General features: G+C 54.5%; 55 protein-coding genes (2 of these 55 only partly in view). 23 read left to right on the forward strand and 32 right to left on the reverse strand.

Annotation, left to right across the window (positions count from 1 at the left end; all coding sequences use genetic code 11):
- Window positions 1–526, forward strand: partial view of a mechanosensitive ion channel family protein gene (locus A4308_RS14495; protein WP_014883602.1) — the 3' portion only. Its footprint begins 584 nt before the window's first position; the window shows 526 of its 1110 coding nt (coding positions 585–1110); the start codon falls outside the window, past its left edge; the stop codon is at window positions 524–526.
- 40 nt (window positions 527–566) lie between these two features.
- Here A4308_RS14495 and uspE read toward each other — a convergent pair whose 3' ends face one another.
- The 7 genes from uspE to A4308_RS14530 form a co-directional block, all read right to left on the reverse strand.
- Window positions 567–1517, reverse strand: a complete 951-nt coding sequence (gene uspE / locus A4308_RS14500; protein ID WP_014883603.1) for a universal stress protein UspE — start codon at window positions 1515–1517, stop codon at window positions 567–569.
- 109 nt (window positions 1518–1626) lie between these two features.
- On the reverse strand, window positions 1627–1809 hold the full coding sequence (locus A4308_RS14505) for a hypothetical protein (protein ID WP_014883604.1): 183 nt from the start codon (window positions 1807–1809) through the stop codon (window positions 1627–1629).
- Between the two features lie 146 nt (window positions 1810–1955).
- Complete coding sequence (gene fnr / locus A4308_RS14510; RefSeq protein ID WP_006174991.1) at window positions 1956–2708, reverse strand: fumarate/nitrate reduction transcriptional regulator Fnr; 753 nt, start codon at window positions 2706–2708, stop codon at window positions 1956–1958.
- 183 nt (window positions 2709–2891) lie between these two features.
- Window positions 2892–3407, reverse strand: coding sequence for a methylated-DNA--[protein]-cysteine S-methyltransferase (gene ogt / locus A4308_RS14515; protein ID WP_014883605.1), 516 nt, complete (start codon window positions 3405–3407; stop codon window positions 2892–2894).
- A gap of 10 nt (window positions 3408–3417) precedes the next feature.
- Window positions 3418–4944: a p-aminobenzoyl-glutamate transporter gene (abgT, locus tag A4308_RS14520; RefSeq protein ID WP_063308645.1), complete on the reverse strand. Its 1527-nt coding sequence runs from the start codon at window positions 4942–4944 to the stop codon at window positions 3418–3420.
- A gap of 41 nt (window positions 4945–4985) precedes the next feature.
- A complete protein-coding gene (locus A4308_RS14525; protein ID WP_023330271.1) occupies window positions 4986–6431 on the reverse strand; it encodes a M20 family metallopeptidase in 1446 nt (481 codons plus the stop codon).
- Complete coding sequence (locus A4308_RS14530) at window positions 6431–7741, reverse strand: M20 family metallo-hydrolase (RefSeq protein WP_023330272.1); 1311 nt, start codon at window positions 7739–7741, stop codon at window positions 6431–6433. Before A4308_RS14530 ends, A4308_RS14525 begins: the two co-directional genes overlap by 1 nt.
- A gap of 175 nt (window positions 7742–7916) precedes the next feature.
- Between A4308_RS14530 and A4308_RS14535 the strand changes: the two genes are divergently transcribed.
- Together A4308_RS14535 and smrA are read left to right on the forward strand one after the other, a co-directional pair.
- Window positions 7917–8840 (forward strand): LysR family transcriptional regulator, encoded by a 924-nt coding sequence (locus A4308_RS14535; RefSeq protein WP_014883609.1) that lies wholly within the window; start codon window positions 7917–7919, stop codon window positions 8838–8840.
- 340 nt (window positions 8841–9180) lie between these two features.
- Window positions 9181–9744: a DNA endonuclease SmrA gene (gene smrA, locus A4308_RS14540; RefSeq protein WP_023330274.1), complete on the forward strand. Its 564-nt coding sequence runs from the start codon at window positions 9181–9183 to the stop codon at window positions 9742–9744.
- A 38-nt stretch (window positions 9745–9782) separates the two neighbouring features.
- Here the strand turns inward: smrA and tcp are convergent, their stop codons facing one another.
- Complete coding sequence (gene tcp, locus A4308_RS14545; RefSeq protein ID WP_023337207.1) at window positions 9783–11444, reverse strand: methyl-accepting chemotaxis citrate transducer; 1662 nt, start codon at window positions 11442–11444, stop codon at window positions 9783–9785.
- 144 nt (window positions 11445–11588) lie between these two features.
- Between tcp and A4308_RS14550 the strand changes: the two genes are divergently transcribed.
- From A4308_RS14550 to A4308_RS14565, 4 genes are all read left to right on the forward strand, one after another.
- On the forward strand, window positions 11589–12467 hold the full coding sequence (locus A4308_RS14550) for an aldo/keto reductase family oxidoreductase (RefSeq protein ID WP_045282033.1): 879 nt from the start codon (window positions 11589–11591) through the stop codon (window positions 12465–12467).
- Window positions 12468–12576: 109 nt separating this feature from the next.
- Complete coding sequence (gene umuD / locus A4308_RS14555; protein WP_014883613.1) at window positions 12577–13011, forward strand: translesion error-prone DNA polymerase V autoproteolytic subunit; 435 nt, start codon at window positions 12577–12579, stop codon at window positions 13009–13011.
- A complete protein-coding gene (umuC, locus tag A4308_RS14560; RefSeq protein ID WP_014883614.1) occupies window positions 12995–14257 on the forward strand; it encodes a translesion error-prone DNA polymerase V subunit UmuC in 1263 nt (420 codons plus the stop codon). Before umuD ends, umuC begins: the two co-directional genes overlap by 17 nt.
- 68 nt (window positions 14258–14325) lie before the next feature.
- Entirely contained in the window at window positions 14326–14772 is a 447-nt protein-coding gene (locus tag A4308_RS14565; RefSeq protein ID WP_049011157.1) for a hypothetical protein, read from the forward strand.
- Window positions 14773–14789: 17 nt separating this feature from the next.
- On the opposite strand, the gene A4308_RS14570 is transcribed toward A4308_RS14565, so the two are convergent.
- Window positions 14790–16226 (reverse strand): aminotransferase-like domain-containing protein, encoded by a 1437-nt coding sequence (locus A4308_RS14570; protein ID WP_014883616.1) that lies wholly within the window; start codon window positions 16224–16226, stop codon window positions 14790–14792.
- A gap of 95 nt (window positions 16227–16321) precedes the next feature.
- On the opposite strand from A4308_RS14570, the gene A4308_RS14575 reads away from it, so the two are divergent.
- Complete coding sequence (locus A4308_RS14575) at window positions 16322–17089, forward strand: arylamine N-acetyltransferase family protein (protein WP_045282035.1); 768 nt, start codon at window positions 16322–16324, stop codon at window positions 17087–17089.
- A gap of 50 nt (window positions 17090–17139) precedes the next feature.
- On the opposite strand, the gene yajD is transcribed toward A4308_RS14575, so the two are convergent.
- On the reverse strand, window positions 17140–17487 hold the full coding sequence (yajD, locus tag A4308_RS14580; RefSeq protein WP_006808895.1) for an HNH nuclease YajD: 348 nt from the start codon (window positions 17485–17487) through the stop codon (window positions 17140–17142).
- 77 nt (window positions 17488–17564) lie between these two features.
- Window positions 17565–18458, reverse strand: coding sequence for a PhzF family phenazine biosynthesis protein (locus tag A4308_RS14585; RefSeq protein WP_014883618.1), 894 nt, complete (start codon window positions 18456–18458; stop codon window positions 17565–17567).
- A gap of 195 nt (window positions 18459–18653) precedes the next feature.
- On the opposite strand from A4308_RS14585, the gene A4308_RS14590 reads away from it, so the two are divergent.
- Window positions 18654–19679 carry an LLM class flavin-dependent oxidoreductase gene (locus A4308_RS14590; protein WP_045282036.1) on the forward strand — a complete coding sequence of 342 codons (1026 nt, stop codon included), beginning with the start codon at window positions 18654–18656 and terminating at the stop codon, window positions 19677–19679.
- Window positions 19680–19788: 109 nt separating this feature from the next.
- Here the strand turns inward: A4308_RS14590 and A4308_RS14595 are convergent, their stop codons facing one another.
- Window positions 19789–20823 (reverse strand): AI-2E family transporter, encoded by a 1035-nt coding sequence (locus A4308_RS14595; RefSeq protein WP_014883620.1) that lies wholly within the window; start codon window positions 20821–20823, stop codon window positions 19789–19791.
- A gap of 133 nt (window positions 20824–20956) precedes the next feature.
- Between A4308_RS14595 and A4308_RS22990 the strand changes: the two genes are divergently transcribed.
- The 3 genes from A4308_RS22990 to mdtI all read left to right on the forward strand — a co-directional run bounded on the left by A4308_RS22990 (window position 20957) and on the right by mdtI (window position 21924).
- Entirely contained in the window at window positions 20957–21127 is a 171-nt protein-coding gene (locus A4308_RS22990) for a protein YdgV (protein ID WP_086527785.1), read from the forward strand.
- Window positions 21128–21245: 118 nt separating this feature from the next.
- Window positions 21246–21608, forward strand: a complete 363-nt coding sequence (gene mdtJ / locus A4308_RS14600; protein WP_014883621.1) for a multidrug/spermidine efflux SMR transporter subunit MdtJ — start codon at window positions 21246–21248, stop codon at window positions 21606–21608.
- Window positions 21595–21924, forward strand: coding sequence for a multidrug/spermidine efflux SMR transporter subunit MdtI (gene mdtI, locus A4308_RS14605; protein WP_014883622.1), 330 nt, complete (start codon window positions 21595–21597; stop codon window positions 21922–21924). The genes mdtJ and mdtI overlap by 14 nt, the downstream gene beginning before the upstream one ends.
- Window positions 21925–21962: 38 nt before the next feature.
- On the opposite strand, the gene A4308_RS14610 is transcribed toward mdtI, so the two are convergent.
- Window positions 21963–22784, reverse strand: a complete 822-nt coding sequence (locus tag A4308_RS14610) for a trypsin-like serine peptidase (protein ID WP_045282037.1) — start codon at window positions 22782–22784, stop codon at window positions 21963–21965.
- A gap of 277 nt (window positions 22785–23061) precedes the next feature.
- Window positions 23062–23436, reverse strand: a complete 375-nt coding sequence (asr, locus tag A4308_RS14615) for an acid resistance repetitive basic protein Asr (protein WP_014883624.1) — start codon at window positions 23434–23436, stop codon at window positions 23062–23064.
- A gap of 720 nt (window positions 23437–24156) precedes the next feature.
- On the opposite strand from asr, the gene A4308_RS14620 reads away from it, so the two are divergent.
- The gene (locus tag A4308_RS14620; RefSeq protein WP_045282038.1) at window positions 24157–25839 is read left to right on the forward strand and encodes an AAA family ATPase; all 1683 of its coding nucleotides are present in this window, start codon (window positions 24157–24159) and stop codon (window positions 25837–25839) included.
- Window positions 25839–26726, forward strand: a complete 888-nt coding sequence (locus A4308_RS22540; protein WP_156491233.1) for an HNH endonuclease — start codon at window positions 25839–25841, stop codon at window positions 26724–26726. Before A4308_RS14620 ends, A4308_RS22540 begins: the two co-directional genes overlap by 1 nt.
- A 150-nt stretch (window positions 26727–26876) precedes the next feature.
- Here the strand turns inward: A4308_RS22540 and A4308_RS14630 are convergent, their stop codons facing one another.
- The 6 genes from A4308_RS14630 to puuD form a co-directional block, all read right to left on the reverse strand.
- Window positions 26877–28364, reverse strand: coding sequence for a carboxypeptidase M32 (locus A4308_RS14630; protein ID WP_045282039.1), 1488 nt, complete (start codon window positions 28362–28364; stop codon window positions 26877–26879).
- Window positions 28365–28487: 123 nt separating this feature from the next.
- On the reverse strand, window positions 28488–29759 hold the full coding sequence (gene puuE, locus A4308_RS14635) for a 4-aminobutyrate transaminase (protein ID WP_045282040.1): 1272 nt from the start codon (window positions 29757–29759) through the stop codon (window positions 28488–28490).
- A 25-nt stretch (window positions 29760–29784) separates the two neighbouring features.
- Window positions 29785–31065, reverse strand: a complete 1281-nt coding sequence (locus A4308_RS14640) for an NAD(P)/FAD-dependent oxidoreductase (RefSeq protein ID WP_014883627.1) — start codon at window positions 31063–31065, stop codon at window positions 29785–29787.
- Window positions 31062–32555, reverse strand: a complete 1494-nt coding sequence (gene puuC / locus A4308_RS14645) for an aldehyde dehydrogenase PuuC (protein ID WP_045282042.1) — start codon at window positions 32553–32555, stop codon at window positions 31062–31064. Before puuC ends, A4308_RS14640 begins: the two co-directional genes overlap by 4 nt.
- A 155-nt stretch (window positions 32556–32710) precedes the next feature.
- Window positions 32711–33268 carry an HTH-type transcriptional regulator PuuR gene (gene puuR, locus A4308_RS14650; RefSeq protein WP_013096835.1) on the reverse strand — a complete coding sequence of 186 codons (558 nt, stop codon included), beginning with the start codon at window positions 33266–33268 and terminating at the stop codon, window positions 32711–32713.
- A gap of 25 nt (window positions 33269–33293) precedes the next feature.
- Window positions 33294–34046, reverse strand: a complete 753-nt coding sequence (gene puuD, locus A4308_RS14655; RefSeq protein ID WP_196238017.1) for a gamma-glutamyl-gamma-aminobutyrate hydrolase — start codon at window positions 34044–34046, stop codon at window positions 33294–33296.
- A 226-nt stretch (window positions 34047–34272) separates the two neighbouring features.
- Between puuD and A4308_RS14660 the strand changes: the two genes are divergently transcribed.
- Together A4308_RS14660 and A4308_RS14670 are read left to right on the forward strand one after the other, a co-directional pair.
- Window positions 34273–35691: a glutamine synthetase family protein gene (locus A4308_RS14660; RefSeq protein WP_045282043.1), complete on the forward strand. Its 1419-nt coding sequence runs from the start codon at window positions 34273–34275 to the stop codon at window positions 35689–35691.
- A gap of 355 nt (window positions 35692–36046) precedes the next feature.
- The gene (locus tag A4308_RS14670) at window positions 36047–37438 is read left to right on the forward strand and encodes an APC family permease (RefSeq protein ID WP_014883631.1); all 1392 of its coding nucleotides are present in this window, start codon (window positions 36047–36049) and stop codon (window positions 37436–37438) included.
- Window positions 37439–37513: 75 nt separating this feature from the next.
- Here A4308_RS14670 and A4308_RS14675 read toward each other — a convergent pair whose 3' ends face one another.
- Window positions 37514–38767, reverse strand: coding sequence for an MFS transporter (locus tag A4308_RS14675; RefSeq protein WP_063308646.1), 1254 nt, complete (start codon window positions 38765–38767; stop codon window positions 37514–37516).
- 121 nt (window positions 38768–38888) lie between these two features.
- Between A4308_RS14675 and A4308_RS14680 the strand changes: the two genes are divergently transcribed.
- The 3 genes from A4308_RS14680 (at window position 38889) to bioD (ending at window position 41961) form a co-directional block, all read left to right on the forward strand.
- Complete coding sequence (locus tag A4308_RS14680) at window positions 38889–39794, forward strand: LysR family transcriptional regulator (RefSeq protein ID WP_014883633.1); 906 nt, start codon at window positions 38889–38891, stop codon at window positions 39792–39794.
- 120 nt (window positions 39795–39914) lie between these two features.
- Window positions 39915–41135 (forward strand): sugar metabolism global transcriptional regulator Mlc, encoded by a 1221-nt coding sequence (gene mlc / locus A4308_RS14685; protein ID WP_023330287.1) that lies wholly within the window; start codon window positions 39915–39917, stop codon window positions 41133–41135.
- Window positions 41136–41265: 130 nt separating this feature from the next.
- A complete protein-coding gene (bioD, locus tag A4308_RS14690) occupies window positions 41266–41961 on the forward strand; it encodes a dethiobiotin synthase (RefSeq protein WP_014883635.1) in 696 nt (231 codons plus the stop codon).
- Here the strand turns inward: bioD and clcB are convergent.
- From clcB to A4308_RS14730, 8 genes are all read right to left on the reverse strand, one after another.
- A complete protein-coding gene (clcB, locus tag A4308_RS14695; RefSeq protein WP_059287935.1) occupies window positions 41896–43206 on the reverse strand; it encodes a voltage-gated ClC-type chloride channel ClcB in 1311 nt (436 codons plus the stop codon). The two genes, bioD and clcB, sit on opposite strands and share 66 nt — an antisense overlap.
- 102 nt (window positions 43207–43308) lie before the next feature.
- Window positions 43309–44457: an osmoprotectant ABC transporter ATP-binding protein OsmV gene (gene osmV, locus A4308_RS14700; RefSeq protein WP_014883637.1), complete on the reverse strand. Its 1149-nt coding sequence runs from the start codon at window positions 44455–44457 to the stop codon at window positions 43309–43311.
- Window positions 44457–45104: an osmoprotectant ABC transporter permease OsmW gene (gene osmW, locus A4308_RS14705; protein WP_014883638.1), complete on the reverse strand. Its 648-nt coding sequence runs from the start codon at window positions 45102–45104 to the stop codon at window positions 44457–44459. Before osmW ends, osmV begins: the two co-directional genes overlap by 1 nt.
- Before the next feature lie 8 nt (window positions 45105–45112).
- Complete coding sequence (gene osmX, locus A4308_RS14710) at window positions 45113–46012, reverse strand: osmoprotectant ABC transporter substrate-binding protein OsmX (protein WP_045282045.1); 900 nt, start codon at window positions 46010–46012, stop codon at window positions 45113–45115.
- A gap of 18 nt (window positions 46013–46030) precedes the next feature.
- Window positions 46031–46741 carry an osmoprotectant ABC transporter permease OsmY gene (gene osmY / locus A4308_RS14715; protein WP_045282046.1) on the reverse strand — a complete coding sequence of 237 codons (711 nt, stop codon included), beginning with the start codon at window positions 46739–46741 and terminating at the stop codon, window positions 46031–46033.
- Between the two features lie 273 nt (window positions 46742–47014).
- Entirely contained in the window at window positions 47015–47758 is a 744-nt protein-coding gene (locus A4308_RS14720; RefSeq protein WP_014883641.1) for a YoaK family protein, read from the reverse strand.
- Window positions 47759–47933: 175 nt separating this feature from the next.
- A complete protein-coding gene (locus A4308_RS14725) occupies window positions 47934–49127 on the reverse strand; it encodes an MFS transporter (protein ID WP_045282047.1) in 1194 nt (397 codons plus the stop codon).
- 50 nt (window positions 49128–49177) lie between these two features.
- On the reverse strand, window positions 49178–50305 hold the full coding sequence (locus A4308_RS14730; RefSeq protein WP_032645247.1) for an alpha/beta hydrolase: 1128 nt from the start codon (window positions 50303–50305) through the stop codon (window positions 49178–49180).
- A 114-nt stretch (window positions 50306–50419) separates the two neighbouring features.
- On the opposite strand from A4308_RS14730, the gene A4308_RS14735 reads away from it, so the two are divergent.
- Entirely contained in the window at window positions 50420–51304 is an 885-nt protein-coding gene (locus tag A4308_RS14735) for a LysR family transcriptional regulator (protein ID WP_032636721.1), read from the forward strand.
- A gap of 112 nt (window positions 51305–51416) precedes the next feature.
- Window positions 51417–52091 carry a type A chloramphenicol O-acetyltransferase gene (catA, locus tag A4308_RS14740; RefSeq protein ID WP_045134998.1) on the forward strand — a complete coding sequence of 225 codons (675 nt, stop codon included), beginning with the start codon at window positions 51417–51419 and terminating at the stop codon, window positions 52089–52091.
- Between the two features lie 11 nt (window positions 52092–52102).
- On the opposite strand, the gene A4308_RS14745 is transcribed toward catA, so the two are convergent.
- Together A4308_RS14745 and A4308_RS14750 are read right to left on the reverse strand one after the other, a co-directional pair.
- Window positions 52103–52417: a YebG family protein gene (locus A4308_RS14745; RefSeq protein ID WP_045282048.1), complete on the reverse strand. Its 315-nt coding sequence runs from the start codon at window positions 52415–52417 to the stop codon at window positions 52103–52105.
- A 69-nt stretch (window positions 52418–52486) separates the two neighbouring features.
- Window positions 52487–52840 carry a helix-turn-helix domain-containing protein gene (locus A4308_RS14750; protein WP_014883647.1) on the reverse strand — a complete coding sequence of 118 codons (354 nt, stop codon included), beginning with the start codon at window positions 52838–52840 and terminating at the stop codon, window positions 52487–52489.
- A 336-nt stretch (window positions 52841–53176) separates the two neighbouring features.
- Between A4308_RS14750 and A4308_RS14755 the strand changes: the two genes are divergently transcribed.
- Window positions 53177–54352, forward strand: a complete 1176-nt coding sequence (locus A4308_RS14755) for an efflux RND transporter periplasmic adaptor subunit (RefSeq protein ID WP_045282049.1) — start codon at window positions 53177–53179, stop codon at window positions 54350–54352.
- A gap of 24 nt (window positions 54353–54376) precedes the next feature.
- On the forward strand, window positions 54377–57529 hold the full coding sequence (gene oqxB, locus A4308_RS14760) for a multidrug efflux RND transporter permease subunit OqxB (RefSeq protein ID WP_047028239.1): 3153 nt from the start codon (window positions 54377–54379) through the stop codon (window positions 57527–57529).
- 66 nt (window positions 57530–57595) lie between these two features.
- On the opposite strand, the gene A4308_RS14765 is transcribed toward oqxB, so the two are convergent.
- Window positions 57596–57671, reverse strand: the final stretch of a protein-coding gene (locus A4308_RS14765) for an RrF2 family transcriptional regulator (protein WP_023330297.1). Its footprint extends 404 nt past the window's final position; 76 of the gene's 480 nt are visible here — the last part of the coding sequence; its start codon lies off the right edge, out of view; the stop codon is at window positions 57596–57598.

Raw genomic sequence — 57671 nt, forward strand, 5'->3', positions numbered from 1 at the left:
CATTGGTTTTGATAAGCCGTTTGAAATTGGTGATTTTGTGGTGTTCAACGACGTGGCGGGGACGGTAGAGCACATTGGCCTTAAAACGACCCGCATACGCAGCCTGAGCGGGGAGCAGATCGTCTGCGGCAACGCCATTTTGCTCCAGCAAACACTCCACAACTACAAACGTATGCAGACACGTCGTATCGTCTTTACCTTTGGCGTGGCCAGCGACACGCCGCCCGATAAGCTGCGCTACGTGGGGGATATGGTCAGGCAAATCATCACCGATGTGGGTGAGACAAAATTCGATCGTGCCCATTTTCTCGGATTTGACCGCGACCGTCTGACGTTTGAAGTCGTTCATATCGTCAATACCGCGGATTACAACAAATACATGGATATCCAGCAGGAGATCAATATCCGTATTCTTGAAGGGCTGAATGCTCAGGAGATTAAGCTGGCACTGCCGAGCATGGTATTGCACGCGCCGTGGATGCAGGATGAGCCGGGTGAACAGCCGAAGCCGGTGATGGAGAGCTGAAAAAAAAAGCCCGCCGGAGCGGCGGGCTGACAGGGTTATATTAATCGTCTTCCGGATCGTCCAGCTCAATCGGCGTCTGGAACTCATCTGGCTTAATGACCAGCAGGTCACAGCGCAGATGGTCGATCACCTGTTCGGCGGTATTGCCGAGGAACGCGGCAGAAATACCGGTCCGGCCAATGGTCCCCAGGACCACAATCCCGGCCTGCAAATGTTCTGCTAAATCCGGGATCACCTCTTCAGGCAGCCCTTTCTCTACGTGCGTCATGTTCTCGTCAATGCTGAACTTCTGGCGCAGCGCTTTCATGGCCAGCAAATGCTGGCCGCGAATGGCGTCGTTATAGACGCTGGGGTCAAATTCAGGCAACTCAATGGCGATATTGATTGGGGTGACTGGATAGGCGCCCACCAGATGCACTTCAGTGTGATTGACCTGGTCAGCGAGCTGGATGGTTTCCTTCACCAGCTTCTCGTTGAGTGAATTATGATAATCCTCTTCGCTGGCGAGGTTTACCGCCACTACGGCTTTCCCGCCCTCCGGCCACGGCTGGTCTTTCACCATCCAGACCGGGCAAGGGCATTTACGCAGCAAGTGCCAGTCGGTTGGGGTGAAGATCACGGATTCCAGCTTGTCGTGCTGGTGCGCCATCTTCAGCAGCAGGTCGTGTCCACCGGCAACGACTTCCTGGATAATGGCTTCAAAAGGTCGGTTATGCCAGACCACTTTGATATCAATAGGAACCCCCGCTTCAAGGTAATACTTCGCCTGTTCACGGATCCACGCGGTACGCTGACTGATGACGCCCTGACGCATAGCGGTGCGCTCGTCAGGCGACAGAAGGGTGGTCATCTCATACGAGAAGTCATAGATCGGCAAAAACGCTTTGATTTTGCCGCCAATCCGTTGATGTAGATACACAGCACGTCGTAATGCCGGCTGATCGTCCTGATTAGGATCGATAGCTACCAGCATGTTTTGATACTTGGCCATACAGGTCTCCTTACTACTGTCACCACAGTCTGTAAGTAAAAGAGTAACCTATATATCCTGAATGAAACAGAGGAGAGCTTTTGTCAGATCAATAATTCATGAAAATTTATCAGAGGAAAAGCACCGTGGTTGTCACCGCGATAAAAGCAATAAACAGCAGCACCATCACCGCTATTGCAAACGTCGTGGAGTCCTGCACGTAGGTTTTTTCCTCCCCCTTCATTGGGCCGACAAGCATGATCCAGATGAAGATAAAGGTCACTGAGGCAATCACGACTGAAACGAAAAACAAACTTTCTCTCAATTCATAACCTCAACGACAACCTTTCAGGCGCTGTGTGGGGATGTGCTACGGTGAAGACGGCTTAAAGCGGAAGTGATTATACCAGACTAATAAATCATGTGAATTTATCAGTCTGGTGATCAACATGCGGAGAGTTATGCCACGTTGCGGGCATGACCGGCAAGCACGGCCAGTGCTTCACCGTTTTCGATAGTGATGTATTTACCCTTAACGGCCAGCATCCCGCTTTTCTGGAAACGACCCAGCAGACGGCTGATGGTTTCCACGGTCAGGCCCAGGTAGTTACCGATATCACCACGGGTCATGGTCAGACGGAATTCGCGCGGCGAGAAACCCCGTTCGGCGAAGCGGCGGGAGAGGTTGTAGATAAACGCGGCCAGGCGCTCTTCTGCATTCTTTTTAGAAAGCAGCAGAATCATGTCCTGATCGCCTTTGATCTCACCGCTCATCAGACGCATCATCTGCTGACGCAGGTTAGGCATCTTACCGGACAGGTCGTCCAGCGTTTCAAACGGGATTTCGCAAACCATAGAGGTTTCAAGCGCCTGAGCAAAGCTCGGGTGATGGCCTGTGCCGATGGCATCAAAGCCCACCAGGTCACCCGCCAGATGGAAGCCGGTGATCTGCTCATCACCCTGTTCGGTGATGGTATAGCTCTTGATGGTGCCAGAGCGGATAGCATAGAGCGATTTCAGTTCGTCTCCGGCTTTAAACAGCGTCTGCCCTTTCTGAATAGGCTTTTTGCGCTCGATGATATTATCAAGCTGATCGAGTTCATGCTCATTCAGGGTAAACGGGATACAGAGCTGGCTGATGCTGCAATCCTGGCAATGGATAGCACAACCGCCAGACTGAATGCGTCGTATAATTCGCTTTTCCGGGATCATAGGTTTGCTCAAGCCTTAATTGATATTGGTCAATTTTAACATCTTTTTGGTAAGTACGTAAGCCTGACAAACCATCAATAAGGACAAGAGACGACAATGTGTCGCCATCTTCTTGAAATTCCACAGCTTGATTATGGATTTTTAGCCTAACCGGTAGAAAATTAAGCACAAAAAGCCTGGGATCTACAGCAGAAGATATCCTTCGTGACGCAGCAACCACTCCTTGCGCTGCACGCCACCGGCATAGCCGGTCAGGGTACCGTTGCGTCCGATGACGCGATGGCAGGGAACGACAATGCTAACAGGATTAGAGCCATTGGCGGCCCCCACCGCCCGCGCGGCGCCTGCGCGGCCCAGCTGCTCCGCGAGCTGACCGTAATGCATGACCTGCCCGCAGGGAATGGCCCGCAGCGCCTGCCACACTTCACGCTGGAAAGGGGTGCCAGCCGTGGCGGTGGGGAGTGTATCGATGATGCTGAGATCGCCCTCGAAGTACGCCGCAAGCTTATCGCTCAGCCCACCCGGATTGGTGGCGCGGATACGTTCAAAACCTTGCGCCCGATAATGAATGTTCAGCAGCTCTTCCATGCGGTCGCTGTGCTCTTCCCATTCAACGGCGCGCAGACAAGACTGCTCGTCCGCGATCACCCACAGCGGCCCAAGCGGCGTCGCAATTTTATCTTCGAGTAATCTCAGCATCCTCATTCCTTTAGTTCAGCCTCGGGTAGATCCCCGGCCCAATCGGCAGGTCGACAAGATACCATGCCACCAGCATCACCAGCCATACCCCTAAAAAGATAAGCGGGTAGGGCAAAACCAGCGAATAGTAGGTACCCAGTTTTGCCTCGGGTTTATAGCGCTGCAGAAAGCCTAAAAACAGCGGGACAAACGGCGAAACCGGTGCAAGCGGGATCACTGACGAATCGGCGATGCGGAACAGGATCTGCGCAAACGCCGGATGGAAGCCCAGCATCATAAACATCGGCACGAAGATCGGGGCCAGAATCGACCAGATGGCGGAGCCGCTGGCGATGAACATGCACAGCAGGGACGACAATAGCGCCAGGCCGACAAACGCCGGTACGCCGCTTAATCCGGCAGCTTCCAGCGCGTCGGTCAGGCCCACGGCCATAAACTTGCCCATGTTGCTCCAGTTAAACATCGCCACAAACTGCGCCAGCGGGAACACCATGACGATAAAACCCGCCATCTCTTTCATCGGTTCGATCATCAGCTGCGGCAGATCGCCCTGACGGCGAATTTTGCCGGTGGCGATACCATAAGCGAGCGAAACGACAAAGAAGAAGAGAATGATCAGCGGCACAATACCCTGTATAAACGGCGAGGGCAGGACGGTATGTTTAACTGGATCGCGCAGAATACCGTTTTCCGGCACCACCATCAGCGCGACCATGGCGATGAATACCAGCGAGACAATACCGGCCACGCGCAGGCCGAATTTCTGCTCTTTGCTCAGCGTCTCCAGCGTTTCATCGCTACGGCCTTCCCATTTGCCCAGACGCGGCTCGATGATCTTGTCGGTAATCAGCCCGCCGACAATCGTCAGAACAATCACTGAGCTGGCCATAAAGTACCAGTTGTCGATTACGCTGACGTGCATTGCTGCGTCAATGGTTTTCGCCGCCTCCGTGCTGATGCCCGAGAGCAATACGTCAGTGGTGACAATCAGCAGGTTGGCGGTAAATCCGCAGCCGACACCCGCAATTGCCGACAGCAGGCCCGCCACCGGGTGCCGCCCGACGGCGAGGAAGATCAACGCCCCCATTGGCGGCATGATCACCAGCGCGGCGTCGGAGGAGATATGGCTGAAGAAGGCGATAAACAGCACCATATAGCTGGCGTAACGTGCGCTGACGTGGGATGCCATTTTTACCATCAATGCAGGCAGCAAACCCACGCGCTCTGCCAGCCCGGCCCCTAATACCAGTGCCAGAATGGCGCCCAGCGGGGCGAAGCCGCTGAAGTTTTTGATGACGTTAGGTAAAAACCAGTGCAGCCCGTCAACGCTGAGCAGGTTTTTCACCGCCACCAGGCTGCCATCGGCCGGACTTCGCACGCTCACGTCAAAGGCGGAGAGCACGGCGGTGGCAACCATCAAAATGACAATCAGATAGATAAACAGCAGGAAAGGGTGTGGCACTTTATTGCCGATCCTTTCAACCCAGCCATAGAGCTTACCGGATGGGGAATGCGAAGGTATGGATGACATACTCATGGGCGTTCCTCGGGAGTGTTGTGTTGTTGTGTTGTGTTTTTTTATTTTAAAGGTGACGGTGTCACGCCCTGTGGGATCGGACACACGTACGGTTTTTCTTGTATTTGTTGTTCGAACTCTTCACGACATTTTTTTAGCAGGGCTGCATCCTGCAGCAGATTCAGTGCCGTGGCGCCCATGACTTTCCCGGCCAGCAGCATGCCTTTGTGAGCAATGGAGGTTCGCCCCTGTGCCACCAGTTGCCAGGTATGCAGCGGCGTTCCCACGGTAAAGCAGGGGCTGAAGCACTGGGCGACCGGCATTTTCCAGCTGACGTCACCCACATCCGTTGAACCCGCCAGCACGTTATCGGTAATGGCATAGGGCGCAATCTCATCCACCAGGAGTGTCTCCTGATGACGGCGGGCAAAGGCTTTACCGGCGTCTCCGCCCGTGGCGGCTATATTTTTGAGGCTGTTCTGCAGGTCGTTGGACGTGAGCGTAGCGCGGATCTCACGGGCAAAGTCGCGCTCTTCAGCAGTCCACGCCGGCGTGCCGTAGTGTTGTAACGCCCGATACATTGCCGCCTCAAGCGTGCGGTTCGGCAGGTAGCTGGAGCAAGCTTTATCAAAGCGACACTCCACGGTGGTTTCGGTCATCATTGCCGCGCCCTGGGCGATTTTCTCAATGCGTTCGTAGATCTGCTGCGCATCGGCCATCTCCGGGGCGCGGATCAGGTACAGCACTTCGGCCTGGGCCTGCACCACGTTGGGCGAAATCCCGCCGGTATCGGTGATGGCGTAATGGACACGCGCTTTCTCAATGATGTGTTCATTAAGGAAGTTGGTGCCGGTCGTCATCAGCGTCACGGCATCCAGCGCGCTGCGCCCCAGATGAGGGGAGTTGGCCGCATGCGCCGCCACGCCGTGAAAACGCCAGGCGGCCTGAATATTGGCCAGGGTGCTGACGTTAAACATGCCGGCAAAGGCTTCCGGGTGCCAGGTGACGGCGGCATCGACGTCATCAAACAGTCCTTCCCGCACCATAAAGGTTTTGCCGGAGCCGCCTTCTTCCCCGGGGCAGCCGTAAAAACGCACCGTTCCGCTACCGCCATGCTGTTCAAGCCAGCTTTTTACCGCCACCGCACCGGCCAGCGCCGCGGTGCCCAGGAGGTTATGCCCGCAGCCGTGACCATTCGCTCCCGGCGTGGCGGATTGCGCGGTTGCACAATGCGCCTGCTGGCTTAGCCCGGCCAGCGCATCGTATTCACCGAGCAGGGCGATAACCGGTTTCCCACTGCCGTAGCTCGCAATAAAAGCGTTTGGAATACCGCCCGCCTCGCGAGTCAACGTAAAGCCTTCGGCCTCCAGCGCGCCGGCGAGTCGTTCGGCGGACCAAAATTCTTCAAAGCGGGTTTCAGGGTGATCCCAGATGGCATCGGCTATATCGGTTAGCGTCTGACATCGCGTATCGATGGCATCGGCAATAAAAGCGTAGTTCTCCTGCATTACACACCTCGCGTCCACGGAAAATTGAGCGCAGTCCGCGCCAGCGTTTCGATGGCGATAGCCATAACCTGTTCATCGAAGTCGAATTTTTCGTTGTGATGGCCGGCGCTCAAATCCGTGCCGAATACCATATACGACGCCATGCCGCCGTTTTGCTGCACGCGGGCCATCATCAGCGTGGCGTCTTCGGAGCCGGCGGGGGCTTTGACCTTATCGATAGCGCGATCAATGCCGGAAACCTGGCTCGCCTGTTCGCGCAGATAATCAACCCAGGCCGGTGTGGGCGCGCTGGAGGTGGCGGCCCCCATCAGACGCATCTCCGCCTTCACGCCGTAGAGTGCGGCCGCCCCGGTAATGACGGCCTGCGCGCGTTCAAAGACATACTGATTTATGGCTTCGCTTTCCCCGCGGGTTTCCACTTTGATGAGCGCATTCGCGGGCACCACGTTGCGGCCGCTTCCGGCCTGCATGACCCCGACGTTGACGCGGGAAGCCCCTTCACTGTGCGGTGCGATGCTGTGTAAGGCGAGAGCGGCCTGCGCGGCGGCGAGCAGGGCGTTTCGCCCATCCTCCGGTTTTCCGCCTGCGTGTGCGGCAACGCCCGTAAAATTCACGTCGAACTTGGTGGTCGCCATAAAGTTATCGCTGCCGCAGATCGCCGTTCCGGCAGGCACGCCGGTACCGATATGGATGGCAGTAAAATAGTCCACGCCATCCAGCGCCCCGGCGGCAACCATAGCGCGTGCGCCGCGCGTCCCTTCTTCGGCAGGCTGAAAGATGAGCCTGATGGTGCCGTTGAGCTGCGCTTCATTCTGCTTAAGCACCTGCGCCAGTCCCAGACCAATGGTGGTATGGCCGTCATGCGCGCAGGCGTGCATCATTCCCGGGTTGCAGGAGGCAAAACCGTCGCGGAACGGGCGATGGCTGTTGTCCTGCGCTTCGCTTAAATCAAGGGCATCCATGTCTACGCGAAACGCCAGGGTTGGCCCCGGGCGGCCAGTCTTAAGGGTCGCCACAATGCCGGTAAATCCGCCTTCAAACGGTGCCAGCCATTTTTCGGGGGCGCCTTGCGCACGCGCTCGGGCAAATTCTCGCGCCAGCGTTGCGTCATCGGGCAATCCCATTCGGCTTTCGGCATCCACCACATCACGGCCCATCGCCAGTTCGTACCCCAGCGAATCAAGAATTTCAGCGACTTTCGCTGCAGTTCTAAACTCTACCCAGCCGGATTCCGCAAAATGGTGAAAATCGCGACGCCACGCGCTCAGCTGCGGCGTTAATGTCTGGATGTACTGCGCCAGTGTGTCCATATCTCTTCCCGTCATCATTAAAAAATGTGAACTGCTTCACGCTGTGATAGTTTTTAATTATCACTAACCGATTTTTCACAGTTTTAACCGTTCAGGAATTACCCTCGCATATCCCTTTCCATTAAAGTAGATGACAGTTTCTTTACTCTGATAAACAACGGTTATCGGTCGGGCTATGACATTTCAGATTAAATTTCATCAAATCCGGGCGTTTGTTGAAGTCGCGCGTCAGGGCAGTATTCGCGGTGCCAGCAGGACGCTGAATCTTTCGCAGCCAGCGCTGACCAAATCGATCAAAGAGCTGGAAGAGGGTATGGCGGCACAGCTTTTTGTGCGCCGGAGTAAAGGTGTTGCCTTGACCGAGTGTGGCGAGGGCTTCTACCAGCGCGCCAGACTGATTCTGGAAGAGTTGCGTGCGGCGCAGGATGATATTCGCCAGCGGCAGGGGGAACTGGCCGGGCAGATCAATATCGGGATGGGCGCCAGCGTTTCACGCAGCCTGATGCCCGCCGTTATTACGCGCTTTCATGCACAACACCCCCAGGTCAAGGTGCGGATTATGGAAGGGCAGCTGGTGTCGATGATCAATGAATTACGCCAGGGTGAGCTGGATTTCACCATTAACACCTATTATCAGGGGCCTTACGACCATGAATTTACGTTCGAAAAGTTGTTTGAAAAACCGTTTGCGGTATTTTGCCGGGAAGGGCATCCGGCGACAGGGGCAACATCCATTAATGAACTTTTGCATTATAACTGGACAATGCCGACGCCGCGGGGAAGCTATTATAAGCAATTAGAAGATCTATTTCGCCACCGCTCGCAAATACCGCGAATTGGGGTGGTGTGTGAAACATTTTCGTCCTGTATAAGCTTGGTTGCGCAAAGTGATTTTTTAAGTATCCTGCCGCAGGAGTTGGGCTCTGACCCGCTTCTGGCGCACCGTCTCGTCATTCTGCCGGTTGTCGAATCGCTTCCAAAAGCCGCGTATTATTTAATTCAGCGACGTGATTCACGTCAGACACCTCTTGCCGAATCCTTAATTACGCAATTCAGAAGGGAAGCGAGAAAAATAGACGCAGCGGAAAATTCAAAATAAAAAAACAGAGTCTGCCCGACATCAGACAGACCCTACAGTACACACAGCAGTACGTCCTTTTGCCAGTCCTGAGTATTATTTCCATGGGGCAGGTTTATTTAGTTATAACACCTTTTCCGAAAAAAGACAGGTTGACGAGTGATTGATTTCACGAATTTTTAACGTAAATCACTTATTTTACCTTCACTGAAGTTTTAGTTAAGTCTGGTTTAAGTGCGTATCACCCTTATTATATATTCGCCGGGTAAATATATATGCCGTGAGTGGGCCGCTGACGGTTATTGAGACACATGTCTGGCACAGGTATAGTACCTCCCTCAGAAGTAGCCGGAGGATCCCCATGAACCCTGACGACAAATCACTTTTTCTTGACGCCATGGAGGATGTCCAGCCCATGAAGCGCTGCTCGGATATCCACTGGCAGCCGATGAGAAACGCACGGGCGCGGCAGGAGATGGATACTGAACAGCTGGACAACTTTCTGACGCTGGGGTTTCTGGAACTCCTGCCCCTTGAAGAACCGCTGACGTTCCAGCGCGAAGGGGTACAGCAGGGCGTTATAGAGAAGCTGCGTTCGGGGAAATACGACCGACAGGCCAGCTTAAACCTGTTGCGTCAGCCCGCCGAACGCTGCCGACAGATGCTGTATTCTTTTATCAGTCAGGCCCGTCGTGACGGATTACGTAACCTGATCATCATTCACGGGAAAGGGCGCGAACAGAATTCGCATCCCAATGTGGTGCGCAGCTATCTGGCACGCTGGTTAACTGAGTTCGAGGAAGTGCAGGCTTTCTGCGTGGCGCTGCCGCATCACGGCGGCAGCGGGGCATGTTACGTTTCACTGCGGAAATCCGATGAAGCGAAACAGGAGAACTGGGAACGGCACGCCAAGCGCAGCCGTTAAGGCGGTTTTCGCGGGCGAGGCGATCGCCCGCCTGTGACTCAGAAGGTTTCCCAGTGACTGTCAGGCGTGGCGTTAGCCGTTGCCGGACGCAGTAGCTGCGGCGTTTTCACATTTGCCGGACGTGAGGCGACTGCGTGTTCTTTTCCGTTCAGACGAAACGCGGCCACAGCCTGACGCAGCTGTTCGGACTGATCTTCCAGTGCCGCCGCCGCCGTCGCGGACTGCTGCACCAGCGCGGCGTTTTGCTGCGTCACGCTGTCCATTTGCGAAACGGCCAGGCTCACCTGTTCAATACCGCGGCTCTGCTCATCGGAGGCCGACGAAATCTCACCCATGATATCGGTTACGCGGGTCACGGCGGCGACAATCTCCTTCATGGTCGCGCCCGCTTCGCTAACCTGCTCAGAACCGGTATTCACCCGGCTGACGGAGTTCTCGATAAGCCCTTTGATCTCTTTCGCCGCCTGTGCACTGCGGCTCGCCAGCGTACGGACTTCGCCTGCGACGACCGCAAAACCACGCCCCTGTTCCCCGGCGCGTGCGGCTTCTACCGCGGCGTTAAGCGCCAGAATATTGGTCTGGAACGCGATGCTGTCAATCACGCCAGTAATGTGGGCAATCTGCTGGGAACTGTCGGCAATTTCGGTCATGGTGCGAACCACGTTATCCACGACGTGGCCACCACGTGCTGCGGTTTCAGAGGCATTCTTCGCCAGTAACGTAGCCTGACGGGCGTTATCGGAGTTCTGTTTAACCGTCGCGGTCAGCTCTTCCATGCTGGCGGCCGTCTCTTCGAGCGAGGCGGCCTGCTCTTCGGTGCGAGCGGAAAGATCGTTGCTGCCTGCGGCAATTTCACCTGCGCCGGTGTAGATGGAGTCGGTACTGCCGCGCACGGCGCTGACGGTAGTCACCAGAGATTGTTGCATCTCATGCAGGCCTGCGGCCAGTTGACCCATTTCATTGCGGCCAGAGAGCGCGATATTCTGCGTCAGGTCGCCCCCCGCAATGGCGCGAATATGGTTCATAATGGTGTTGAGTGGTTTTAACAGCAGGTGTTGTAACCCCTGCCAGATGACCACCAGCACGGCGATAACGGCCAGGAAAATGACTGCCAGCGTCCACTGCATTTGCGTAAAGCTGCTTTGGTTCTCTTCGGTTGCCGCTTTCAGCAGCGTGTTGTTTTCGGCGCGCCAGCGGTTGTAGACCGCTTCCATATCATCCTGTGCCTGCTGAGCATCCAGATCGCCATAGGCCTGGTAGTTGTCGGCGCGAAGATACTGAATCGACAAACGCATGACCTCATGCATCTGATTCCAGGATTTTTGCATCTCGTCAGTTAACGCCGCATTCTGGCCGTTAACCTGCGGCAGTTTCTGCCACGCTTTGTTATAGGTTTCTGCTTTAGCCAGCGAGTTACTTGCGGTATCAAGCAGTTTGTTGATCGCGGCAAGGGAAGCCGGATCGCGCTGGTTTTTCAGGTAGCGGATCGCCACGCGGGTCACGGTGACGCGCGTTTTTACCAGCGTGTTTACGCTGTCGCTCAGATTTTCCTGCTGGGCATTGAGCACGCCGGAGTTCTGGAAGTTATGGCGATCGTTGCTGACGGCGGAGTAGAACAACCCTCCCGTGACAACTTGCAGCAGACAGAATATGGTGAGGGCAAAGATAATACCGGTAATCACGTGCAGATTTTTCAGCATAGCGGTCGTCCGTTAGAGAAGAGGCAGAGGTACACCAATACTATCGTCGTATAGAATTTAAACTTTAATTTAACTCGCGCTTAACGAAGGGCTCCGGTCAGGAACCTGTTGTAAATCCGGATCATTTTTATGAGGAAGGTCAACATGAGCAGCATTGATAAAAGCGGGACGTACGCGCTCGGTACGCGGACGGTTAAACGACTGGGGTACGGCGCGATGCAGCTTGCCGGACCGGGCGTATTTGGCCCTCCGAAAGATAAAAATGCCGCGCTGGAGGTGTTACGCGAAGCCGTGGCGGCGGGGGTGAATCATATTGATACCAGCGATTTTTATGGTCCCCATGTGACCAATCAGCTGATCCGCGAGGCGCTTCATCCGTACCGGGACGATCTCACTATCGTCACCAAGATCGGGGCCCGCCGCAACGATAAAGGTGCCTGGCTGCCGGCCTTTTCCGCGCAGGAGCTGACTCAGGCGGTGCATGATAACCTGCGTAATCTGCAGGTGGATGTACTGGATGTGGTGAATCTGCGGATCATGTTTAGCGCTCACGGCCCGGCAGAAGGATCGATTGCTGAACCGCTTTCCACCCTCGCAGAGTTACAGCAGCAAGGGCTGGTACGCCACATTGGTCTGAGCAATGTCACGGTCACTCAGATTGCGGAAGCGCAGAAGATGGTGCCTGTTGTCTGCGTGCAGAACATGTACAACATAGTGAACCGCGGCGACGATGCGCTGGTGGATTTACTGGCGCAGCAGGGGATTGCCTATGTGCCGTTTTTCCCATTGGGCGGCTTTACGCCACTGCAATCCAGCGATCTGCAGGCCGTCGCGGATTCCCTTGGCGCAACCGCGATGCAGGTTGCGCTGGCATGGCTGCTGCAACGTTCCCCGAATATTCTGCTGATCCCCGGCACCTCTTCCGTGGCGCATCTGCGGCAAAATCTCGCAGCAGGAGAACTGCAACTGCCGCCTGACGCTCTGGAAACGCTGAATACGCTGGTAGGCCGATCGTTGAACTAAATCCGTTCAAACTTCAATACGTTCGGCTTCACCGCCGGAAAGCATCTTGATCCTGGCCCATAATCCGTAATACTGTATTTATATACAGCATTACGGCAGGAAAGCATTTATGGGCACTCTCTTTTCTTATCACTCTAATCAAGTCATTGAATTACCTCTCTTTCTGGAGCGCGTCGCCTGCGGCTTCCCCAGCCCGGCGCAGGATTATGTGGAGGATCGTCTCGATCTTAACCGGCTGGCGGTCAGGCACCCTAGTGCGACCTACTTTATAAAAGTGAGTGGTGACTCGATGATTGGGGCTGGGATCGGCGACGGCGATCTGCTGGTGGTCGATCGTTCGTTAAATGCCGAACATGGGGATATCGTCGTGGCGTCGGTTGCCGGTGAGTTTACGGTGAAAGAGCTACAGACCCGTCCGGTTTTGAGGTTGCTGCCGCATAATGCCCGCTATCAGCCGATTACCTTCCAGTCAGAAGAGGAGCTACAAATCTTCGGCGTTGTCACTCACACCCTCAAAACGTATAAACATGTTCGCACTGGTTGATGTGAATAGCTTTTATGCCTCCTGCGAGAGGGTGTTTCGCCCCGATCTGGAGGGCAAACCCATCGTGGTGGTCTCGAACAACGACGGCTGCATTATTTCGCTGTCGCGGGAGGCCAAACAGTTCGGCATAAAAATGGGTGAGCCCTACTTTAAATTCAAGGAGAAGGGTTATCCGGCGCGGGTGTATGTTTTTAGCTCGAACTATGCGCTGTATGCCGATCTCAGCAGCCGGGTGATGCAAACGCTGACCGATCTTGCTCCGGCAATTGAGATCTACTCGATTGATGAAGCCTTCGTGAACGTGTCGGGCGTCAGCCGCTGCATGTCGCTGGAGGCTTTTGGCCATCAGATGCGCAACCAGGTCGCTAAAAATACGGGGTTGACCGTTGGGGTCGGTATTGCCCCGACCAAAACGCTGGCGAAGCTGGCCAACTATGCGGCGAAGCGGTGGTCTGCCACCGGCGGCGTGGTCGATCTATCGGATCGCGAACGGCAGCGTAAGCTGCTGGCGAAGGTGCCGGTAGAGGAAGTGTGGGGTGTCGGGCGACGCATCACGAAAAAACTCAACGCCATGGGGATTACCACGGCGCTGGAGCTGGCGGAAGCGTCCTCCTGGGTCATTCGCAAACATTTTAACGTGGTAATGGAACGCACGGCGCGCGAGCTTCGCGGTGAGCCTTGTCTTGATCTGGAAGAGTTTACCCCGACGAAGCAGCAAATTATCTGTAGTCGTTCGTTTGGACACCGTATTACGCAATACGAAGAGATGCACCAGGCCATTTGTGCCTACGCGGAGCGTGCCGCCGAAAAACTGCGCGGCGAGCATCAGTATTGCCGCTTTATCAGCGTGTTTGTGCGCACCAGCCCGCATGCCGACAACGAAATTTATTACGGCAACCAGGCCTCAGTCACCCTGATGACACCCACTAATGACACGCGCGATATCATCCGTGCTGCCACGGAGGCGCTGGGGCGTATATGGCTTGACGGGTATCGCTATATGAAAGCGGGGGTGATGCTGGCGGATTTTTTCAGCAGCGGCGTCGCCCAGCTGAATTTGTTTGATGATAACCGCCTGTGTGCCAATAGCGCAGCGCTGATGGAGATAATCGACAGCGTAAACCATTCCGGCAAAGGGAAGATATGGTTTGCCGGGCAGGGGATTGAGAAATCCTGGGCGATGAAGCGTGAGATGCTGTCACCGGCGTATACGACGCGGTACGCAGATTTGCCGGTGGCAAGGTAGGATATTGTCATAAACGATCGCCGCGTTATACTCACGGCGTTAATAAGAATGTATGACGGGGCAGGGATATGTACGAGAGCCTAAAAATGATATCAGTCGCGCTGCCCCTCATTGCGCTTTTCATCCTGTTAAGATTTGTTGTCAGACGTATTCGTCAGGCAAAGCGCCTTATTTCAGATCATAACGGGATGAAAAAGATATCTGCTAACCCCTTAATTTTTGGCGGGAATGCAGGTAAAACATGGTTTTATGATGACCAGTTTTTATATGAAGTTAAAAACAACGCCACCCGTAAGATTGCGCTGGCTACTATCATTAAAATCGGGCCGGGGAATATCGAGATAAATAGCCGACGGGTCTGGATTGTTATTTACCGTGACGGTGCTAATGAAAAGCAGGTGCAGTTTTATAACAATCTCACCCTCTGGAATCATAACTTCACGGCTTTTCTGGCCGCGATAAAAAGAGCCAATCCTGACGCTGTCGTTAAAGAGCGCGCAATCCTCAATTTGTGAAAAAGGACCGCAGACCGTCACGGCCGCGCATCCGCCAGTTCATAACACAGCGCCCCAATCCGCTCCACGGCATTCAGCAGGCGGGGCGTCGGTTCGTTTGCGCAGTTTAGCCGCAAAAAGTGAGACAGCTCTGCGGCAGGGGAAAACAGCGGGCCGGGGCTGACGCCAATACCCAGCGCCAGCGCGCGACGATGTACCTCCAGCGCGTTGACCTGCAAAGGAAGTTCTACCCACAGCAAGTAACCCGCGGCGGGCGCGTTAACACGCGTGCCGGGAGGAAAACTTGCCTCGACCCGCGCCACGACGGCGTCTATTCCCTCCGCAACGCGACGCTTGAGCCGCCGCAGATGGCGATCATAATCGCCGCTCGCCAGGACTTCGCTGGTTGCGGCTTCCAGCAGCGGAGCGCCTGCCCAGTCTCCGGCCATGCGGGCCTGTAAAACCTGCGGAAAGTAGCGTCCGGCGGCAACCCAGCCGATTCGCCAGCCGGGCGCAAGCGTTTTAGACAGGGAGCTGCAATAAATGACATTTCCACTCTGGTCGAACGCTTTACAGGCTGGGGGACGTTGTCCCTCGCCGACAAGATCGCCGTAAACATCATCTTCAATGAGAGGAATATCTGCCGCGTCAAGCAGGGCAACGAGTTCCTGCTTACGCGTGACGGGCATACTGGCGCCCAAAGGGTTTTGCACTGTAGGGGAGGCCAGAACGGCGGCCGGGCGGTGGCACCGAATGGCGTCCGCCAGCGGTTCCAGCAGCAGGCCCTCAACAGGATCGGTGGGGATCGATAAGGCCTTCAGACCCAAATCCTCCAGCAGCAGGAGCGTACCAAAGTAGGCTGGCTGCTCAATCGCCACCACATCACCGGGCTGGCACACGGCTCGTAGCGCAAGGCGCAACGCCTGCGTCGCACCTGCGGTGATAATAAGGTCATCCGCGCTGAAACGGGCTCCCCACTGTGCAGAACGCGCGGCAATCTTGCTTCGCAAATCACGTCTTCCCGGCGGCAGGCTATAGCTCTGACCGTGCGCGTCCAGACGTCGGCCCGCGGAGTGCAACGCCCGCTGTAGCGTCTCGCCCGGCAGCCAAGCAGGATCGGGCAGGGCTGCACCCAGAGGCACCAGACGGGCTTCTGAACTGCTGAACAGCGACCGGGCCATAGCCGACAGGGTGACGGGAACCGGGCCTGGCGGAGAACGAGAAGGCTCCACAGGCTGCGGAAGGCTTGTCTGGTGGATGTAATAACCTGAACGCGGACGTGCAACAATCAGCCCCTCGGCCTCAAGGCAGCGCAGCGCTTCAAGCGCCGTCGGAAGACTGACATGCTCGCGTTCGGCCAGTTTACGCGCGGAGATGATCTTGTCACCGGCTCGCAACGCGCCAGACGTAATTGTAAGACGCAGCATATCCGCAATACGGCGATAGTGAGGAGAGGACGGGGATGGGGCAGACATGGTATCTGTTCAGGCTAATTTTCGATAAAACTGACTATACAGCCAATAATGCACGCCATCTATAGTGTCCGACATGTTCAGGACAAGGAGGCATTATGCACAGCGATAATTTTGATATTTCCACGTATTTCAAACGCATAAACTACACTGGCCCCGCGGCTGCCGATACGGGTACCCTGCATGCGCTTATGCGTCATCAGCTTTTTGCAATCCCGTTTGAAAATCTGGATGTACAGGCGGGGAAAATTGTCTCGCTGGCACCTGACGATATTGCCGATAAGCTGTTAACACAGGGGCGCGGCGGCTACTGCTATGAGGTGAACGGGCTGTTTGCCATGGCGCTGGAGGCGTTAGGTATTCCTTACCGTTTTGTGGCGGCACGCCCGATGTTCTATCCCGTACGGCGGCCAAAAACCCATATGGCGTTAATTGCTGAGTTGGAGAGCCGACAGTGGCTTTGCGACCTCGGGTTTGGCAGCTATGGCATTCGTGCGCCAATGGCTCTGGACACGCTTGATGTTGATATTGCACAGGATTTTGACACGTTCCGGCTTAGCCGCAGCGCTGAGGGCGAATATCTACTTCAGGCGAAGGTGGCGGGAGAATGGGCCCGTCAGTACGGCTTTGATCTCACGCCACAGGAGTGGATTGATTTCGTTCCGGCCAACTACCTTAACTCCACGCACCCGGATGCCATTTTTGTGCAGAAGCGTGTGGTGGTGCAGCATCGACCGGAGGGACGCGAGATTTTACTGGGGAATATGCTGAAAATCATTACGGCGAAGGGCACGGAAACCCGGCAGCTGGCGGAGGACGACATCCCCCGAATTCTGAAAGAGCGTTTTGCGTTGATCGCGGCGTAAAGCAGAAGGGGGCCTGTGCCCCCTGAGCCTCCCGCGCCGCGGTTGAAGCATTACTTCTTCTTGTTCATCATCGCTTTTAAATCGGCAAACGGGTTAAACGTGGCGACGCCCACGTCTTTTTGCGCGTCTTCCCCGGCGACCACGGTGGTACCGTACTGATCCGCTTCGGTGTATTTCGAATGTTCGTGATCGTGGCAAAACAGGCACAACAGCTCCCAGTTACTGCCATCTTCCGGGTTGTTGGTATGGTCGTGATCGATATGGTGAACCGTCAGTTCGCGCAGATTGGAATAGACAAACTCGCGCGAGCAGCGTCCGCATACCCAGGGATAGATTTTTAACGCTTTTTCGCGATAGCCACTTTCAAGTCTCGCGTAGTTTTTGGGGATCAGAGCCATTGCTGGTTTTACCTGTGATAAAAATAGTGTGCCAATATATCCCATCAGGCACGGTAAATGTACAGGACCTTCCTCCGCTAGAGCGAGAATGTGCCTTCAAGCGTCATCACGCAATTTCCGCCAACGCGAACCACCGCCTCTCCCGACGAGGCATCGTATCCCGCGAACAGCACGCTTGCTCGTCCCATATCAACGCCCTGACTGACGTTAAGGTTAAGCGTCGTTTTATTGCGGTGCAACGCCAGCAGCGCTGTCGCAGCGGCAGTCGCGCTGCCTGTGGCAGGATCTTCTGTCATGCGGGGAGTAAACATGCGGGCCTGCACATCATGAGGTTCATCAGCATTCGTATCCAGGGTGTAGGCGTAGAGGGAAACGGCGCCATCCAGCGGTAAAGTCGCGCGAAAACCCTGTAAATTCGGCACGCATCGACGAAGCGCCTCACGAGAAGCCAGCTCGGCTATCAGAAAGGGCAGACCTACCGACGCGACCACAGGCCTATGTACCTCGGTACGGATATCTTCCGTGTTCAGGGATAAGCAGGCAGCCACGCTTTCCGGGCTGACTTCAGAGCGGCACGAGAGTGCCTCAGGCACCAGGAGTTCTGCGCCAGTGACCGTATCGTTGTCGCGCAAGAGGCGAACGGGCACCACACCGGCTATTTCCTCGAAGTGTAGCGTATCAGGCAGGCGCTGATGATTCATCGCGGCGTAATGGGCAAGCACGTAAGCCGTTCCAACATTCGGGTGCCCGGCGAAGGGGATCTCGCGCGAGGGCGTAAAGATTCGCACGCGTGCTGTATGGGAAGGATTGTCTGGCGGCAAAACGAACGTGGTTTCGCTGTAGCCAAATTCAACGGCGACCTGCTGCATTTGTGCTTTGTTCATGCCTTGAGCATCGAGTACGACGGCAACAGGGTTACCCAGAAACGGAGTATCAGTAAAAACATCCGCAACAACATAGCGTCTTTTCATTCTCTGTCCGATATAAAAGTCCTGATATAGAGATGTAACGTTAAATCAAACCGATAACCAGCCGTTTTTCACCCGACGGACCTGAAAAAATTTCAATCAATTTATTTGAATCATTCCGTTAAAGAAACGCCATTTATTCTCCACAGGTAATGCGTACAGTAGGGAGAACGCAACGCATTATCAGGACACAGGATTATGAAAAAGATCGGCTTTTTATCGTTTGGTCACTGGACGCCTTCTCCGCAGTCCGGCACGCGCTCGGCAGCAGACACCCTGCTGCAGTCCATCGACCTGGCCGTAGCGGCCGAAGAGCTGGGGGCGGACGGCGCCTATTTTCGCGTGCACCACTTTGCTCGTCAGCTGAGCTCTCCGTTCCCTCTGCTGGCCGCAATTGGGGCCAAAACGAAAACCATCGAGATCGGTACCGGCGTGATTGATATGCGCTATGAAAACCCGATGTACATGGCCGAGGATGCCGGTGCGGCGGATCTGATTTCCGGCGGTCGTTTGCAGCTTGGCATCAGCCGGGGCTCCCCGGAGCAGGTCATTGATGGCTGGCGTCATTTCGGCTATGTCCCGCAGGAAGGGGAAAACGAATCAGATATGGCACGCCGTCATACCGAGGTGCTGCTTGAGGTTCTGCGCGGCGAAGGATTTGCAAAGCCGAATCCACAGCCGATGTTTCCGAATCCACCGGGGCTGCTGCGACTGGAACCCTATTCCGAAGGGCTGCGCGAGCGTATCTGGTGGGGCGCCGGTTCGAATGCGACCGCGGTATGGGCCGCTAAGCTCGGCATGAATCTGCAAAGTTCTACGCTGAAAGACGATGAAACCGGTGAGCCGTTCCATATTCAGCAGGCAAAACAGATCCGCGCGTACCGCCAGGCGTGGAAAGAGGCAGGGCATACGCGTGAGCCGCGCGTGTCGGTCAGCCGCAGTATTTTTGCCCTGATGGACGACCGTGACCGGATGTACTTCGGTGCCAGCCGCAACGATAGCGATAGCGTGGGGTATCTTGACGAGAAAACGCGCGCGATCTTCGGCCGCAGCTATGCCGCGGAGCCGGACAAGCTTATCGAACAGCTGAAAAAAGACGAGGCGATTGCTGAAGCGGATACGTTATTGTTGACCGTACCGAACCAGCTCGGTGTGGATTACAATGCGCATGTGATTGGGTCCATTCTCAAACATGTCGCACCGGCAATGGGCTGGCGCGAGTAGTCGACGCGCTGGGATAAGCCCGTCGCCGCGCGTGGCGTGAATCTTCATTTGTAACTATTCGGGCGCTTATCGCGAAGACAGGAGGATCTATACATTCCTCCTGTCAGCGCTATTTCTGGCTCATATCGCTCAGCAGCACGGCGATGCTTTGTCCGCCCTCGGTCTGTTCCAGACCAATCTTCACAATGATGGTCAGCGGAACGGAGAGCAGCATACCGACGGGACCGAGCAGCCAACCCCAGAAAATCAAAGACAAAAAGACGACCAATGTGGATAGCCCCAGCCCGCGTCCCATCATCCGTGGCTCAAGAATATTGCCGAACAGCAGGTTAATGGCCAGATATCCGGCCAGCAGAACCAGCGCATCATACAGCCCGCTGAAAACCAGCACCTGAAGGATAGGGGGGATCGCTGCCAGCACGGAACCGATGTTGGGAATGTAGTTGAGCGCGAAGGCCAGTAATCCCCAGACGAACGCGAAGCGGACGTCCAGCGCCAGCAGCATCACCCAGACGACACCACCCGTAACCAAGCTAATGGCGGTTTTCAGCACCAGATAGCGTGAGACGCTGTCCAGCGCGCGTTGAATCGCCCCCATGCCCTCAACCGGACGGACCATTATCTGCTGCAGCTTTGCCGGCAGTTGAGGCACCTCCAGCAGCATAAACACCACCGTTAAAAACAGCAGGAAAATGGAGGTCATGGCATTCGAAAGCTGCGCCAGCAGGCTGGTGACGATCGTCATGGCCGCATTGGGGTCGATATATTTAAGGAGTTCCTCAACCGAGACTTCAATACCTGCGCGTTGCAGCCAGGGTTCAAGCTGCAGCAGCGGTATCGCCAGCGACGATCGGTACTTCGGTAACGTGCGCGCCAGTTCATTCAGCGAGGTGCCGAGATAGGCAACCAGTAATACCATGGCAACAATAATCACGCTGATGAGCAGGGTAATCGCCAGCACGCGCGGGATGCGTAGCCGCGTCATGCGCCGTACCAGCGGGTTAAGGATCACCGCAATAAACAGCGCCAGAATAAAGGGCACGATGATGTCGGCTGCAAATCGCACGCCCGTCAGTATGATCACCAGCATGCCCAGCATGATGACAATTTTTAACCCGTTCAGGGTAATAATGGGTTTAGCCATGGTGACTCCGAAATACGCTTTTTATTTATAATAAAGGTGAAACGCGTTGCAATAAACTAACCAAAATCAAACGGTGTGGGTAAAGAATTGAAAAGACTTTGAGTAAAATCCTGGCTTATGGTACAAATTTAGCGTGTTTAACTACCGAGGACAATTTTCATCCGCAAAGACGAGAAGCAACAACGCGGATAATTGTAATTTTATGGACAATGTGTTCAGGACGTATTCTTCAAACAACACCGCTGTATTTTTCACCTCCTTCTGCCTGGTTGCTGGTGAGCAACACTGGCGCACCGCCCTATAGTTATCTCTTCTGCCTGAGCTGGCGCTACGCGCTTAGCTGTCTGATTTAATTTCATATTTTTTTGGTTTGCCGCATGCGGCGGGCCACGATGGATTATATTCTCAAGCAGGAGAAAAACATGTTTTACTGGATTTTACTCGCTCTGGCTATTATCGCTGAGATTACCGGCACGCTGTCGATGAAGTGGGCGAGCGTCAGCGATGGCAATACCGGTTTTATTTTAATGTTGGTGATGATTTCACTTTCCTATATTTTCCTCTCATTTGCGGTGAAAAAAATTGCGCTGGGTGTGGCGTATGCGCTGTGGGAAGGGATCGGTATTTTATTGATTACACTCTTCAGCGTCCTGATATTTGACGAAACATTAACAACAATGAAAGTCGCCGGGTTAACGACGCTGGTCGCGGGTATTGTGCTGATTAAATCAGGTACCCGTAAACCGACCAAACAGCAGAAGGAGCAGAACCATGCAACAGTTTGAATGGGTTCATGCGGCCTGGCTGGGTTTCGCCATCGTGCTGGAAATTTTCGCCAACGTTCTGCTGAAATTCTCCGACGGTTTTCGTCGTAAAGTCTATGGCCTGATGTCGATAGCCGCGGTTCTGGGGGCGTTCAGCGCCCTGTCGCAGGCGGTCAAAGGTATCGATCTTTCGGTGGCCTATGCGCTGTGGGGCGGTTTTGGTATCGCCGCCACCCTTGCCGCCGGTTGGGTACTGTTCGGCCAGCGGTTAAATAACAAAGGCTGGATAGGACTGATATTGCTGCTGGCGGGTATGGTCATGATAAAACTCGCCTGATAACCCGTTACCCCTTTTTCACCCGCAGCCGCGCTGGCTTACTCTTGAGCCAGCGCTTCCAGCTTATCGCGAAAACCGGTGACGGATAGGGCCCGGTTATCGGCTCGCCATCGGTCTTTCGCCGCCGGAGCGGAGCTTTGAACACCAATCAATTGCCAGCCGTTATCGGTTTTCAGCATCAAGGGCGAACCACTGTCACCCGGTAACGTATCGCACTGGTGCGACAGCACGCTGGTTTGTGCCCAGCCCGTTACAACACAGTCGGTATGGGTGTAAAGCGCATCCAGATGATCGACCGGGTAGCCTGACTGCGTGACCTTACGGTCGGCGGCTTTCAGCGCGGCGGTGAGCGCCGCTTTATCTCCGTCGAATAACGGCAGTGGCGTAATGCCTGAAGGCGGGTAGCGCAGAATGATCAGGCCAAAATCCCATGACGCTGCCGCGGGCGGCACTATCCAGCCATCACCATCCGGTTTCAGTCGTTTACCCAGAGAAGGATCAACCCGGCCTTCGATGCCGTGGATTTCGTAGCGCCAGACACCTTTTTGCGACACAAACCGTAAGGCTACCGCTTTGTCTGGCTTTCCGTTAGGGGGCGTCAACAGGCAGTGGCCTGCCGTCAGGGCTAATTGCGGGGTGACCAACGTCGCGGTGCACAGGTTGCCGCTGGCGGTTTCCAGTTGTCCAATAGCATCCCAGGGGGCCTGTGTTGGGTCGGTGACGCGAGTACGATCGTCATGACCGAAAAAAAGCGTCTTAAGCTCTTTCGCGCTAATGGCGTCATCGCCGCCATCATCCGCCTGTGAAAATCCAGAAAAAAGACCAAACGTTCCCAGCAACAACACAACAGATTTACGCATATCACACTCTGGTGGGGGTAATTATGATTATTAAAAGTGAACCCTATGAAAATACTATAGACGGGACAGCACGAAAGTGGGAGTAAAATCAGCGTGCTACAATCAGGAAAGATAAAAATGGCTTGCGATGAGCGCGCATAAAATAAGCAGGAACAGAATGAGCTCAAACCGATAGCGTCGCAGCATACGCCCTCCGGATAAAAAAACGGCGCAGAACCTTTTCCGGTTCAGCGCCGGTTTACCAACGTGCCCCGAAGGGCACGGTTAAGCTTGTACCTTACGCAGCTGGCTGAGCAGCTGGTTTAGCAGCTTCGTGTTTTACTGCTTTTTTGTGATGCTTTTTAGCGGCCTGGGCTTTCTGCTCTACAGCAGGTTTAGCGGCTTTTTTATGGTGCTTTTTAGCGGCCTGGGCTTTCTGCTCTACAGCAGGTTTAGCGGCTTTTTTGTGGTGCTTTTTAGCGGCCTGCGCTTTCTGCTCTGCAGCAGGTTTAGCGGCTTTGTGGTGTTTTTTATGATGTACAGTTTTTGCTGGCGCAGCAGTGGTCGTTGCAGTTGGCGCAGCGGCCGCTGGTGCAGCAGTGGTTTCAGCAGCAAACGCAGCAGAAGACAGACCCATAGCAGCGGCAACAACCAGAGCTAATACTTTTTTCATGTTCATACCCTCGAATTTGGTTTTTCATTTAACCCCACTGCGGGGCCGTTGAAATAACTATATCCCTGTAAATTCGAGGTTTCCGTGAGTGATTGGTATCGGCGTGTAACCATATGTACATTTTCCGCCAAAAGTAAATTACCAATTATAATCAATAGCATAGATAAGGACTTCATGCCCTTGCCAGAGTTAATCACCACTATTATTGTATATTTATTGACGTATACTAGGGGTAGATCCATCTTAGTACTCCAAAAAAGAACGCTGAATGGCCTTTTATACGATTTAAAAGAGAGTGACCGCTAAGGGCGAGATAGGGCACAGAGTGGCAGTAGGAGTAAGAGAAGGGGGGAGCGCACGCACCGGGAAAACAAAACATTCCAAAAAAGACGCCGGAGTACAGAGAGATAAACTAAGTGATGTAACTGAGCATGTTGAGGCTGTCAAGTAAAAGTCGAAGTGCGCGTAACAGCAAAACTGGTGCGTACTACTGATTGATAATTTGGCGAGAAATCGGGCAGAAAAATAGCAGGATAACTCAAAGGGCTTATTAGCTGCATAATACGAGATAAAACAGATAAGTAGTTAACATTAAAAATGTGACGATTGTCACAAAAGTTATAATTATGAGATTTTAAGCAAGTTTTTCAATTGATATCATCTTTGTGAGTAATTCGGGTAAAACGTGACTATGTATATATAAACATCTTAGGAGGGTGCATGGAATTGTATTTTTCCCAAAAAATGGGGGTTGAGGATTTTGATGGTATTCATTTATTACAGGATCATATAGGCACAAACTTTAAAACGCCATGGAATGATTTTGGATTTGTAATCTTATTCAAGGTTTATTACGTAAAAGATAATAAAAAAGAAAAGTTAGGAAATTTAAGGGTTTTAGTTAAAGACGTTGAGGATACATCAAGCTATTTTTTAAAAAATGCAATTAAAACAAATGACGAAAAGATATATAAAATAAATGATGTAATGAACGAAAATGTTATGGTTTCATTACCTACGGATATAGATTACTATAAAATAATAAGCAATATTTTCCCAAGGGATCAAGCTGACGAATTACTGAGGCTATTATGTGATGCATCTTATTTTATTGGCAATAATGATATCTACAAGTCTTGGAATGGGTTTAGTGGTGCTTTATTTAGAGATAATTCAAGTGGCGATGCTCTCCTCAAAACTGGCTATTCGATAGCGACAGGCAGTTATAATATAAACAGACGTATAACGTTCACTGCTGATAATTTCATTGATACAATTGAGCCGATAACCTTTTCATTCGATAATGAAGTCTCTTTTTTAAGAGAAGATGTAAATCTTTTAATAGGTAAAAATGGAGTTGGGAAAACCTCATTACTTGGTTATATTGCGGATTCTATATTAGGGTTGAATTCGAATGACACGTTCCCATACTTTAATAAATTACTAGTTGTAGCATATTCTCCATTCGAATCATTTAAGACAGAGTTAGACATTGTTAAAAGCCGTGAATCTAAATACAAATCAAATAACAATAGATTTAGTCTTGGTCGAAAATTGCAAGGTGTAAATGATTATACTTATATTGGTTTTAAAAACAAGAGTGGTGTTTTTGATCTCACATGGCCTAAGGAATATGCAGCTAATTCCATAGTGAATATCATAAAGTATGATAACGAAAATTTCTGGTGGCAAGATGAGGAAAAAAACTCTCGATTTAAACTTCTCATAGAAACTCTATCATTAGCTATAAATTTTGATAGTTTTAGGTTATGGACTGATTCTGGCGAGGAGGTTATTTTAAATAAAGACTCTAAAGAAAAGCGTAAGATATTAAAGAAGATAGATTCCAAAAAAGGTTTTGAAATTATAAGGCAGGGTAAACCTATTCATTTAAGCTCTGGGCAATTAATGTACGCTTATATGATACCTGCTATCGTTTCTGAAATGAAGGATGAAAGTTTATTAATTCTCGATGAGCCGGAGCTTTATCTTCACCCAACATTGGAGATGGGATTAATTAAGATGCTGAAGAGTCTTTTAAAAGATTCGTCATCTTACGCAATTATAGCTACACATTCTGCAGTTATGGCTCGAGAAGTAGTTAGGAGTGGAGTCAAAATATTGCGAGAGAAAGCCGGAGTAACGAAAAATGATATGCCACGAATAGAAACTTATGGTGAGTCATTGGATGCAATTGTTGGCGAAGTTTTTGACGATTATTTTCAGGATAGGCCATATGAAATAGAGTTAGAGGAACTATTAAAAAAAGAAGATCTGAATGAGGTGCTGGATAAATATTCGGAGAACCTTGGTGATGAAGCATTGGCATATTTGACATCAAAACTTCCATATAAAAATGATGAAAATGAAGATGACGAGTATATCAAAATGGAGCCAATTTGATGAAATTTTTGTTTCACGATAAATTAACTAATGATACAACATGGGTTGAGTCGGTAAATGGCTGCAAGAAAAAAAATATTAATGAGTTTAATTTATTAAAACCAAGGATTATTACAGCATGTCAGATATATGATACATTGATATCCAATTTTGAAACTTCTTTACCTCCTGGTATTTTTTCTTCCAGTTGGGGGGTTGTAAGTCCTGGAAAAATGCTGATGATAGATTATTATGAAACACCCCCAAAAGACTTGGCCGCACTAATGTCCACCAGGCGTAGAGATCATGGTTTAAATGAATGTCCGTATTGCGGAAATCCTAAATCACCTGATACCTTAGATCATTTCATCCCTAAAGATCTCTGGTCTGAATTTAGTATTTACCCAGACAACCTTGTACCGCAATGTAGAGAATGTGCCCCGATAAAAGGGGAGAAATATTACAGCACAGAAAAACGAAGTGCAATGTATATACATCCTATTTTTTTTGATTTGATTTCAAGGGTAGGTTTTAAAATCATTGTCAATTTTGAAGATGGTCGTTTTAGCTATGATGTAAGATGTCTTATTATTTCTAATGTTACGCCGGAAGAGAAAAGTAGAATTCAACTACATTTAAAAAGTTTAGATGTGAAAGATAGAGTTTTGAGATATTGCTCAAAAACGACATCTCACTGGCTTAAGATTCAAAAGAAAAATGTGAATGATATTAAGGAATCGTTTAAAATGCGCATTAGAGAAAATGGAGATAGGACTCATGATAATTGGAAGGTTGCATTATATAAAGGATATCTTGATAATGAAAATGCCTTAACGTACTTCAATTCTTTATGTCCAGAGCATCACGAGGCACGCGAGAGTATTGTTATTGATGAGATAGAAATATAAATCTTAATAATAAACTATTCAAGATTTTTTGAAGATGGTGTTGGTAAGTATATTTAATTAACATTAATTTTTTAACTATACTCTCCATTAATCATAAAATCTAAATGAGAATGTGATTTGAATTACGCCGGGTTCCCCCGGCCAAATAGATTACAAATAGCGCGAGGTGAGATGTTCGCGGAAGTAGCGGATATTCAGATCTTCGCCCGTCGCCTGGGTGATTAATTGCGACGTGCTGAAGCGGCTGCCGTGCTGCCAGATGTTCTGACGCAGCCACTCAAACAGGGCCGAAAAATCGCCCTCGGCGATAGAGGCCTGTAGCCCCGGCAGGGCGGTTTTTGCGGCATGGAACAACTGTGCAGCATACATAGCGCCCAGCGTGTATGACGGGAAATAACCAAACCCACCGTCGGTCCAGTGGATATCCTGCATACAGCCGTTGCGATAGTTGTCTTTGGTTGATAACCCGAGCCAGGCCTGCATTTTTTCATCCCACAGGGCGGGAATATCGTCCACCTCGATCTCGCCGTTAATCAGCGCACGCTCAATTTCATAGCGCAGCACCACGTGGGCCGGGTAGCTCACTTCGTCTGCATCAACGCGGATGTAACCTGGCTTCACGCGCTGGTTCCAGGCGATAAAGTTCTCTTCGCTGAAGGCGGCCTGGCTACCAAAGCGGGCGTGAACGGCAGGGAGCAGATGCTTCAGGAAAGCCTCGCTGCGTCCCAGCTGCATTTCAAAAAACAGGCTCTGAGATTCGTGGATGGCGGTTGAACGCGCCAGCGCCACGGGTTGTCCTGCCCAGGCTCGCGGCAGGTTTTGCTCGTAGCGCGCGTGTCCGGTTTCGTGGATCACGCCAAACAGCGCGCTGAGCAGCTCGTCCTCGTCATAGCGCGTGGTGATACGCACATCTTCCGGCACGCCGCCGCAGAACGGGTGGGCACTGACGTCCAGACGACCGCCGTTAAAATCGAAGCCGAGCATCTTCATGGCTTCCAGTCCGAGTTCACGCTGGGTAGCCGTCGGGAAAGGGCCTTGTGGCGGGACGAACGACCGCTGAGCCTGTTTTTCCACCACGTTCGTCAGCAGGTCCGGCAGCCAGGTTTTCATATCACCAAACAGCACGTCCAGGCGCGCGCTGGTCATGTCCGGTTCGAAAATATCCAGCAGGGCATCGTACGGGGTACAGCCTTTGGCCTCGGCGCGAAGACGGGCTTCTTCACGGCTGAGTTTGACGACGTCTTTTAGATTGGCGGAAAAACCCTGCCAGTCGTTAGCGGGACGCTGAGTACGCCAGGCGTGCTCACACTTGCTGCCCGCCAGCGATTTGGCTTCAACCAGCGATTCCGGCAGCAGGGTCGCCTGCTGGTAGTGGCGCGTCATTTCACGCAGGTTAGCCTGTTCGACGTCATTCAGATCTTCCTCTGCCGCTGCGGTCAGCCATTCGCCCACTCTTTTATCGGTAAGGAGCTGGTGCTGCAGGACGCTCATTTCCGCCAGCGCTTCACCGCGCGCGGCACTACCGCCGGGCGGCATCATGGTAAACATGTCCCAGCTGGCGATGGAGGAGAGATGCGAGAAGCGGGAGAGGCGCTGGAAGGTTTTCACAAGTGACTGATAGGCGGATGGATTTTGCAATTCTAATTTCCTCTTGCCAGGGATGTGTTTCAGGGAGCATACAATGAAACAGGCCAAATTCCCCAACATTTCCTCCGTGGAAACCGTCTTCCGGAAGTCCGGGAGACGGTTCTCAGTGGGCACTTATGCCTTATCACGCATAACCTGTTGCAGGATCGCCAGCGCCTGGGTGAACTGGGCATCCGGTATGGTCAACGGATAAAGGAAGCGGATCACGTTTCCGTACTGGCCGCAGATCAGTAACAGCAGGCCCCGGGAAAGTGCCTTTTGCTGAATTGCCTGCGCGATGGCGGCCGACGGTTCACGGCTCTCGGGATCAAAAAACTCTGCCGCAATCATCGATCCTCTTCCTCTTATCGCCACGAGCGCAGGGAAGGTGCCCTGAATCTCCTCCAGCGTGGCGCTCAGTCGATCGCCCAGGTGACAGGCGCGCGCGCACAGTGACTCGTTGTCGATAATATTCAGCACCGCGTGCGCGGCGGCCACCGCAAGCGGATTGCCTGCATAGGTTCCCCCGAGTCCACCGGGGGCTGGTGCATCCATGATCTCAGCGCGGCCCACCACGCCGGACAGCGGCATTCCGCCAGCCAGGCTTTTGGCCATCGTCATCAGGTCAGGCTTGTCAGCGTAGTGGTCCATGGCAAACAGCTTACCGGTACGGGCGAAACCGCTCTGCACTTCATCGGCAATCATCACGATCCCGTGCTCATCACAGATGCGGCGGATGGCGGCCACCAGCTCTGGCGGCGCGACGTTGAATCCGCCTTCACCCTGAATAGGTTCAAAAATAATCGCCGCTACCTGTTTCGCCTCAATATCTGCTTTGAACAGGCGCTCTATCGCCGTGATGGCATCCTGCGTCGTGATGCCGTGCAGCTCGGAGGGATACGGTACGTGATAAACGGACCCGGGGAAGGGGCCAAATCCCAGCTTATAAGGCGCGACCTTGCCGGTTAACGCCATGGTCATATAGGTTCGGCCGTGAAAACCTCCCCCAAAGGCAATCACGCCAGGCCTGCCGGTGTGGGCCCGGGCGATTTTAATGGCATTTTCCACCGCTTCCGCGCCCGTCGTGAAGAACGCGGTTTTAGCCGGGCCCTGTACCGGGGCCAGCTCGTTAAGTTTTTCGGCCAGGGAAACGTAGCTTTCATATGGCACAATCTGGTAGGCCGTGTGGGTGAACTGGTGCAGCTGTTTTTCCACTGCGGCCACCATTTCAGGATGACGATGGCCGGTATTCAGTACCGCGATCCCGGCGGCGAAATCAATATAGTCATTGCCTTCCACGTCGGTAAGCGTGGCATTCTCCGCCGTGCGGGCAAAGAAATTACACATTACGCCTACGCCGCGCGGGGTGGCCGAAAGTCTGCGCTGATGAAATTCCTGGTTACTCATGTCAGATACCCTTTTGTCGAAATGATCAAACGCCAAGACGATCGCGCAGGCTGTAATACGCCGCGCCCATCGCCGTAAATGGAATCCGCAGGCTGCGACCGCCCGGGAAGGGGTAGTGCGGGAGGTTTGCAAACGCATCAAAGCGCTCTGCGTCACCGCGCAGCAGTTCCGAAATCAGCCGTCCGGCCAGGTGGGTGCAGGTCACGCCGTGGCCGCTGTAGCCCTGCATGTAGTAGATGTTTTTATCCAGACGACCAAACTGCGGCATGCGCGACAGGGTCAGCAGGAAGTTGCCCGTCCAGCGGTAGTCGATTTTGACCCCTGCCAGCTGAGGGAAGGTTTTCAACAGCTTTGGCATCACCAGACGCTCGACATCGTCCGGATCGCGCGCGCCATAGACTACGCCACCGCCGTACAGTAGTCGGTTGTCGGCGGTGAGACGGTAGTAGTCCAGCAGGTAGTTGCAATCTTCAACACAGTAGTTATTGGGGATTAGCGTGCGGACGACCTCTTCCGGCAGTGGGGCGGTGGTCACCACCTGGGTGCCGCAGGGCATGCTGCGTTTTGCCAGTTCTGGTTCGACCTTATCGCCCAGATAGGCATTTCCGGCGACGATCACATAGCGGGCCGTCACCTGACCATGCTGCGTGCTTACCACGGCCGGGCTGGTGTGCTGAATGGCGGTCACCGGGGATTGTTCATACACACGCCCGCCGTTAAGGCGAATGGCGTCCGCTTCGCCGATCGCCAGGTTGAGCGGATGAATATGTCCCCCGCTGCGGTCCAGCAGCGCGCCGGTATAGCGTTCGCTGTCGACTTCCCGGCGGATCGCGCTGGCATCCAGCAACTCCAGCTGCGTGTTGCCGTAGCGTTCCCAGTTGGCTTTTTGCTCTTCCAGCGTCTCCAGCTGCTTATGGTTCAGGGCAACAAACAGCCCGCCGGGACGATAGTCGCACTGGATCTGATAGCGCTGAATACGCTCCCGGATGATTTCCCCGCCTTCAAACATCATGCTCCCAAGGACTTTGGCAGCATCGGGGCCATAGTTTTTCTCAATCACGTCGATATCGCGGCTGTAGGAGTTAACCAGCTGGCCGCCGTTGCGTCCGCTGGCACCGAAGCCGATGCGCGCCCCTTCAAGGAGCACCACGTCGTAGCCCATTTCAGCGAGATGCAGTGCGGAGGAGAGGCCGGTATAACCGCCGCCTACCACGCACACGTCACAGCTGATTGATTCGCTAAGCGTCGGGAATGGTTCGTACGCGTTCGCGCTGGCCGCATAATAGCTGGTGGTATGTTCGGTCATGATTGAGGCTCCAGGGCAATCCAGATGGTTTTCAGTTCGGTAAATTTTTCCAGCGCGTGCAGAGACTTATCGCGACCGTTGCCGCTCTGCTTATAGCCACCAAACGGTACGGTCATATCCCCGTCGTTATAGTTATTGACGAAGACCGAGCCTGCCTTCAGGCGGCGGCTCATGCGGTGTGCGCGGGAGAGGTCGCGTGTCCATACCGCCGCGCCAAGCCCATATTCACTGTCGTTGGCCAGCGTTAAGGCTTCCTCTTCGGTTTTAAAACGGGTGACGACCAGAACAGGCCCGAAAATCTCTTCCCGGCACAGCGGGGAGGCAGGGTCGATGTCGACAAAAATGGTTGGACCTACCGCAGAAGGCCAGGATTGTGCCCGCCCGTCCAGCAGCAGCGTACCTTTCCGGGCGCCCTCGCGAATAAACGTGTGAACGGTATCGGCGTGCGCGGCGTCGATGAGCATTCCCATCGTGCTGTCGGGATCGAGCGGATCGCCCGGCTGCCAGTGGCGGGCCTGCGCTTTCAGCTTTGCCAGAAAGTCATCGGCGATGCTCTCCTCAAGCAGCAGGCGGGTCCCGGCGATACACACTTGCCCTTGGTTATAAAAAATCCCGGCGGCGGTCGCGCTCACGGCCTTGTCCAGGTCCGGACAGTCGGCAAAGACAATGTTGGCGCTCTTGCCGCCAGCCTCCAGCCAGACGCGCTTCATGTTGCTTTCGCCTGCGTCCTTCAACAGCTGCTTGCCGGTACGGGTAGAGCCGGTAAACGTCAGCACCTCAACGTCCGGATGCAGGGCCAGTGCCTGGCCCGCCTCGTGGCCGTAACCGCTTATCACATTCAGCACGCCGTCCGGCAGGCCCGCCTCTTTCGCCAGCCCGGCCAGACGCAGGGCGGTGAGGGGCGATTTTTCGGACGGTTTCAATACCACGCTATTGCCCGCGATCAGTGCCGGGCCCAGCTTCCAGCAGGCCAGCAGCAGCGGGAAGTTCCAGGGGACGATGGCGGCGACAACCCCGATCGGCTCGCGCACAATCATTGCCAGCTCGTCCGGCCCCGTAGGCGCCACTTCGCCGTAGACTTTATCCGCCGCTTCGGCGTACCAGCGAATGGCGCGCGCCGCGCCGGGAATATCGTCGCGCAGGCTGTGGCGGATGGGTTTACCGGTGTCCAGGGTTTCCAGTAAGGCCAGCTCTTCGCCGTGGCGTTCCATCAAATCGGCGAACTTATTGAGAACGTATTTGCGCTGCGCCGGTGACGCCTGCGACCAGTCGCCACGGTCAAATACCTCACGCGCAGCCTGAACCGCGAGGTCTACGTCCGCCTGCTTGCCCCGGGCCACATTCGCCAGCGTCTGACGGGTAGCGGGGTTGACGGTGTCAAACGTGGCCTTATCGGCGGCGTCACAATAGGCACCGTTAATAAATAACCGGGTCTCAATGGCACTGTTTTTTGCTTTATCCTGCCAGTAAGTCAGGTGCTGAAAATGCATATTCACTCCTTTCTTTCGCAATCAGATAAATAAAGGCATGGCCGTTTCAGGCAATACGAAGCCGTGAGGCATCCCGGGGATTAACCCGTAAAATGCCGACATTGATCGTTTTTATTTGCCCCGGCGTAAGTCTTTACGCCGGGGCTGAGTGGTTATCAGAACGTGGTGGGGGTGTGGGCACTGATAATGCGGCAGATGCCTGCCGAGGTATTGCTGAAGCTGTGCGGTATGCCGGTATTAATGGCATAGCTTTGCCCCGCAACCAGGTGATAAGGCTGGCCATTAATGGTCAGCACAATTTCACCTTCCAGTATCGTACCAATCTCCTCACCCTGATGTTTGATCCTCTCTCCGGTCGTGGTTCCAGGCTGGTAAGTTTCAAAAATCATCGCCAGCGTACGGTTCGGATTTCCGTTGTGAACCAGCTTCATCGAAACCCCCTGACTGCCTATTTCGATAAGGTCTTCCTGATTAATAACCACCTGCGGTTCATCAGGTTTTTCCGGTTCCGAAAAGAATTCCGAGAGCGACAGCCCATAGACTTTCAGCAGCTTCTGAAGCGTACTGATGGCAGGACTGACTTTATCCTGCTCGATGGTGCTGATGGCACTGTGTGTTAACCCAGACAGTTCGGCGGCACGCCGCTGCGAGAGACCCAGTTGCTGGCGGATCTCAGACAGACGTTTCCCTGGCGCCAGTCCGTCATCGCTCATAGTTGCATTTCCTTTACGGTAGTGGTCAAAGTCGTTGCTTCTCGGCAATGTGGCTTTGACAGGCGGTGATAAAACCTTCAAACAACATACGTGACAGGGCGTACTCGCTGCTGTTCCATTCGGGGTGCCATTGCACGCCGAGGGCAAAAGGATGGTCATGCACGCTGACCGCTTCAACCAGCCCGTCCGTCGAGCGGGCCTCCACGCGAAGCCGTGGTCCTAACGTTCGTGCACCTTGCCCGTGTAACGAGTTTACCCAAAATGTGTTACAGCCTGGTATTAATTGAGACAGCAGTCCTCCCTCCTGAACCTGAACTTCATGAGACGGGGCGTATTGTAGCTCAACCGGCAGTTCAGGATCTTCCCGGTGCTCAAGCAGGTCATTCTGCTCGAACAGGCGACGATACAGCGTCCCTCCCGTCGCAACAACCAGTTCCTGCAGCCCCCGGCAGATGGCGAAAATGGGGATGCGCCTTTCGAGCGCGGCGGCAATCAGCGCCATACTCAGAAGATCACGCCCGGGATCGGCGTCAGGCTCATCGCCGTTTTCACCATAAAGGTGCGGCTGCACGTTACTTGGGCTGCCCGGCAGGTAAATCCCGTCCAGGGTTGGCAGCAGAGTGGTAAGCAACTCTGGCTCTGCCAGCGCATGCGGTAAGGCAATGGGTAAGCCCCCCGCATTGATAATGGCATTCAGGTACTTTTCTTGCAGGGTCTGGGTCTCATGACCCTTAAGCCTGTTTCTGCACATCACCACGCCAATGACTGGCTTGTTCATTATATTTTCCATGATCGCCCTCACAAAGTGGACTAAATTTAGGCCAGTTTCACCTGTAAAACGGCCTTTTCGTTCAATATTTTCTCAATCTAGCAACGAGATCTGCCTTTTGCAAACTTAATTTAACATTTGACAAACAATTTATTTGCATACAGATTCGATAGGGTGGACATTATATTTGACAGTCCTGAGCAGCGAACGCAAATCCCAAAAACGGTGGTAAATCATGGAAACCAATATCGTAGAAGTTGAGAACTTTGTTCACTACACGGATGAGAGGCGGGGCAGTGCCTTTACGCAGGAGGTGAAGCGCTATTTAGAACAGTATCCGAACACCCAGTTTATTGATGTCCTCCTGACCGATTTGAACGGCTGTTTTCGCGGTAAACGTATTCCGGTTGCCGGACTGAACAAACTCGAAAAAGGCTGCTATTTCCCAGCGTCGGTGTTCGCCATGGATATTCTGGGTAACGTGGTGGAAGAGGCGGGCCTGGGGCAGGAGCTCGGCGAGCCTGACTGTGTTTGTGTGCCGGTGCCGGGCACCCTGACACCGTCCGCCGCGGACCCGGAATACATTGGTCAGGTGCAGCTCACCATGGTCGATGAAGATGGCGCTCCCTTTGACGTTGAGCCGCGGAACGTACTCAACCGGCTCTGGCAGCAGTTGCGCCAGCGCGGTCTGTTCCCCGTGGTAGCGGTAGAGCTGGAGTTCTATTTACTTGATCGGAATCGCGATGCCGAGGGCTATCTGCAGCCACCCTGCGCGCCGGGCACCGACGTGCGTAACACGCAAAGCCAGGTCTACTCGGTTGATAATCTCAACCACTTTGCTGACGTGCTGAACGATATTGATGAGCTGGCGCAGCTGCAGTTGATCCCCGCCGATGGCGCAGTGGCTGAGGCCTCGCCGGGTCAGTTTGAAATTAATCTGCACCATACGGAAAACGTGCTGGATGCCTGTGATGATGCGCTGGCGCTAAAACGTCTCGTCAGGCAGATGGCAGAAAAACATAAGATGCACGCCACGTTTATGGCGAAGCCGTATGAAGAGCATGCGGGCAGCGGGATGCATATCCACATCAGTATGCAAAACAACAGAGGCGAAAACGTGTTCGCGGACGCCAGCGGCGAGGATTCCGCGCTGCTGAAACGCGCGCTGGCCGGGATGATCGATCTGATGCCAGCGTCCATGGCGCTGCTGGCACCGAACGTCAACTCGTACCGCCGTTTCCAGCCGGGAATGTATGTGCCGACGCAGGCGTCATGGGGACACAACAACCGCACGGTTGCCCTGCGTATTCCCTGCGGCGATCGCCATAACCATCGAGTCGAATACCGGGTGGCAGGGGCAGACGCGAATCCGTATCTGGTGATGGCGGCGATTTTTGCCGGCATTCTGCACGGGCTGGATAACGATTTACCGCTGCAGGAAGAGGTTGAAGGCAATGGTCTGGAGCAGGACGGACTGCCGTTCCCGATTCGTCAGAGTGATGCGCTGTGGGAGTTTATGCAAAACGATCGCCTTCGCGAGCGGCTGGGCGAGCGTTTCTGCCACGTGTATCACGCCTGCAAAAATGATGAATTACTGCAGTTTGAACGCCTGATTACTGAAACAGAAATCGAGTGGATGCTGAAAAACGCCTGATAACGCGCCCCGGTAAGGGGCCGCTTTGTTTCATCTCATACGTATCACCATACGGCCTGCGCGGAGCCTGGCCGAACTGTTCGCTGGCACGCCAGCTATCTCCCGGGAGTCGCGTTATGGAGCGCAGGCGGCACAGGGACTTTCTTAACGACACTGTGTGACGAGGTAGGAAATGATGCAGATGTTCAACTATCCGCAGGGCGAAGGGGGCCAGTCAGGCTTCCATGGTGAATGCGAGCCAGAGACGGTGCGCTGGTACGGTCGCGTTTGTTCTTCACAACTTCCCCCTTTGCTAAGCAGGTTTGCGTTAAGGTCAACGCGATTGCAAACCACGGTAAGCATGGGGGGACGGTGTATGGCGACTAACACGTCTCTTGACGCGCCGGGCATGGCCGGCAGAACCCGACTGCGCAGTTCTCTTAAGCTCTGGCAGGTGGTGATGATGGGGCTGGCTTACCTCACCCCCATGACCGTGTTTGATACCTTCGGTATTGTGTCCGGTATCAGCAACGGCCACGTGCCCGCCTCGTATCTCCTGGCGCTGGCTGGCGTCATGTTTACCGCCATCAGCTACGGTAAACTGGTACGGCAGTTCCCGGAAGCGGGCTCCGCGTATACCTACACGCAGAAATCGATTGGACCCCACGTGGGCTTTATGGTCGGCTGGTCATCGTTGCTGGACTATCTCTTCCTGCCGATGATCAACGTGCTGCTGGCGAAGATCTACCTTTCCGCGATGTTCCCTGAGGTCCCGCCGTGGGTCTGGGTAGTGGGGTTTGTGACGATCCTGACGCTGGCGAATCTGAAGAGTGTTAACCTGGTCGCCAACTTTAATACCCTGTTTGTGCTGGTGCAGGTCGCGATTATGGTGGTGTTTGTCATCCTCGTGGTGCATGGCTTGCACAAGGGAGAAGGGGTCGGCACCGTCTGGTCGCTGCAGCCGTTTATCAGCGAGAACGCACATCTGATCCCTATTATTACCGGCGCGACCATCGTCTGCTTCTCTTTCCTCGGTTTTGATGCGGTTACCACGCTTTCGGAAGAGACGCCAAACGCGGCACGGGTCATTCCCAAAGCCATTTTCCTGACCGCGCTGTACGGCGGGCTGATATTCATTATTGCCTCGTTCTTCATGCAGCTCTTTTTCCCGACCATCGCGCGCTTTAAGAACCCGGATGCCGCGCTGCCGGAAATCGCACTGTACGTGGGCGGTAAGCTCTTCCAGTCGGTGTTTTTATGTACCACCTTTGTCAATACACTGGCTTCGGGTCTGGCCTCGCACGCCAGCGTCTCGCGGTTATTGTATGTGATGGGGCGTGACAACGTCTTTCCGGAGCGGGTGTTTGGTTATGTGCATCCGAAATGGCGTACCCCGGCCCTGAACGTCATTATGGTGGGGATAGTGGCCCTGTCGGCGCTGTACTTTGACCTGGTGACCGCAACGGCGCTGATCAACTTTGGCGCACTGGTGGCGTTTACGTTTGTTAACCTCTCGGTGTACAACCATTTCTGGCGGCGTAAGGGGCTGAACAAAACGTGGAAAGATCGTTTCCACTATCTCCTGCTGCCGCTTATTGGGGCGGTAACGGTCGGCGTGCTGTGGATAAACCTCGAAGCGACGTCCCTGACGCTTGGCCTCATCTGGGCGGCACTGGGGATCCTTTACCTGACATGGCTAACGCGCCGTTTCCGAAAACCGCCTCCGCAGTTTGAAGCCGGTAAGATAGAGCAGGCCTGGGATTCCTGAACGATAAACGGCACCAGTACGCTGGTGCCGTTTAGGTCGCTCGTGCGTCTTACCGGACATCAGCCCGCACGTTTATTATCTCAAACGTTGATGAAGACTTGCCCCCACCAGCAGTGCGGCACAAAGCATCAGGGCGATAAACCCGCCCACGCCGTTCCAGCCGTAGTGATGCCAGAACACGCCGCCCAGCGTCCCGGCGATGCTGGATCCCAGGTAATAGCTAAACAGGTACAGCGACGATGCCTGTCCTTTGGCTCGACGCGCGCGCGGGCCAATCCAGCTGCTGGCGACCGAGTGCGCGGCGAAGAACCCGGCGGAGAAGAGCAGCATCCCGGCAAAAATCAGCCACAGTGAGGAGAAGAGCGTCAACAGCAGGCCGAGCAGCATTACCGCTGTGAAGACCAGCATGACCGGCCCGCGGCCGAAGCGTGCGGTCATCGCCCCGGCTTTTGGCGAACTCCACGTGCCGGTGAGATAAGCCACAGAAAGCAAACCGACCATGGCCTGATTCAGATGCCACGGCGAAAGCATCAGGCGATAGCCAATATAGTTAAACAACGTGACGAATGACCCCATCAGCAGGAAGCCCATCAGGAACAGGCGCGGCAACCCTTTATCACGCCAGTGCAAACGGAAGTTAATAAACAGCGTTTTCGGGCGCAGAGAAATCGGGCGGAAATGGCGTGATTCCGGCAGGATTTTCCAGAACATCAGTGCAGATGCCAGCGCGAAACACCCGATAACCGCCAGCGCAATACGCCAGCTAAAGAAGTCCGTAAAGACCCCGCTCAGCAGACGCCCACTCATGCCGCCAATTGAATTCCCGCTGATGTACAACCCCATCGAAAAGGCAACGAAGCTCGGATGGATCTCTTCGCTGAGATAGGTCATCCCGACCGCGGCCACGCCGCTGAGCGACAGCCCGATCAGCGCGCGCATCACCAGAATGCCGTGCCAGCTGGTCATCATGGTCGAGAGCAACGTACAGACCGAGGCCAGCATCAGGGCAGTGACCATCACCGATTTACGGCCAATGGCGTCGGACAAAGGGCCGGTAAAGAGCAGGCCAATTGCCAGCATCGCGGTTGAAATCGAGAGCGAAACGCTGCTGCTGGCGGGCGATACGCCAAACTCATGGGAGAGAACGGGGAGGATCGGCTGAACGCAGTAGAGCAGGGCAAACGTGGCCAGACCGGCCGAAAAGAGCGCCAGGGTAACGCGCATAAATTGGGGAGTACCACGTTTAATGAACTGAACCGGCTGCGATGCTACGGGTAAATCATTGATATCGCTGGCCGGAGAGATATCAATGGAGGTTGTACGACTCACACAGTTTCCTTGCTTAAACATCCCCGTGATTTCGGGTGACGGGTATGACCACACGATCAGGGTAGGAAAATGTAAATATTCTGTCTAATATATTAATTATCTCAAATGATACTTTAAAAATATGAATATCGAACTGCGTCATCTTCGCTATTTTGTCGCCGTTGCTGAGGAGCTGCATTTTGGCCGCGCGGCGGCACGGCTGAATATCTCTCAGCCCCCGTTAAGCCAGCAGATTCAAATCCTCGAACAGCAGGTGGGCGCGCGCCTTCTGGCCCGCACCAACCGCAGCGTGAGCCTGACGGCGGCGGGTAAGCAGTTTCTGACCGACAGCCGACAAATCCTGAGCATGGTTGATGACGCCGCCGCCCGTGCAGAGCGGCTTTACCTCGGAGAAGCCGGTGAGCTGCGAATCGGGTTTACGTCGTCCGCGCCCTTTATCAGCGCCGTCTCCCAGACGCTTTCCTCATTCCGCCGCCATTTCCCGGATGTGCATATTCAGACGCGCGAAATTAATACCCGCGAGCAAATTGCACCGCTGAATGAAGGCGCACTGGATTTGGGGTTGATGCGGAATACGCAGCTGCCGGACACGCTGGCGTGGCAGGTGATTCTGCATGAACCCCTGATGGCTATGATCCCCCTTGACCACCCGCTGGCCTCGCGTCCGGCGGTATCGCTCGCAGAGCTGGCAAAAGAACCCTTTGTCTTTTTTGATCCTCAGGTCGGAACGGGCCTGTATGACGACATTCTGGGACTGATGCGTCGCTACGATCTTGCTCCGGTTATCACCCAGGAGGTGGGCGAGGCGATGACCATTATAGGGCTGGTCGCCGCCGGACTGGGGGTCTCTATTCTTCCTGCCTCCTTTAAACGGGTACAACTGCGCGAAATGCGCTGGGTTCCCATCGCCGAAGAGGATGCCGTTTCCGAGATGTGGCTGGTCTGGTCAAAACATCGTGAACAGAGCCACGCCGCGCAGCGCTTCAAACAGCAGTTAATCAGCGCTTCAGGTGGGCAAAACCGGTAGGGAAAAGGGATAAAAATGTGCGGTAAATCACAGAGCTAAGTAAATATTTGACGACAGCTATGGAAGTGCTTCACCATAGCCCAAAGTTTATTTCGAAGCTCGAAAATAAGGGAGTACGAGGTGGTTGCTGATAGTCAGCCAGGGCACATTGATCAGATTAAGCAGACCAACGCTGGCGCGGTATACCGCCTGATTGATCAGCTTGGTCCGGTTTCGCGTATCGATCTTTCGCGCCTGGCACAGCTGGCACCTGCCAGTATCACCAAGATTGTCCGTGAAATGCTGGAAGCGCACCTGGTCCAGGAGACGGAAATTCAGGAGCCGGGCAGCCGTGGCCGTCCGGCGGTCGGGCTGGTGGTTGAGACGGAAGCATGGCATTACCTGTCACTGCGCATCAGTCGCGGGGAGATCTTCCTCGCGCTGCGCGATCTGAGCAGCAAACTGGTGGTGGAGGATCGGCTTGAGCTGCCGCTCAACGCGGAACAATCGCTCCTCGATGCCATTGTCTCCCATATCGATAACTTCTTTATCCGCCATCAGCAGCGGCTGGAACGCTTAACGGCAATCGCCATCACCATGCCGGGCATTATTGATACCGAAAACGGCATCGTGCACCGCATGCCGTTTTACGACGATGTTAAAGAGATGCCGCTGGGAGAGGTGCTGAAAAACCATACCGGCGTGCCGGTCTATATTCAGCATGACATCAGTGCTTGGACCATGGCGGAGGCCCTGTTTGGCGCGTCGCGCGGTGCGCGTGATGTGATTCAGGTGGTGATCGACCATAACGTTGGGGCGGGTGTCATCACCGACGGGCGTCTTCTTCACGCCGGGAGCAGCAGCCTGGTGGAAATCGGGCACACTCAGGTCGACCCATACGGGAAGCGCTGTTACTGCGGGAACCATGGCTGCCTGGAGACTATTGCCAGTGTAGAAAGCGTGCTGGAGCTGGCGCAGGTCAGGCTCAGCCAGTCCATGAGCTCCTCGCTGCACGGCCAACCCTTAACGGTCGATTCCCTCTGCGCCGCCGCGCGTCAGGGAGATTTGCTGGCGAAGGATATTATTACCGGGGTGGGGAACAACGTTGGCCGCATCCTGGCGATTATGGTGAACCTCTTTAACCCGCAAAAAATCCTGATTGGCTCCCCGCTCAGCCAGGCGGCGGAGATCCTCTTTCCGGCGATCTCGGCCTGTATCCATCAGCAGTCGCTTCCCGCCTACAGCAAGAATATTGCGGTGGAAAGCACCCAATTCTCTAACCAGGGCACCATGGCAGGTGCGGCGCTGGTCAAAGATGCCATGTATAACGGCTCGCTGCTTATCCGCCTGTTACAGGGTTAACTCTTTTCCGCAGATGTACGAAAAATTGCGCTATCTCAAGCCGGGTAGCGCACGCATCCCGTAGACTTCCTCCACTTAATTATTTACCTGGTTTATATTTTCGAAGCATACCCAAGAGGTGGAGTGAGTCATGCTTAAGCGTTTCTTTGTTACTGGTACAGATACCTCTGTCGGCAAGACCGTCGTATCCCGCGCATTGCTGCAGGCGCTTGCAGCAAGCGGTAAACGCGTGGCAGGGTACAAACCGGTCGCAAAAGGGAGTAAAGAGACGCCAGAGGGATTGCGTAATAAAGACGCCCTGGTGCTGCAAAGCGTCTCGTCGCTGGAACTGCCTTATCAGGCGGTCAATCCCATTGCCTTAAGCGAAGAGGAGAGCAGCGTGGCGCACAGCGGTCTGATTAATTATCCCCTGCTGTCCGACGGGCTGGCGAACCTGAGCGAGAAGGTTGATCACGTGGTGGTCGAAGGGACGGGCGGCTGGCGCAGCCTGATGAATGATTTGCGTCCGCTCTCTGAGTGGGTCGTCCAGGAACAGCTTCCGGTGGTGATGGTGGTGGGTATCCAGGAAGGGTGTATCAACCATGCGCTACTGACAGCGCAGGCGATTGCCAATGACGGCCTGCCGCTGGTGGGCTGGGTGGCAAACCGTATCAACCCGGGCCTGGCGCACTACGCGGAGATCATCGACGTGCTGAGCGCCAAACTGCCTGGGCCGCTGGTGGGGGAGCTGCCTTATCTGCCTCGTGCCGAGCAGCGCGAGTTAGCGCAGTACATCGATCTCTCTGCCCTCGGCGGCGTGTTGGCCGTAGATCGAGTCGTGGCGTAACGTTCGCGACAGCACGGACGCCACCACACAGGCGACCAGTAAACCGGGCAGTAAAACATACTGTCCGGTCATTTCACAGACCATTAGCGCCGACATAATGGGCGCATGCGTGGTCGCAGCAAGTAGCGTTGCCATTCCCGCCAGTCCCAGCAATATTGCCGTCTCAGAACCCGGTAACCACAGCGCGAAAAGCTGCGCAAACAGCATCCCCGTCGCCATGCCGACAAACAGCGTGGGCGTAAACACGCCGCCCGGTGCACCCGAACCGCTGCTGGCCAGTACCGCCAGCAATTTACAGATAAACACTCCGGCAATCACCGACAGCAGCGGCGGGGCGAGCAGAAAAGCCTGAACCACGCTGTAGCCATTCCCCCATACCTTCGGCGTGAGGAGGGACAGCAGCCCGACGATCAACCCCCCCAGCGCCAGCTGCCACGGCGGCGAAAGTTTGAGACGCAGAAACAGTCCGTGGCTAAACGTCATCAGCCACATCAACAGGGGTCCGCAAAGACCTGCCAGCAGACCCATGGCGACCAGCAGGGCATAATCTGTCGCGGTCAGTATGCCGCTCAGATGGACTTCATAGAGCGTGCTGGCGCCGGGTGCCAGCACGCGCGTGGTCAGAAGCGCCACCACCGCCGCAATAACCACGGGGCCGAGTGAGGCCAGCATGAGCGTGCCAAACAGAATCTCTGCAATAAACAGGCTTCCGGCTAAGGGGGCATGATAAGCGCTGGACATCCCGGCCGCGGCGCCACAGGCGATCCAGAGCTTCCATTCAGATTTGGGCGTAAAACGGCGAGCGAAAAAGGAGGCGGCGAGAGCGGCAAGCAGGATCATGGCCCCTTCGCGCCCGATGGCGCTTCCGCTGGCGACGACCAGCAGCGACGCCAGGGATTTTACAAGGCTGGCACCGTAATCAAACTGGCCGTCCCCGGTCTCCAGCGCCTCCATGTAATCGGTTGGCGCGTGAGGCCGCTGGGCGGTCAGTCGTTGCCATCCCCAGAGCAGTACCCCGGCGGCCAGCCCACCCAGCGCAGGCGTCAGCGCGCGCCGCCAGGACGAGAGCGATGCGGCGGCATTCACCAGGCTACCGCTGTCGTTGCTGAGAAGCAGCCACTCCAGCAGGTACATGCTGTGACGAAACACCGCAACGGCCAGCGCCGCCAGCACGCCGGTGACGGTGGCAATCAACAGTCGGCGAAACATCGCCCGGATGTCGGGGTAAGCATGAAGACGTTGCATGGGTCGCGATTACAGGGGAACGATACAATATTGTGGCGGGAAATCGCGGGGTTAGCAAAAGGTATGCGTGCGAAAGCGCCGGGCGAGGCCCGGCCAGAAGGGTTAACTGTCGCTATGAATATTCAGTGCCCGACGCGTACGCCCGGAACTCAGGTACTCGGCAATATAGTCCTGCGAAATCTCACCGTTGTAACGCCCGTCCTCATCCACGATCGGCATCCAGCTGGTATTGCTTTCATACAGACGTGACAACACGACGCGCAGGTTGTCTTCCGCCTTGCCGGTCATGCGGAACGGATGCAGGATGTCGGCACAGGTACCGCTGGCGTTGCGCGCTTCGCGACGTTTCACAAAGCCGAGCGGTTTTCCGTGCTCGTCGACCACGGTAATTGCGCGAATATCATTGTCGTCCATCGTGGCAAAGGCTTCAGGAAGCGGCGTAGAGCTCCGCGCCGTAATGGTCGGCTGCTGGTCGGTGACGTCTCCTGCGGAGACCAGCAGCAGCCGCTTCAGCGTCCTGTCCTGACCAACAAACGAGCCGACAAATTCATTGGCCGGTTTTGCCAGCAGTTCATCCGGGCTGGCACACTGCACGATTTTCCCCTGACGGAAGACTGCGATTCGGTCGCCGAGCTTCAGGGCTTCATCAATATCGTGGCTGACCAGCATCACCGTTTTCTTCAGCTTGCGCTGCATCTCCAGGAACTGGTTCTGGATCACCTCGCGGTTGATGGGGTCCACCGCGCCGAACGGTTCATCCATCAGCAGTACCGGAGGATCCGCCGCCAGGGCGCGGATGACGCCGATACGCTGCTGCTGGCCGCCGGACATCTCGCGCGGATAGCGGCTAAGAAACTTACGCGGATCCATTGCCACCATATCCATCAGCTCTTCGGCGCGGGTTTTGCAGCGCGCTTTATCCCAGCCCAGCATGCGCGGTACAACGGTGATGTTCTCTTCGATAGTCATGTTCGGGAACAGGCCAATCTGCTGGATCACGTAGCCAATATTGCGGCGCAGGGTCACCGTGTCCATCCCGCTGGTGTCTTCACCGTTAATGAGGATTGTTCCGCTGCTGGGTGTGATAAGGCGGTTAATCATCTTCAGTGTCGTGGTTTTCCCGCAGCCGGACGGGCCGAGCAGGACACACATTTCCCCTTCGGGGACGTTCAGGTTGACGTTATCGACGGCCTTAAAGGTCTGGCCGTGCTTCTGTGAAAAGTGTTTGGTGAGGTTTTCCAGTTTTATCATTATCGAATCCCCTTTGGAGTCAGAACCACCTGCAAACGGTGCAGCAGCCAGTCAAGCACAATAGCTAAAAGACAAATCATCAGCGCGCCCGCAATCAACATGCGAATATCACTTCCGCCAATACCATTGAGCAGCAGCAGGCCCAGGCCACCCGCGCCGATTACCGCGGCAATCGCCATCACGCCAATATTCATGACGACGGCGGTACGGATCCCACCGAAAATTACCGGCAGCGCCATCGGGATTTCCACCCAGCGCAGACGCTGCCAGAAGGTCATGCCGATGCCCCGTCCGGCTTCACGCAGCCCCGGCGGCAGGCTGTCGAGCGCCGTATGGGTGTTACGTACAATCGGCAGCAGCGAGTAGAGAAACACCGCCGTAATCGCGGGCAGGGCGCCGATACCCTGACCGATCAGCGAAAAGAGCGGGATCATCAGACCAAACAGGGCGATGGACGGAATGGTCAGCACGATGGTAGCGATGCCCAGTACTGGCGTTGCCAGCCATTTATGACGGACAATCAGAACGCCCAGCGGGACGCCGATGAGGATGGCTAAACCCACGGCCAGCGCCACCAGCCACAGGTGCTGCAGCGTCAGGGTTAACAGATAGTCCCAGTTATCCAGGATGTAGTGAACGGTATCCATAGCGCCTCCTACAGCAACTGTTTGCTACGCAGGAAATCACGGGCGACCTGCTGCGGTGACTGATGGTCGATATCCACCTTCTTGTTCAGCTCGGTGATAACGTCGTTGTTGAGCTGGGCGGAGAGGGTATTGAGCGCCTCTTCCAGACCCGGATTAGCCTCCAGCGTGTCTTTACGCACCACCGGAGTGACCGCATAGCTCGGGAAGAAGCCTTTATCATCTTCCAGCACCTTCAGGTCAAAGCCCTTCACGCGCCCGTCGGTGGTGTAAATCAGACCGGCGTCGACAAAGCCGTCGCGCACCGCGTTATAGACCAGTCCCGGGTCCATCTGACGAATCTGCGGGCGGTCCAGCGTCATGTTATAGGCGGCCTGCAGCGGCTTCATGCCGTCGCTGCGCCCGGCAAATTCCAGGTCCAGGCCCAGCAGCCAGTTTTTGTCCGGGTTGGTTTTACGGATCTGCTCAATCTTCGCCACCATCTCTGACATGGTGTTGATATGTTCCGCCTCGGCGCGCTTGCGCTGCATGGCGAAAGCATAGGTATTGTTCATGTCAGCGGGTTTAAGCCATACCAGACCGTGCTTTGCGTCCAGGCGTTTCACCGTCTCGTAAGACTCCTGCGGCGACATGCGTTTGTTGATGTGGTTAAAGATGATTAATGACGTGCCGGTGTACTCCCAGGTCATATCGATCTGTTTGTTGATCATCGCGTTACGGGAAATCACCGTGGCGATATTGGTTTGCGGCTGTACATGGAATCCTTTCTTCTGTAAATACTGCACGGTCATTGCCGAGAGAATATGCTGCTCGGTAAAGCTTTTGGTTGCCAGGATCAGCGGGGCTGCCATTGCCTGGCTGGTGAAGAGCGCCGCGGCGCACAGCGCCGTCAGGCCGGAAAACAGTCTCATAAAAGCTCCTTGTTATTGTTATTGAGCGAGATGGGGGCTCATCACGCGACCCAGCGCCGCCAGCAGGGTGTCGAGGATCAGGGCGAACAGGGCGGTGGCCGCCGCGCCGAGGATCAGGGTCGGAAAATCGTTCAGGTAGATGCCGGGGAAAATCAGCTCACCGTAGCTGCTGGCACCAATCAGGAATGCCAGCGGCGCGGTACCGACGTTGATGGCGGTGGCGATGCGGATCCCGGAGAGCATGACGGGCCAGGCGTTGGGCAATTCAACCTGACGCAGACGCTGCCATTTGGTCATCCCGATCCCGTTTGCCGCTTCCAGTAACGAGGCCGGAACGGAACACAGTCCCGCGTAGGTATTGCGCACAATGGGCAGCAGCGAAGCAAGAAACAGCGCGATGATGGCGGGCGTATCGCCGATGCCAATCACCACCATCGCCAGGGCCAGCACGGCCAGCGGTGGCAGCGTGTTACCCACGTTGAAAATTTGCATCACATATTCGGCGATACCCCGCGCGGCCGGGCGGCTCAGCAGGATACCGGCCGGAATACCGACCAGCAGGGCAAAAAACATCGACGAGAAAACCAGTATCATGTGCTGTTGCCCGAGATAAATCAGGTCAACCTGACGCGCCTTGATTGTCTCAAGTCCGATCCCCCAGGTGAGAAGGGCAAGAACCACGATAATCGCGCCAACAAACAGCAGCGAACGTTTGAGTAATGGGTGCATTGCGGTGTGTCTCCCTGTGCGCATGCGTTATAGCAACCACCGGTTGCCTGTTGTTATGCCATGTTTCGGCAGGGGTAATTGACCTATAGCAAGCGTTTGGGAAGGGTTCCAGCGAAGGGGGAAAATCAGTAACCCTATGAAAAGCGTGACAACCTTAAGTCAGGCCTTATGGCGTAAGGGCTGAATATGGCGCAGGCAGAATAGTCCTAAAGCGCAGCCCATAAAGTGACAGGGTCACGTATCACGATGTTCCTGTCACCCTGCCTGAGAGCTTTATCTGCTGAGTAGGGGGCGTACACGGCGAACACGCACTGAGATACTGATAATCGATACGGTCGCGACAACGGAGAGCATCAACCCGAGCGCCAGCATGGCGTTGAAGCCAACCCATCTGAAGAGCAGTAACCCGGCGATACCCCCGGTAATGAACGAGAAAAGGGTGGTTAAGTGGGTTTTCAACTGACTTTTTTGTGCCGCGGTATCTTTGGAGTAATCCCTGCGAAGCATGGCAACCGTGACGGAGGCCAGGGAAATTCCCGCGTCCGTCAGCGTGCCGGTAATGTGCGTCGATCTCACCCGTCCGCCGGAAAGCTGTGTGGAGGTTGAATTATGAATGCCCATCAGACAGCACAGGAAAATAATAATCTCGCGGTTGCTGGTGAGCGCATGGAAATACATCTCGTAGAGAGATACGCCGGTTAATAATATCCCTTCGACAAAAAGGATTTGGCAAAAAACCAGCCTGACGTTATGGATAATGCCCCATATCACGATAAGACGCGCAAGGATTGCACCCGCCACAAAGGAGAGAATAATCGAGCCAAAGAAAATGATATCGCTCAGATCGGTGGAGGAGACTTCGCTGGATAATTGTGAGGTGTTGCCGGTCATATGAGAGGGGAAAAAGCCAAAGGCCCCAAGGGCGATGGCGTTGAGTAAACCTGCTGAGGTCGCCAGCCAGAGAGCAAGCCGGCGATCCTCCTGGTGCGTTCGTTCTTTCTTGAGTTTAATCAGCAAGAATACCTCCGGGGTGAGCTTTGCCTGAATAATCAGGCTAGCAAAGCGTGTCGACGGGCTGTCCAGGATATTGCTTAATTATTATTCCCTCTGGCGACGTTGAGGGTTTAGTAATTAAATAAAATATCCTTACGAAAAGTATTCCAAACTGAAACCTCACGCTACGCCGTTATTTTCATGAGGCGCTTTCGCGGAGGCGTGAAAGCATAAACGTCAACGCAGCCGCACAAAGCAGCACTATGCCGCTCAGGGCAAACGTGCTCTGCCAGCCGAGGCGATCAAACACCATACCGCCCGCCGTTGAACCCAGTGCAATGGCGAGTTGGATCACCGCGACCATTAACCCTCCGCCCGCTTCGGCATCCTCCGGAAGCGTTCGGGCGACCCACGTCCACCAGCCCGTCGGTGCTGCCGTCGCCAGCATTCCCCACAAGCCTGACAGCAGGGCAACAATCCACACGTTATGCCCGGTCAAAATCAACGCGCCAGCGATGGTGGCCATCAGCAGTGGAATCGCTATTAACGTCAGGTAAAACGCCGCGTTCAATACCAGAGAAACGAGAAGGGTGCCAATAAATCCGGCAATGCCGATGGCGAGCAAAATCAGCGATAGCCCGGAGGCGCTGACGTGCGTGACGGTCTCGAGAAATGGGCGCACATAGGTAAACAGCGCAAACTGTCCCATAAAGAACAGGCTGCAGGCTATCAGACCGACGGATACGACAGGCTGGCGAAATAGCCGAAAGACGCCTTCACCTGACGCACCGTTTTTACGCCCGCTCATATTTGGCAGGCTAACGTACTGCCACAGGAATGCCGCGATTGTCACGGGCACCAGACAAAGGAAGGCACCGCGCCAGCCAATGGTTGCACCCAGGTAGCTGCCTAGCGGGGCGGCCACGACCGTTGCCAGCGCGTTACCACCGTTGAAAATAGCCAGCGCGCGCGTGACCTGATGATGGGGAACCAGGCGAATAGCCGTTGCCGCCGACATGGACCAGAACCCGCCGATGGCGATACCGATCAGCGCGCGACCGGTCATATACGTCTGATAGTTCTGGGCGAAGGCAATAATGAGCCCCGAGAGCGCCATCAGTATCGTCATGCCCAGCAGAAGGTGTTTACGATTCATATTCCCGGCAAGCCGGGAGAGGAAGAGGCTGGTCAGTACCGCCAGCGCGCCGGAGATAGCAATGCCCTGGCCTGCAAGCCCCTCCGTCACGCCTAAATCTGCGGCAAGCGGGGTGAGCAGGCTCACGGGCATAAATTCCGAGGCAATCAGGACGAATACGCAAAGGGTCATGGCAAAAATGCCTCCCCAGTACGCATGTTCCTCATGCTGTGAAGTGGTGTGGTTTAATGTGGACATCGTCTGATTTCGCGAAGAGAGCCGCCCGTCGAAACGGGCAGCAGGGAGGTTTATTTCAGGCTGTTTTTAAAGAATTGTTCAAACTGAGCGAATGGGATCTTCCCGGCAGCATTGTCGTAGAGATCGACATGGTTGGCGCCCGGGACAATCACCAGTTCTTTCTGCTTGCTGCCGACCGCGTTAAACGCATCTTCGGCGAAATAACGGGAGTGCGCCTTTTCGCCGGTCACGATAAGCGTCGGGATAGCGATCTCTCCGGCATAGCTCAGCAGCGGCATGTTCATGAACGAGAGCGGCATAGTTGCCGTCCATGCGCCGGTTGAGTTGACGGAACGCGCGTGGAAGCCACGCGGCATGCGGTAGTAGTCATAAAACTCTTTCAGCACCGGATTCGGGTTGGCGGGCAAGGCTTCTGGCAGAATACGTTCTGACGCGGTCACTTTGCCGTTCTCGTCAACATAAATGTCATGGCCGCCCTGTGCAAAGGTGCCGTTCCCGGCATCCTTCCAGCGCTGTTCATTCAGGTACTGCAGCACAGCATGGCGATCTGCCGAAGAATAACGATCTTTGCCGTCGCCTACGCCGTGACCCATCGCCCGGCTCATGTCATACATTACGCTGGTGGCGACAGCTTTGATGCGCGTATCCATGGATGCCGCATTCAGCGCCATACCGCCCCAGCCGCAGATCCCAAGGATGCCAATGCGCTTACGGTCGACCTCTTTCTGCACGCCCAGGAAATCAACCGCGGCGCTAAAGTCTTCGGTGTTGACGTCCGGTGACGCGACGTTGCGCGGCTGACCGCCACTTTCGCCCGTCCAGGAAGGGTCGAACGCCAGGGTTACAAACCCTTTTTCCGCCAGGGTCTGCGCGTAGAGGCCGCTGGACTGTTCTTTGACCGCGCCAAATGGCCCGCTGACGGCAATCGCTGCCAGCTTACGGTCGCCACGGTTTTTAGGAAGATAGAGATCGCCTACCAGGGTAATACCGTAACGGTTCTGGAAGGAGACCTTACGGTGGTCAACCCGGTCACTTTTGGCAAAGGTTTTGTCCCAGGTTGTGACCATCGAGACGGGGGCGTTAGGATTGGTGGCTTCTGCATAACTCATGGTTGTCACTCCACTTAATGATGCGCATAGTAGCATCGCAACAGACAGTTTTTGGGTGAATGTTTTCATGTATCGATACCCTGCGGTGTTGTGTTGCGGCCATTATAGTTAGCAGGAATAGTGCTGATTAGAGGCCATAATCTGCTAGAATTAATATCAAATTGTTATGAATTGCGGGGCGTAATGGCGAAGCGAGAAAACTACAATGAGCTGTACCTGTTTATGCAGGTGGTGCGGGAGGGAAGTTTCACCGCGGCTGCGCAGCGGCTTGGGCTGGCGCAATCCGGGGTGAGCCGCTCGGTGCGCGAGCTGGAGGAGCGGTTGGGCGTCCAGCTTCTCGTGCGCACCACGCGTAAGCTGTCGTTAACCCACGCCGGAGAGCAGCTCTATCAGACAGCCGAATCCGCGTTCGATGCACTTGATTCGGGTCTGGCGACCCTCGCACATTATCGTCAGACACCGTCCGGCACGGTGCGCATTAACGCCAGTCAGCACGCCATCGACAAATGCCTGCTGCCAAAGCTCGCCATTTTTAAACAGCGTTACCCGGATATCAGGCTGGAACTCATAAATGAAAGCCGCTTCGTCGACATCATCACCGAGCGGTTTGATGCGGGTGTCAGGCTGGGAGCTGAGGTCAGTCAGGGAATGATTGCGGTGCGCATCACGCCCGATATGGAAATGGCCGTAGTGGCTGCACCGGGGCACTTCAGGCGTTATGGCTTTCCCCAGACGCCAGCTGATTTAGTGGCGCATCCCTGTATTGCCTATCAGTTTGCTGATGGAAGTGATTATCAGTGGGAACTGGTCGAGGACGGGAAAAAAATCACCCATCGGCCAGAGGGGCAGTGGGCATTGTCAGACAGCTATATGGAAGCCCAAGCCGCCCGTCTTGGGCTTGGGCTGGCTTATGTTCCGCTTGAGCTGGTGGCTGATGATCTTGAAAAAGGAACGCTTATCCGGGTATTGCAGCGCTATAGCCTGCGCATGGACGGGCTCTATCTTTATTATCCGCACCGCAACGTATCGCCGGCTTTGAGGGCCGTTATTGATACGCTGAAAATGTAATTTCTGTGAACGTGTTTTTCTTCGACATGTGAACTGCAGGCCCCTGCTTGCTTAAGTCAGGAAAAAAACTTAGGCTAACGTCAAGATCTGCTTGCTCAACAAAGGCTTAAAAATGGAAAAAATAATCCCGGAATATACGGCTGTTGATTTATCCCGTTGGGCAAGAAAGGAGCATTTTGAGGTATTTCAGGGGTTTGCTCAATCGACGTTTAACCAGACTGTGTTGGTCGATATTACCGTGCTGCTAAGCCATATTAAAAACGTTGGCTGGAAGTTTTATCCGACGATTATTTTTCTCGTTGCTAAAATCGTTAACCGTCACCCAGAATTCCGTATGGCCATGAAGGACAATGAGCTTGTCATATGGAATGAAATTCATCCAAATTATACGATTTTCCATAATGAAACAGAGACCTTTTCATCATTATGGAGTCATTACGATGGCGATATACAGCACTTTCAGAAAACCTATTCTGAAGACATGGCTCGCTATGGCGATAAACTTGCGTATTGGCCAAAAGAAGAATCCAGGGAAAATATCTTTTTTATATCCGGCATTCCGTGGGTAAGTTTTACGAGCTTCAGCGTTAGCGTGGCTAATATGAAAAACTTTTTTGCCCCTATGTTTACGCTTGGAAAATATTACGAGCAAGAGGGCAGGGTATTATTACCTCTCGCCGTTCAGGTACATCATTCTGTCTGCGATGGTTTCCATGTGGCAAGGTTTTTTAATGAGTTACAAGAGGTCTGCGATGCGTTACCACAGCAGACCGGGCAACAGGAATGATGATGTGGCCATCAGGCCGCTTTAACCGCCCTGATTTTTTTACTGTCAGCTGCACCTGACTCGGTTTTATCGTCAGCAGGGGTATCAAGAGCCGGGAGCTTACTGGTTCGCAAAATATGCTGCACGGCATCTTTCTGCTCGGCGAGATACAGGCCAAGATCTTCAGCCTGCGTTTCATCCATCTGCATTCCGCTTTGCAAAAGCCAGTCGGTAAACGCCTCTGCCAAATCAAGCAGTTTGTCGTGAGCGTCAGCCTCTTTCTTACTGGCAAATGTCATTTTCTCTTCACCTTTTCTTACGACAACATATTTTGTTTCAACAGCCATCACGCACCTCTCATACTGTATTTATGTACAGTATAACAGAGGCCGGAAAAAGTTGCAGCAAAATGTGCGTTACGTGTGCGCCTGCTGGGTTTCACGGCAGGCCACACTGCGCCGCCATGCGCCTGGAGCCTGGCCATATTGCCGTTTAAAACTGCGGTTGAAGGATTGCTGAGAGTCAAAACCCAACGCGATCGCCACGTTCAGAATCGGTTCGTCGCTGTGGGTTAAGCGCTCAACGGATTTTTGCAGCTTTTGCGCGCGAATGTATCCGGCGAGAGGGTAGCCTGTATGTTCTTTAAACAGTCGCTGAAGGTGCCATTTCGAATAGCCGGAGCGCCTGGCGACGGACTCAATATCCAGACGGCTATCAAGGTTGTTGTCGATCCAGTCGAGTAAATCATGCATAAATGCGCCCGTGTTCATCGGGTTACCTCCACGCAGCCTGTTAAATGGTAACTTTATCTGTTGCATTTAAAGGTGGCGCGTTTTTGCAGTAATTGCAAGTTTTATTGTTGCATTTAAATCCTTACCTGAAACGGGCCTTTTTAACATCCGATCGAATAGCACATAAAGTGCAACAATTATTCTTGCACTTAGTTAAGCGCCTTCCTACAATCGCCGCGAATAGTGTATTCGCAACTGTTACAGTTTTGTGGCGATGAACGACACAAATGGCCTTAAGCCAGCCCGGACAAAGGAAGTGGTGCGGTGCCTCCTGCCGCGTCTTGCCCGGCGGCTACAATTACCGGAATAAAAATAATGAGCCTGCAAAAAACCTGGGGAAACGAACCTCTGCATGCGCTGGGAGCGATATTGCTCTCCCTGTTGCTTGTCGGATGTGATAACAGCGTCGCGCAAAATGCTGCACCCCCTGCGCCCGCCGTCAATGCTGCTGATGTGGTTGTGAAATCCATTAGTCAGTGGGATAGCTTTAACGGCCGGATCGAAGCCGTGGAGAGCGTTCAGCTTCGCCCCCGCGTCTCTGGCTATATCGACAAAGTGAATTTCACCGACGGCCAGGAGGTGAAAAAGGGTGAGGTGCTGTTCACGATTGATGACAGAACCTATCGTGCCGCGCTGGAGCAGGCGCAGGCGACGCTGGAGAGAGCCAAAACGCAGGCCAGCCTGGCACGAAGCGAGGCTAACCGTACCGATAAACTCATCAATACCAACCTGGTATCCCGTGAAGAGTGGGAGCAGCGCCGTGCGGCCGCCATTCAGGCGCAGGCCGATATTCGCGCCGCGCAGGCTGCGGTAGACGCCGCTCAGCTTAACCTCGATTTCACGAAAGTAACGGCACCGATTGATGGCCGCGCCAGCCGCGCGTTGATCACCAGCGGTAATCTGGTCACGGCGGGCGACAGCGCCAGCGTGCTGACAACGCTGGTCTCGCAGAAGACGGTGTACGTCTACTTTGACGTGGATGAGTCAACCTACCTCCACTATCAAAACCTCGCCCGCAGAGGGCAGGGGGTGTCCAGCAATCACACTGCACTACCGGTTGAAATTGGCCTGGCGGGTGAGGAAGGGTATCCCCATCAGGGCAAAGTGGATTTCCTGGATAATCAGCTGGCGCCGAGTACCGGTACGATCCGTATGCGCGCGCTGCTGGATAACGCGCAGCGTCAGTTCACGCCGGGCCTTTTCGCTCGCGTTCGCCTGCCGGGCAGCGCTGAATTCCAGGCCACGCTTATTGACGACAAAGCGGTGCTGACCGATCAGGATCGCAAATATGTTTATATCGTGGATAAAGAGGGCAAAGCACAGCGACGCGATATTACGCCAGGGCGCCTGGCGGACGGCTTACGCATCGTGCAGCAGGGGCTGAAACCCGGCGATAAAGTCATCGTCGATGGTTTACAAAAAGTGTTTATGCCGGGTATGCCGGTTAACGCGAAAACCGTCGCCATGACCGCCAGCACCGCCCTCAACTGATCATCTGACCTGAGAATCCTACCCATGGACTTTTCCCGCTTTTTTATCGACAGGCCGATTTTCGCTGCCGTCCTGTCGATTCTGATTTTTATCACAGGATTAATCGCCATCCCGCTGTTGCCGGTGAGCGAATACCCTGATGTCGTACCGCCAAGCGTGCAGGTGCGCGCGGAGTACCCGGGCGCCAACCCGAAAGTGATTGCTGAGACCGTGGCGACGCCGCTGGAAGAGGCGATTAACGGCGTTGAGAACATGATGTACATGAAATCCGTCGCGGGTTCTGATGGCGTGCTGGTGACGACCGTCACTTTCCGTCCGGGAACCGACCCGGATCAGGCGCAGGTTCAGGTACAAAACCGCGTGGCGCAGGCCGAGGCGCGTCTGCCGGAGGATGTGCGCCGTCTGGGCATCACGACGCAGAAACAGTCTCCTACGCTGACCCTGGTGGTGCATCTGTTTTCGCCTGGCGGTAAATACGACTCTCTGTATATGCGCAACTACGCCACGCTGAAAGTGAAGGACGAACTGGCGCGTCTGCCCGGTGTCGGCCAGATCCAGATTTTTGGCTCAGGCGAATACGCGATGCGCGTCTGGCTGGATCCCAATAAAGTAGCGGCGCGCGGGCTGACCGCCTCGGATGTCGTCACGGCGATGCAGGAGCAAAACGTGCAGGTATCGGCCGGGCAGCTGGGCGCCGAGCCGCTGCCGAAGGAGAGCGATTTCCTGATCTCCATTAACGCCCAGGGGCGTCTGCATACCGAAGAAGAGTTTGGCAATATCATTCTCAAAACGTCTCAGGACGGGTCGCTGGTACGCCTGCGCGACGTGGCGCGTATTGAAATGGGATCGGGCAGCTATGCGTTGCGTTCGCAGCTTAACAATAAAGACGCGGTCGGGATCGGTATCTTCCAGTCTCCTGGCGCAAACGCCATCGATCTGTCTAACGCGGTGCGCGCTAAAATGGCGGAACTGTCCACCCGTTTCCCGGAAGATATGAAGTGGGCGGCACCTTACGATCCGACGGTATTCGTGCGCGATTCCATCCGTGCGGTGGTGCAAACGCTGCTGGAAGCGGTAGTGCTGGTCGTACTGGTAGTGATCCTCTTCCTCCAAACCTGGCGTGCGTCGATCATTCCGCTGATCGCGGTGCCGGTTTCGGTCGTGGGGACGTTCAGCGTTCTCTACCTGCTGGGCTTTTCGCTTAATACCCTGAGTTTGTTCGGGCTGGTATTGGCTATCGGTATCGTGGTGGATGATGCCATCGTGGTGGTGGAAAACGTCGAGCGAAATATCGAAGAGGGGCTTGCTCCGCTTGCGGCGGCGCATCAGGCGATGCGTGAAGTGTCCGGGCCGATTATCGCGATTGCGCTGGTATTGTGCGCGGTGTTTGTGCCGATGGCGTTCCTTTCTGGCGTCACCGGCCAGTTCTACAAACAGTTTGCGGTAACGATTGCCATTTCGACGGTGATCTCCGCTATCAACTCGCTGACGCTCTCACCAGCGCTGGCTGCTCTGCTGTTAAAACCGCACGGCGCACCGAAAGATTTCCCGACCCGGCTTATCGATCGTCTGTTCGGCTGGATTTTCCGACCGTTTAACCGCTTTTTCCATCGTAGCTCGACTGGCTATCAGGGGCTGGTGGGTAAAACGCTCGGCCGACGTGGCGCGGTGTTTGTGGTGTATCTGCTGCTGCTGTGTGCCGCAGGCGTCATGTTTAAAGCGGTTCCCGGTGGCTTTATTCCGACACAGGATAAGCTGTACCTGATTGGTGGCGTGAAAATGCCCGAAGGCTCGTCGCTGGCGCGTACTGATGCGGTGATCCGCAAAATGAGCGAAATCGGGATGAATACCGAAGGCGTGGACTATGCGGTTGCTTTCCCGGGTCTGAATGCGCTGCAGTTCACCAATACGCCGAACACCGGAACGGTCTTCTTTGGCCTGAAGCCGTTCGACCAGCGTAAACACAGTGCTGCGGAAATTAACGCTGAAATCAACGCGAAAATTGCGCAAATCCAGCAGGGCTTTGGCTTCTCCATTCTGCCGCCGCCGATTTTGGGGCTGGGGCAGGGGTCGGGTTATTCCCTGTACATTCAGGATCGTGCCGGTCTTGGCTATGGCGCATTGCAGAACGCGGTGAATACCATGTCCGGTGCGATTATGCAGACGCCGGGGATGCATTTCCCGATCTCGACCTACCAGGCCAACGTTCCACAGCTGGACGTGCAGGTTGACCGTGACAAGGCGAAAGCGCAGGGCGTGTCGCTGACCGATCTGTTCGGTACGCTGCAAACCTATCTGGGCTCGTCTTATGTGAATGACTTCAACCAGTTCGGGCGTACCTGGCGTGTAATGGCGCAGGCCGACGGACCGTACCGCGAGAGCGTGGAGGATATTGCGAACTTACGTACCCGTAATAACCAGGGTGAAATGGTGCCGATTGGCAGTATGGTTAAGATCAGCACTACCTACGGGCCGGATCCGGTGATCCGCTACAATGGCTACCCGGCGGCTGACCTGATTGGCGATGCCGACCCGCGCGTACTCTCCTCCGCCCAGGCGATGACGCAGCTGGAAGGTATGTCTAAGCAGATATTGCCGAACGGAATGAATATTGAATGGACGGATCTGAGCTTCCAGCAGGCGACACAAGGTAATACGGCGCTGATCGTCTTCCCGGTCGCGGTGCTGCTGGCCTTCCTGGTGCTGGCGGCACTGTATGAAAGCTGGACGCTGCCGCTGGCGGTGATCCTTATCGTGCCGATGACAATGTTGTCCGCGCTGTTTGGCGTCTGGCTGACCGGTGGTGATAACAATGTGTTCGTGCAGGTAGGGCTGGTGGTACTGATGGGGCTGGCGTGTAAAAACGCGATTCTTATCGTGGAGTTTGCCCGCGAGCTGGAAATTCAGGGCAAAGGTATCATGGAAGCCGCGCTGGAGGCCTGCCGCCTGCGTTTACGCCCGATTGTGATGACCTCCATTGCCTTCATCGCCGGAACCATTCCGCTGATCCTTGGCCACGGCGCGGGCGCAGAAGTGCGCGGTGTCACCGGGATTACGGTCTTCTCCGGGATGCTGGGCGTCACGTTGTTTGGTCTGTTCCTGACGCCGGTGTTTTACGTGACGCTGCGTAAATTCGTTACGCGCGGTAAAGAGGAAAGGGACGTTCTGCCTGCATAGGGATGTTGCAGAAAACAAAAAAGCGCCTTCACAGTAAGGCGCTTTTTTTTCACATCAGATCAATCGTTAAAACGTTTCTTTATACTGGGCCATAAGCTCAGGTACCGGATCGCAGCCGCTGCTATCGGCTTTTTTGACCTCT

Origin of the sequence: Enterobacter sp. ODB01, from assembly GCF_001623605.1 — a bacterium.
Lineage (GTDB): Bacteria > Pseudomonadota > Gammaproteobacteria > Enterobacterales > Enterobacteriaceae > Enterobacter > Enterobacter kobei.

Bases quoted from the DNA above. Each gene is read 5' to 3' on its own strand.
- bioD (WP_014883635.1), top strand. From the start codon at position 41,266: ATGCTTAAGCGTTTCTTTGTTACTGGTACAGATACCTCTGTCGGCAAG.
- yajD (WP_006808895.1), bottom strand. From the start codon at position 17,487: ATGGCTCTGATCCCCAAAAACTACGCGAGACTTGAAAGTGGCTATCGC.
- A4308_RS14535 (WP_014883609.1), top strand. From the start codon at position 7,917: ATGACATTTCAGATTAAATTTCATCAAATCCGGGCGTTTGTTGAAGTC.
- A4308_RS14570 (WP_014883616.1), bottom strand. From the start codon at position 16,226: ATGTCTGCCCCATCCCCGTCCTCTCCTCACTATCGCCGTATTGCGGAT.
- tcp (WP_023337207.1), bottom strand. From the start codon at position 11,444: ATGCTGAAAAATCTGCACGTGATTACCGGTATTATCTTTGCCCTCACC.
- mdtJ (WP_014883621.1), top strand. From the start codon at position 21,246: ATGTTTTACTGGATTTTACTCGCTCTGGCTATTATCGCTGAGATTACC.
- A4308_RS14640 (WP_014883627.1), bottom strand. From the start codon at position 31,065: ATGACCGAACATACCACCAGCTATTATGCGGCCAGCGCGAACGCGTAC.
- osmW (WP_014883638.1), bottom strand. From the start codon at position 45,104: ATGGATACCGTTCACTACATCCTGGATAACTGGGACTATCTGTTAACC.
- asr (WP_014883624.1), bottom strand. From the start codon at position 23,436: ATGAAAAAAGTATTAGCTCTGGTTGTTGCCGCTGCTATGGGTCTGTCT.
- puuR (WP_013096835.1), bottom strand. From the start codon at position 33,268: ATGAGCGATGACGGACTGGCGCCAGGGAAACGTCTGTCTGAGATCCGC.
- osmV (WP_014883637.1), bottom strand. From the start codon at position 44,457: ATGATAAAACTGGAAAACCTCACCAAACACTTTTCACAGAAGCACGGC.
- A4308_RS14755 (WP_045282049.1), top strand. From the start codon at position 53,177: ATGAGCCTGCAAAAAACCTGGGGAAACGAACCTCTGCATGCGCTGGGA.
- A4308_RS14735 (WP_032636721.1), top strand. From the start codon at position 50,420: ATGGCGAAGCGAGAAAACTACAATGAGCTGTACCTGTTTATGCAGGTG.
- A4308_RS14660 (WP_045282043.1), top strand. From the start codon at position 34,273: ATGGAAACCAATATCGTAGAAGTTGAGAACTTTGTTCACTACACGGAT.
- clcB (WP_059287935.1), bottom strand. From the start codon at position 43,206: ATGCAACGTCTTCATGCTTACCCCGACATCCGGGCGATGTTTCGCCGA.
- A4308_RS14680 (WP_014883633.1), top strand. From the start codon at position 38,889: ATGAATATCGAACTGCGTCATCTTCGCTATTTTGTCGCCGTTGCTGAG.
- A4308_RS14585 (WP_014883618.1), bottom strand. From the start codon at position 18,458: ATGAAAAGACGCTATGTTGTTGCGGATGTTTTTACTGATACTCCGTTT.
- ogt (WP_014883605.1), bottom strand. From the start codon at position 3,407: ATGCTGAGATTACTCGAAGATAAAATTGCGACGCCGCTTGGGCCGCTG.
- puuE (WP_045282040.1), bottom strand. From the start codon at position 29,759: ATGAGTAACCAGGAATTTCATCAGCGCAGACTTTCGGCCACCCCGCGC.
- catA (WP_045134998.1), top strand. From the start codon at position 51,417: ATGGAAAAAATAATCCCGGAATATACGGCTGTTGATTTATCCCGTTGG.
- smrA (WP_023330274.1), top strand. From the start codon at position 9,181: ATGAACCCTGACGACAAATCACTTTTTCTTGACGCCATGGAGGATGTC.
- A4308_RS14530 (WP_023330272.1), bottom strand. From the start codon at position 7,741: ATGGACACACTGGCGCAGTACATCCAGACATTAACGCCGCAGCTGAGC.
- A4308_RS14575 (WP_045282035.1), top strand. From the start codon at position 16,322: ATGCACAGCGATAATTTTGATATTTCCACGTATTTCAAACGCATAAAC.
- A4308_RS22540 (WP_156491233.1), top strand. From the start codon at position 25,839: ATGAAATTTTTGTTTCACGATAAATTAACTAATGATACAACATGGGTT.
- A4308_RS14595 (WP_014883620.1), bottom strand. From the start codon at position 20,823: ATGGCTAAACCCATTATTACCCTGAACGGGTTAAAAATTGTCATCATG.
- A4308_RS14745 (WP_045282048.1), bottom strand. From the start codon at position 52,417: ATGGCTGTTGAAACAAAATATGTTGTCGTAAGAAAAGGTGAAGAGAAA.
- umuD (WP_014883613.1), top strand. From the start codon at position 12,577: ATGGGCACTCTCTTTTCTTATCACTCTAATCAAGTCATTGAATTACCT.
- osmY (WP_045282046.1), bottom strand. From the start codon at position 46,741: ATGCACCCATTACTCAAACGTTCGCTGCTGTTTGTTGGCGCGATTATC.
- A4308_RS14525 (WP_023330271.1), bottom strand. From the start codon at position 6,431: ATGCAGGAGAACTACGCTTTTATTGCCGATGCCATCGATACGCGATGT.
- fnr (WP_006174991.1), bottom strand. From the start codon at position 2,708: ATGATCCCGGAAAAGCGAATTATACGACGCATTCAGTCTGGCGGTTGT.
- A4308_RS14670 (WP_014883631.1), top strand. From the start codon at position 36,047: ATGGCGACTAACACGTCTCTTGACGCGCCGGGCATGGCCGGCAGAACC.
- mdtI (WP_014883622.1), top strand. From the start codon at position 21,595: ATGCAACAGTTTGAATGGGTTCATGCGGCCTGGCTGGGTTTCGCCATC.
- A4308_RS14725 (WP_045282047.1), bottom strand. From the start codon at position 49,127: ATGTCCACATTAAACCACACCACTTCACAGCATGAGGAACATGCGTAC.
- A4308_RS14620 (WP_045282038.1), top strand. From the start codon at position 24,157: ATGGAATTGTATTTTTCCCAAAAAATGGGGGTTGAGGATTTTGATGGT.
- puuC (WP_045282042.1), bottom strand. From the start codon at position 32,555: ATGCATTTTCAGCACCTGACTTACTGGCAGGATAAAGCAAAAAACAGT.
- A4308_RS14730 (WP_032645247.1), bottom strand. From the start codon at position 50,305: ATGAAAACATTCACCCAAAAACTGTCTGTTGCGATGCTACTATGCGCA.
- A4308_RS14590 (WP_045282036.1), top strand. From the start codon at position 18,654: ATGAAAAAGATCGGCTTTTTATCGTTTGGTCACTGGACGCCTTCTCCG.
- umuC (WP_014883614.1), top strand. From the start codon at position 12,995: ATGTTCGCACTGGTTGATGTGAATAGCTTTTATGCCTCCTGCGAGAGG.
- uspE (WP_014883603.1), bottom strand. From the start codon at position 1,517: ATGGCCAAGTATCAAAACATGCTGGTAGCTATCGATCCTAATCAGGAC.
- A4308_RS14565 (WP_049011157.1), top strand. From the start codon at position 14,326: ATGTACGAGAGCCTAAAAATGATATCAGTCGCGCTGCCCCTCATTGCG.
- A4308_RS14550 (WP_045282033.1), top strand. From the start codon at position 11,589: ATGAGCAGCATTGATAAAAGCGGGACGTACGCGCTCGGTACGCGGACG.
- A4308_RS14750 (WP_014883647.1), bottom strand. From the start codon at position 52,840: ATGAACACGGGCGCATTTATGCATGATTTACTCGACTGGATCGACAAC.
- oqxB (WP_047028239.1), top strand. From the start codon at position 54,377: ATGGACTTTTCCCGCTTTTTTATCGACAGGCCGATTTTCGCTGCCGTC.
- abgT (WP_063308645.1), bottom strand. From the start codon at position 4,944: ATGAGTATGTCATCCATACCTTCGCATTCCCCATCCGGTAAGCTCTAT.
- A4308_RS14610 (WP_045282037.1), bottom strand. From the start codon at position 22,784: ATGCGTAAATCTGTTGTGTTGTTGCTGGGAACGTTTGGTCTTTTTTCT.
- puuD (WP_196238017.1), bottom strand. From the start codon at position 34,046: ATGAACAAGCCAGTCATTGGCGTGGTGATGTGCAGAAACAGGCTTAAG.
- osmX (WP_045282045.1), bottom strand. From the start codon at position 46,012: ATGAGACTGTTTTCCGGCCTGACGGCGCTGTGCGCCGCGGCGCTCTTC.